48 protein-coding genes and 1 pseudogene (1 of these 49 running past the window's edge) are annotated in these 57,671 nt (G+C 54.8%); 27 read left to right on the plus strand and 22 right to left on the minus strand.

Annotated features, from left to right (window positions below; all coding sequences use genetic code 11):
- Positions 1-22: 22 nt before the first annotated feature.
- Together AAC019_RS05130 and AAC019_RS05135 are read right to left on the minus strand one after the other, a co-directional pair.
- Positions 23-1,771 carry an alpha-amylase family glycosyl hydrolase gene (locus tag AAC019_RS05130; RefSeq protein ID WP_339897514.1) on the minus strand — a complete coding sequence of 583 codons (1,749 nt, stop codon included), beginning with the start codon at positions 1,769-1,771 and terminating at the stop codon, positions 23-25.
- 162 nt (positions 1,772-1,933) lie between these two features.
- Positions 1,934-2,497 (minus strand): annotated as a pseudogene (locus AAC019_RS05135) (gluconokinase, GntK/IdnK-type); the annotation flags it as partial.
- A 181-nt stretch (positions 2,498-2,678) separates the two neighbouring features.
- Between AAC019_RS05135 and AAC019_RS05140 the strand changes: the two are divergent.
- Positions 2,679-3,719 carry a LacI family DNA-binding transcriptional regulator gene (locus AAC019_RS05140; protein ID WP_339897516.1) on the plus strand — a complete coding sequence of 347 codons (1,041 nt, stop codon included), beginning with the start codon at positions 2,679-2,681 and terminating at the stop codon, positions 3,717-3,719.
- A gap of 18 nt (positions 3,720-3,737) precedes the next feature.
- On the opposite strand, the gene AAC019_RS05145 is transcribed toward AAC019_RS05140, so the two are convergent.
- From AAC019_RS05145 to pdsR, 6 genes are all read right to left on the minus strand, one after another.
- Positions 3,738-6,104 (minus strand): NdvB protein, encoded by a 2,367-nt coding sequence (locus tag AAC019_RS05145; protein WP_339897517.1) that lies wholly within the window; start codon positions 6,102-6,104, stop codon positions 3,738-3,740.
- Between the two features lie 72 nt (positions 6,105-6,176).
- Positions 6,177-7,568, minus strand: a complete 1,392-nt coding sequence (locus AAC019_RS05150) for an MFS transporter (protein ID WP_339897518.1) — start codon at positions 7,566-7,568, stop codon at positions 6,177-6,179.
- Positions 7,569-7,817: 249 nt separating this feature from the next.
- Positions 7,818-8,105, minus strand: coding sequence for a DUF413 domain-containing protein (gene maoP, locus AAC019_RS05155; RefSeq protein ID WP_339897520.1), 288 nt, complete (start codon positions 8,103-8,105; stop codon positions 7,818-7,820).
- Positions 8,106-8,338: 233 nt separating this feature from the next.
- On the minus strand, positions 8,339-8,605 hold the full coding sequence (gene rpsT / locus AAC019_RS05160) for a 30S ribosomal protein S20 (protein ID WP_041522812.1): 267 nt from the start codon (positions 8,603-8,605) through the stop codon (positions 8,339-8,341).
- Positions 8,606-8,700: 95 nt separating this feature from the next.
- The gene (locus AAC019_RS05165) at positions 8,701-10,896 is read right to left on the minus strand and encodes an ATP-binding protein (protein ID WP_339897521.1); all 2,196 of its coding nucleotides are present in this window, start codon (positions 10,894-10,896) and stop codon (positions 8,701-8,703) included.
- Positions 10,893-11,588: a proteobacterial dedicated sortase system response regulator gene (gene pdsR, locus AAC019_RS05170; RefSeq protein ID WP_339897522.1), complete on the minus strand. Its 696-nt coding sequence runs from the start codon at positions 11,586-11,588 to the stop codon at positions 10,893-10,895. The genes AAC019_RS05165 and pdsR overlap by 4 nt, the downstream gene beginning before the upstream one ends.
- A gap of 107 nt (positions 11,589-11,695) precedes the next feature.
- Between pdsR and AAC019_RS05175 the strand changes: the two genes are divergently transcribed.
- Entirely contained in the window at positions 11,696-13,450 is a 1,755-nt protein-coding gene (locus tag AAC019_RS05175) for a DUF3592 domain-containing protein (RefSeq protein WP_339897523.1), read from the plus strand.
- The gene (locus AAC019_RS05180; RefSeq protein WP_339897525.1) at positions 13,447-14,880 is read left to right on the plus strand and encodes a C13 family peptidase; all 1,434 of its coding nucleotides are present in this window, start codon (positions 13,447-13,449) and stop codon (positions 14,878-14,880) included. The genes AAC019_RS05175 and AAC019_RS05180 overlap by 4 nt, the downstream gene beginning before the upstream one ends.
- A 721-nt stretch (positions 14,881-15,601) precedes the next feature.
- Here the strand turns inward: AAC019_RS05180 and AAC019_RS05185 are convergent.
- From AAC019_RS05185 to AAC019_RS05230, 10 genes are all read right to left on the minus strand, one after another.
- Positions 15,602-15,988, minus strand: coding sequence for a hypothetical protein (locus tag AAC019_RS05185; protein ID WP_339897526.1), 387 nt, complete (start codon positions 15,986-15,988; stop codon positions 15,602-15,604).
- A 404-nt stretch (positions 15,989-16,392) separates the two neighbouring features.
- Complete coding sequence (locus AAC019_RS05190; RefSeq protein ID WP_339897527.1) at positions 16,393-16,743, minus strand: Na+/H+ antiporter subunit G; 351 nt, start codon at positions 16,741-16,743, stop codon at positions 16,393-16,395.
- A 21-nt stretch (positions 16,744-16,764) separates the two neighbouring features.
- Positions 16,765-17,034 (minus strand): K+/H+ antiporter subunit F, encoded by a 270-nt coding sequence (locus tag AAC019_RS05195; protein ID WP_339897528.1) that lies wholly within the window; start codon positions 17,032-17,034, stop codon positions 16,765-16,767.
- Entirely contained in the window at positions 17,019-17,534 is a 516-nt protein-coding gene (locus tag AAC019_RS05200) for a Na+/H+ antiporter subunit E (RefSeq protein WP_339897530.1), read from the minus strand. The genes AAC019_RS05195 and AAC019_RS05200 overlap by 16 nt, the downstream gene beginning before the upstream one ends.
- Positions 17,527-19,062, minus strand: coding sequence for a monovalent cation/H+ antiporter subunit D (locus AAC019_RS05205; protein WP_339897532.1), 1,536 nt, complete (start codon positions 19,060-19,062; stop codon positions 17,527-17,529). The genes AAC019_RS05200 and AAC019_RS05205 overlap by 8 nt, the downstream gene beginning before the upstream one ends.
- The gene (locus tag AAC019_RS05210) at positions 19,059-19,400 is read right to left on the minus strand and encodes a Na+/H+ antiporter subunit C (RefSeq protein ID WP_339897533.1); all 342 of its coding nucleotides are present in this window, start codon (positions 19,398-19,400) and stop codon (positions 19,059-19,061) included. The genes AAC019_RS05205 and AAC019_RS05210 overlap by 4 nt, the downstream gene beginning before the upstream one ends.
- Entirely contained in the window at positions 19,400-22,237 is a 2,838-nt protein-coding gene (locus tag AAC019_RS05215) for a monovalent cation/H+ antiporter subunit A (protein ID WP_339897534.1), read from the minus strand. Before AAC019_RS05215 ends, AAC019_RS05210 begins: the two co-directional genes overlap by 1 nt.
- Positions 22,238-22,656: 419 nt before the next feature.
- Entirely contained in the window at positions 22,657-23,211 is a 555-nt protein-coding gene (locus tag AAC019_RS05220; protein ID WP_339897535.1) for a DUF3833 domain-containing protein, read from the minus strand.
- 48 nt (positions 23,212-23,259) lie between these two features.
- Positions 23,260-24,279: a phospholipase A gene (locus tag AAC019_RS05225; RefSeq protein ID WP_339897536.1), complete on the minus strand. Its 1,020-nt coding sequence runs from the start codon at positions 24,277-24,279 to the stop codon at positions 23,260-23,262.
- 111 nt (positions 24,280-24,390) lie between these two features.
- On the minus strand, positions 24,391-25,344 hold the full coding sequence (locus tag AAC019_RS05230) for a hypothetical protein (RefSeq protein WP_339897537.1): 954 nt from the start codon (positions 25,342-25,344) through the stop codon (positions 24,391-24,393).
- A gap of 487 nt (positions 25,345-25,831) precedes the next feature.
- On the opposite strand from AAC019_RS05230, the gene AAC019_RS05235 reads away from it, so the two are divergent.
- From AAC019_RS05235 to AAC019_RS05250, 4 genes are all read left to right on the plus strand, one after another.
- On the plus strand, positions 25,832-26,569 hold the full coding sequence (locus AAC019_RS05235) for a biotin/lipoyl-binding protein (RefSeq protein WP_339897538.1): 738 nt from the start codon (positions 25,832-25,834) through the stop codon (positions 26,567-26,569).
- Between the two features lie 15 nt (positions 26,570-26,584).
- On the plus strand, positions 26,585-27,061 hold the full coding sequence (locus tag AAC019_RS05240; protein WP_339897540.1) for a hypothetical protein: 477 nt from the start codon (positions 26,585-26,587) through the stop codon (positions 27,059-27,061).
- The gene (locus tag AAC019_RS05245) at positions 27,061-30,222 is read left to right on the plus strand and encodes an efflux RND transporter permease subunit (protein ID WP_339897541.1); all 3,162 of its coding nucleotides are present in this window, start codon (positions 27,061-27,063) and stop codon (positions 30,220-30,222) included. The genes AAC019_RS05240 and AAC019_RS05245 overlap by 1 nt, the downstream gene beginning before the upstream one ends.
- 65 nt (positions 30,223-30,287) lie before the next feature.
- Positions 30,288-30,842: an NADPH-dependent FMN reductase gene (locus AAC019_RS05250; RefSeq protein ID WP_339897543.1), complete on the plus strand. Its 555-nt coding sequence runs from the start codon at positions 30,288-30,290 to the stop codon at positions 30,840-30,842.
- A 57-nt stretch (positions 30,843-30,899) separates the two neighbouring features.
- On the opposite strand, the gene AAC019_RS05255 is transcribed toward AAC019_RS05250, so the two are convergent.
- Together AAC019_RS05255 and AAC019_RS05260 are read right to left on the minus strand one after the other, a co-directional pair.
- On the minus strand, positions 30,900-31,817 hold the full coding sequence (locus AAC019_RS05255) for a response regulator (RefSeq protein ID WP_339897544.1): 918 nt from the start codon (positions 31,815-31,817) through the stop codon (positions 30,900-30,902).
- Positions 31,804-35,187 (minus strand): ATP-binding protein, encoded by a 3,384-nt coding sequence (locus AAC019_RS05260; protein ID WP_339897546.1) that lies wholly within the window; start codon positions 35,185-35,187, stop codon positions 31,804-31,806. Before AAC019_RS05260 ends, AAC019_RS05255 begins: the two co-directional genes overlap by 14 nt.
- Positions 35,188-35,716: 529 nt before the next feature.
- Here AAC019_RS05260 and urtA point away from each other — a divergent pair.
- The 10 genes from urtA (at position 35,717) to AAC019_RS05310 (ending at position 46,143) form a co-directional block, all read left to right on the plus strand.
- Entirely contained in the window at positions 35,717-36,931 is a 1,215-nt protein-coding gene (gene urtA / locus AAC019_RS05265) for an urea ABC transporter substrate-binding protein (RefSeq protein WP_339897727.1), read from the plus strand.
- Positions 36,932-37,042: 111 nt separating this feature from the next.
- Positions 37,043-37,969 carry an urea ABC transporter permease subunit UrtB gene (urtB, locus tag AAC019_RS05270; RefSeq protein WP_339897547.1) on the plus strand — a complete coding sequence of 309 codons (927 nt, stop codon included), beginning with the start codon at positions 37,043-37,045 and terminating at the stop codon, positions 37,967-37,969.
- A 12-nt stretch (positions 37,970-37,981) separates the two neighbouring features.
- Positions 37,982-39,142 carry an urea ABC transporter permease subunit UrtC gene (gene urtC, locus AAC019_RS05275; RefSeq protein ID WP_339897549.1) on the plus strand — a complete coding sequence of 387 codons (1,161 nt, stop codon included), beginning with the start codon at positions 37,982-37,984 and terminating at the stop codon, positions 39,140-39,142.
- Positions 39,139-39,888: an urea ABC transporter ATP-binding protein UrtD gene (gene urtD, locus AAC019_RS05280; RefSeq protein ID WP_339897551.1), complete on the plus strand. Its 750-nt coding sequence runs from the start codon at positions 39,139-39,141 to the stop codon at positions 39,886-39,888. Before urtC ends, urtD begins: the two co-directional genes overlap by 4 nt.
- 10 nt (positions 39,889-39,898) lie before the next feature.
- Positions 39,899-40,588 (plus strand): urea ABC transporter ATP-binding subunit UrtE, encoded by a 690-nt coding sequence (urtE, locus tag AAC019_RS05285; protein ID WP_339897553.1) that lies wholly within the window; start codon positions 39,899-39,901, stop codon positions 40,586-40,588.
- 64 nt (positions 40,589-40,652) lie between these two features.
- Positions 40,653-41,696, plus strand: coding sequence for an aliphatic amidase (locus AAC019_RS05290; protein ID WP_339897554.1), 1,044 nt, complete (start codon positions 40,653-40,655; stop codon positions 41,694-41,696).
- Between the two features lie 63 nt (positions 41,697-41,759).
- The gene (locus tag AAC019_RS05295; RefSeq protein ID WP_339897555.1) at positions 41,760-42,830 is read left to right on the plus strand and encodes an AAA family ATPase; all 1,071 of its coding nucleotides are present in this window, start codon (positions 41,760-41,762) and stop codon (positions 42,828-42,830) included.
- A 250-nt stretch (positions 42,831-43,080) separates the two neighbouring features.
- Positions 43,081-44,313, plus strand: coding sequence for a formamidase (fmdA, locus tag AAC019_RS05300; RefSeq protein WP_339897556.1), 1,233 nt, complete (start codon positions 43,081-43,083; stop codon positions 44,311-44,313).
- A 3-nt stretch (positions 44,314-44,316) separates the two neighbouring features.
- Positions 44,317-44,685 (plus strand): FmdB family zinc ribbon protein, encoded by a 369-nt coding sequence (locus AAC019_RS05305; RefSeq protein WP_339897557.1) that lies wholly within the window; start codon positions 44,317-44,319, stop codon positions 44,683-44,685.
- 222 nt (positions 44,686-44,907) lie between these two features.
- Entirely contained in the window at positions 44,908-46,143 is a 1,236-nt protein-coding gene (locus AAC019_RS05310) for an MHYT domain-containing protein (RefSeq protein WP_339897558.1), read from the plus strand.
- Positions 46,144-46,198: 55 nt separating this feature from the next.
- Here the strand turns inward: AAC019_RS05310 and AAC019_RS05315 are convergent, their stop codons facing one another.
- Positions 46,199-46,891 (minus strand): amidotransferase, encoded by a 693-nt coding sequence (locus tag AAC019_RS05315; RefSeq protein WP_339897560.1) that lies wholly within the window; start codon positions 46,889-46,891, stop codon positions 46,199-46,201.
- A 170-nt stretch (positions 46,892-47,061) separates the two neighbouring features.
- Here AAC019_RS05315 and rhlB point away from each other — a divergent pair, with 170 nt between their 5' ends.
- From rhlB to AAC019_RS05330, 3 genes are all read left to right on the plus strand, one after another.
- Entirely contained in the window at positions 47,062-48,699 is a 1,638-nt protein-coding gene (gene rhlB / locus AAC019_RS05320) for an ATP-dependent RNA helicase RhlB (RefSeq protein WP_339897562.1), read from the plus strand.
- A 67-nt stretch (positions 48,700-48,766) separates the two neighbouring features.
- Positions 48,767-49,600: a DMT family transporter gene (locus AAC019_RS05325; protein ID WP_339897563.1), complete on the plus strand. Its 834-nt coding sequence runs from the start codon at positions 48,767-48,769 to the stop codon at positions 49,598-49,600.
- A gap of 72 nt (positions 49,601-49,672) precedes the next feature.
- A complete protein-coding gene (locus AAC019_RS05330; RefSeq protein WP_339897564.1) occupies positions 49,673-51,055 on the plus strand; it encodes an MFS transporter in 1,383 nt (460 codons plus the stop codon).
- On the opposite strand, the gene AAC019_RS05335 is transcribed toward AAC019_RS05330, so the two are convergent.
- Complete coding sequence (locus AAC019_RS05335; protein WP_339897565.1) at positions 51,034-51,354, minus strand: MGMT family protein; 321 nt, start codon at positions 51,352-51,354, stop codon at positions 51,034-51,036. The two genes, AAC019_RS05330 and AAC019_RS05335, sit on opposite strands and share 22 nt — an antisense overlap.
- A gap of 84 nt (positions 51,355-51,438) precedes the next feature.
- On the opposite strand from AAC019_RS05335, the gene AAC019_RS05340 reads away from it, so the two are divergent.
- From AAC019_RS05340 to AAC019_RS05370, 7 genes are all read left to right on the plus strand, one after another.
- The gene (locus AAC019_RS05340) at positions 51,439-52,464 is read left to right on the plus strand and encodes a DUF481 domain-containing protein (RefSeq protein WP_339897566.1); all 1,026 of its coding nucleotides are present in this window, start codon (positions 51,439-51,441) and stop codon (positions 52,462-52,464) included.
- 37 nt (positions 52,465-52,501) lie between these two features.
- Complete coding sequence (locus AAC019_RS05345; protein ID WP_339897567.1) at positions 52,502-52,972, plus strand: FxsA family protein; 471 nt, start codon at positions 52,502-52,504, stop codon at positions 52,970-52,972.
- Positions 52,973-53,226: 254 nt separating this feature from the next.
- Positions 53,227-53,517, plus strand: a complete 291-nt coding sequence (locus tag AAC019_RS05350; RefSeq protein ID WP_339897568.1) for a co-chaperone GroES — start codon at positions 53,227-53,229, stop codon at positions 53,515-53,517.
- A 50-nt stretch (positions 53,518-53,567) separates the two neighbouring features.
- Positions 53,568-55,217, plus strand: a complete 1,650-nt coding sequence (groL, locus tag AAC019_RS05355) for a chaperonin GroEL (protein WP_339897569.1) — start codon at positions 53,568-53,570, stop codon at positions 55,215-55,217.
- A gap of 221 nt (positions 55,218-55,438) precedes the next feature.
- Positions 55,439-56,020: a superoxide dismutase [Fe] gene (gene sodB / locus AAC019_RS05360; protein WP_339897570.1), complete on the plus strand. Its 582-nt coding sequence runs from the start codon at positions 55,439-55,441 to the stop codon at positions 56,018-56,020.
- A gap of 208 nt (positions 56,021-56,228) precedes the next feature.
- Positions 56,229-57,020 carry a hypothetical protein gene (locus AAC019_RS05365; RefSeq protein WP_339897571.1) on the plus strand — a complete coding sequence of 264 codons (792 nt, stop codon included), beginning with the start codon at positions 56,229-56,231 and terminating at the stop codon, positions 57,018-57,020.
- 156 nt (positions 57,021-57,176) lie between these two features.
- On the plus strand, positions 57,177-57,671 hold the beginning of the coding sequence (locus AAC019_RS05370) for a fumarate hydratase (protein ID WP_339897573.1). It continues 1,026 nt past the right edge of the window; only the first 495 of its 1,521 coding nucleotides appear in the window; it begins with the start codon at positions 57,177-57,179; the stop codon falls past the right edge of the window.

The raw sequence follows: 57,671 nt of genomic DNA on the forward strand, positions 1-57,671 counted from the left end.
GTCACCCGTCACCCGTCACCCGTCACCCGTCACTATAATTAGTGAGCCACAGCGATTGGTAGGGCGCTAAGGTGACTTTTCCGTATAGATCGGAGATGGGCTGATCGCCAATCAAATCGAACCAGGTCTCGGTGCTGATTAAGTTTAAATCTGACAGGTTTACCTCTTGCGGCTGGTCACTTAGGTTGTAGATACAAAAAATGCTTTGTGTCCGGCGCATGCTCTGACGCCAAAAAGCAAAAATCTCTGGGCGTAAATGCAGCGTAAACTGGGTGGCGTTGGGGTGAAACGCCGGTTGATGTGAGCGCAGCCGGATAAGCCGGCGCAGCTCGTCAAAGACTCGTTGGCCGGGGCCGCCGGGTTCGTTAATACGGGCCTGTAAATCACTCAAGCTCCAGTTGCGGCGGTTGATCGAGCGGTTGTGGCCGGTGGCTTCGAGTTTGTCTTCGTCGTTGGGAGTGGCAAACAGCGTGTGAATATAAAACGCGGGAATCCCTTCGACGGCGAGCATAATACTTTGCGAGCAAATCAGACGTTCCACTTGCCACTTGTCGGTGCCGTTATAGGTGCCTTTAAAGGCGTCAAATAGGGCTATGTTGGCCTCGTAGGGTTTCTCAAAGCCCTCGGCGTCGGTGCGGGTTGATATGCGTCCACCAAACGATTCCAGCGTGCCCAGCATTTGTTTTAGTTCGTCGTCGTTTAGCAACCCCTCGGCGGGGCGCAAGCCAATACCGTCGTGGCTGGCGGTAAAGTTTAAATAAGTACAGCCCACCGGTGAGGGCGGCATGCTCATCATCCAGCTTTTTAAGTAGGTGCAATCGCCGGCGAGCAGCGCGTGAATAACCAGTGGCGGCAAACTAAAGTTATAAATAATATGCGCTTCGTTGCTGTTGCCAAAGTAAGTTAGGTTCTCGCGGTTAGGGACATTGGTTTCGCTAATGAGCAGCGCGTGGGCGTTTTTGTACTCGGTGAGCAGACGCACCAGCTTTACCACATCGTGGGTTTGCGGCAGGTGAATACAGTTGGTGCCCAGCTCCTTCCATAAAAACGCGACGGCATCCAGGCGAATCCACTGTGCGCCTTCGTCTAAATAGCGGCCGATGATGCGCACATACTCCAGCAGGACTTGCTCGTTGCGAAAGTCCACATCCACCTGGTCGTGGCTGAACGTACACCATACGTGTTTGATGCCCTCGGCGGTTTCGGTTTTGCGCAGCAACGGGCTGGTGCGCGGGCGCACTACGTTGCTTAAGTCGTAGTTGGGGTCGGCTTCAACAAAGTAACCCCGGCCCGGGTCTTTGCCGTACTGATAGTTGCGAAACCACAAGCTTTGACTGGAAACGTGATTAATGACCAGATCGGCCATTAGCTTAAAATCGTGTGACAGGGCGTTGATATCATCCCAGTCGCCCAACTCCGGGTCTACTTGGGTGTAGTCGATAACGGCAAAGCCATCGTCCGACGAGTGCGGGAAAAACGGTAAGACATGCACAGCACTAAACACATTTTGGAGCTTATCGTGCAAAAAGTTTTGCAGGGTATCGAGCGGTTTATGGCCGGCCTCGCGCACCGAGTTGCCGTAGGTAATCAGCAGGCTGTCTTTTTCTGACCAGAGCCGCTCGGGTGCGACAACGTCTTTATTTTGCCGGGGTCCAATGGCGTCGAGGCAGGCCTGGGTTAATGCCTGTGGGTCGCTGTTGGGGTAAAGAGTTTCGAGTAGCGAGTGAATTTTACAGTGCAGTTCATCGAGCGAGAGAAAGTCGGTTGTCATTGCTGCGGACCTTTTGCAGTACCGTGAATACGGGGCCTTAGACGCTTATTCTGGCAGGTCTTGTCGGCGTTAGCCGGTTGCTATCAGCCCCTTGTGATAATAGGTGCTGGCGCGCCTGTTTGCTACGCAAAAATAAGTGTGTGCCTGAGCAATGTAACGCAATTAATATGCCGGATTAGCGGCCAGTGAGTGGTAAGGCATGCGCAGCGCATTGTCGATGTGTGCAATACAGGTGGCGATAACCGTGTCTAATACCGGCTCTATGGATATCTCAATCACGTCGGGCTCGCCCAGCGGCGATTGCAGGCTGGCTAGCTGGCTGTCGAGCAGGCTGGTAGGCATAAAGTGGTCTTGCCTAAGGTTCATGCGTGCGGCAATGGTGTTTTTATCGCCGGCAAGAAAAACAAACAAACGGCGAAAGGGCAGTTGGCGCAACTGTTGGCGGTGATCCTGGCGCAGGCCCGAAAACGCTAAGGTGCAACTGGTGCCGTTGGCGGCACATTGGCTTAGGTATGCACTAATATTGCGCACCCAGGGGGCGCGTAATGCATCAGTGAGGGGCGTGCCTTGTGCCATAAGGGCTTTGGCTTCGTCACTGTGAAAGTCGTCGGCATCGAGATAGCGGTAACCGTAATGCTGCGCCAGAGCTTCGGCGACACTGGATTTGCCGGTGCCGGATACACCCATAACAATGAGTAAAACGGGTTGCTCCGCGCTTGGCATGGTGTTTCTCTCTTTATCCTGGTTATCTGGCCGCCTGCATCACGACTAAGTCGGTAGTTCATAACGGTCGTGCGCGCCGGGTTAAATACCCGGCGCAGGGTCGTAGGCTTATGATAGCGCAAACATTCGCCCTTGTGCTACCATGCTCGCTTTGAGCAAAAGTAAATTTTATTAGGGATTTGTTATGGCTGGGCGCACTCGTAACACTAAGTCAAAACGGGCGACGTTGGCCGATGTGGCAAAACTGTCTGGCGTTAGTGCCATTACGGTTTCGCGGGTGCTTAACCATCCCGATAAAGTCTCCGAAGAGCTATGTCACCGGGTGCGCGAGGCGATTGACACGCTCGGCTATATCCCCAACCAGTCGGCCAGCTCGCTGGCCTCGGCCCGCTCGCAGGTTATTGGGGTTGCTATCCCGTCGCTGTCAAACATTGTGTTTAACGATGTATTGCGCGGGATTTACGATGTGGCCGGTGCCAGCGGTTATAAAGTGCTGATGGTCGACACCCATTACTCTCCCATCGAAGAAGAAAACATGATTCGCACGCTGCTCAGTCAGTCACCCGAGGCGATGATCGTTACCGGTGGCGATCAAACCCGTGCCTGTCAGCGGATGCTTAGTTCGGCCGCGATTCCGGTGGTGCAGATGATGGAGATACTCGAGCAGCCGCTGGATATGAACATTGGTTTTTCGCACTTTCAGGCTGGGCTCGAGGTGGGTAATAAACTCAAGGAGTGCGGCTACCAGCGCATTGGGTTTATCGGCGCACGTATGGATACCCGAGTGCAGCAGCGTATGGCGGGTTTTAAAGAGGCGCTGCAAGAGCGCGATTTGTATGACTCCGAGCTGTTTACCACCACGCCGTCGCCATCGTCGATTGCCCTTGGCGGAGAGTTGCTGCGCGGTTTGCTCAGTACCTCCGGGGGCAAGATCGATGCGGTGTTTTGCTGTAACGATGACCTGGCGCTGGGGGCTTTGTTTGAATGCCAGCGAATGAATTTAAATGTACCTAAAGATATCGCCCTGTGCGGCTTTAACGACTTTGAAACGTCGGCGTTTGTAAACCCTTCGCTGTCCAGTGTGCACGTACCGCGCTATGAGATGGGTGTGCAGGCGGCGCAAATGATTTTAAATGTGCTCAAGGGCGCGCCCAATAACCCGGTACAGGTCGATATCGGCTTTGAGTTACGTATGCGTCAATCGACCCGTATGTCGAGTTTGTAGCACTCCTCTGGCATTACCTTATTGCGGCTGACCCGGGCCGATACTTACCTCGAGCTGATAGTGCTGGCCGGCCACTAAGCCCGTTATTGTCGAGCCGTTCTGGCGAACCCCATCAAGTAAAATAACGGTGCCGTTATGGGCTGTTGTGCGACGGTAGCTAACCGTTAAAGTGGCGCCGCGAAACTCGCGGGTCACGTGCGCCACCGGCCAATCGGCGGGCAACTGAGGGGCTACGGTCAAACCGTTTTTATCGCCTTTTAAGCCAAATAAACCTTCCAGCAGCGAACGATACACCCAGCTAACAGTACCGGTATTAAACAGCTGGCTGGAGCGCCCGGCGGTGCGTGGAAACTGATGGTAAGCGCCGCGATAGTAATTGGGGATATAAATAGGCATTTGGCCGCGCTGTTGTAGATCGTTTACATCGGGCCCCGGAATCATTTGCCGCAACAGTTTATACGCGCGATCCGTGTCGCCGATGGTGTACAGACTGTAGATATAAAAAATAGCCGCGTGGTTGTACACCGAGCCATTCTCGGCCGAGCCCGGGTGCTTTTGTGTCACCCGGCCCACATCTTCGCGCATGGCGGTAAAAGCGGGGGCGAGCATGGTAACGCCGTAAGGGGTTTCTAATTGCTCCTCGACGGCTTTAATCATTTTTGCGCGCTGATCTGCCGAGCAGGTGCCCGCCAATATGGCCCAGCTTTGTGGGTTGAGGAATATACGGCCCTCAGTATCTTTGCTAATGCCGAAGACTATATCGTCATCGGTAATGCCGCGACCGTACCAGTCACCATCCCACAAATGTGTGTTGACCGATGTGTTAATCTCATCGGCGCCGGCGCGAAAATCCTGCGGTGTGTCAATCGCATTTTGCTCGCAGATATCGGCCCAAAGGTTAAGGGCGTAGGCGGTGGCGACACTTAACCAGCCGGATACGCCTTTGCCCTTGTAGCCCACCATGTTCATGGGGTCGCACCAGTCGCCCTGAGCGATATAGGACAGACCGCGTTCGTCGCGCGAGCTTAGCAGCCAGCTCATGGCGCCGCTGATGCGCTCGGCTACGGTCAGGGTTTTGCCGTCTGAACCGACCACAGTTTCGTTTAGCAGATCAAAGTCACCGGTCTCATCTAAGTAGGCTTTTAAGCACACTGGCAGCCAGACACAGTGATCGGTGTGAGGCACTTGGTTGATGTATTTTAATTCGGCGTCTTCGTGCAACAGAATGCCGTCGGGCATGGCGCCCGAGCTTTCCTGTTGGCTCAGAGAATGTAAAAACGCGTGCCGGGCAATCTCGGGCTTGATGTAAGTCATGCCCATATTGTCTTGCAGGTAGTTGCGGGTTTGCGGGTCGGTGGTTAAGCGGTTAACGTCGCCGTGGTAATACACCTGTCGCGCCAGCCAATGGTTGACGAAATTATTCAGCCCGTGGTCGGGGGTGTCGATCTGCAGTACCCCCGCACCTTCATCGATGTAATTGTCGTAGTCCTCGCGCGCCTGATCAAAGCCCGCTTCGCTGAGGTACTGGTCGCGTATTTGTTTAATCTCGGCCTCGTCTTTGGCGGGGCCAAATGCAAAGCGGTAGCTTTGGCTTTGGCCGGATGCCAGGGCGATGCGATACTGCAGCGCCGCCAAAGGGGGCTCGTAGCGCGAGTCGTCGCAGGGCAATAAATCTTGTTGCAAGGCGTCGGGGTTGTGCAACCCGCCTTCGCCCTCAAAGGCTTCGCGCTGAACTTGCCAAGCGTCGGGTTTGCGCTCGGCCAGCAAATAGGTTTTGTCTTTAAAGTGTTGGTTTTTAAAGTAGTCCGGGTATTTTTGATAGGGGGTAACGCAGCTGGCGACTACCGCTTGCAGCTCGGGGTTGTACTCGGCGCTCTGGTTCATCCAGCTCATATAGCCCGGGGTAAAATAGGGGTAGAGGCTAATGTTACGCGCTTGTTCGCTGAGGTTTTTAACCGAAACGTCCCATAGTTCCACCACATCGTCTACCGGCAGCGCGAGGCGCAGATTAATTTCCACATTACCGCATTTAACCGTCCAGCGGATATCGCTTTTGCCGGGCGAAAAACAAAACTCGCTGTCGCGGTTGCGCACGGGCTCATAAGGGGCAGAGAAAATCTCGCCCGTGTCTTCGTCTTTTATATAAAAAAAGCGGCCCGGGTGGTGCGCGTAGTAAGGTTGCTCGGGCTGCATAAACGTCTTAGCCTCCAGATTGGGGGCGTAGGCGTATTTGGCAGGCTCGGGTTGCATAAACTGCGCGATGGCGTAACCGCGGCAGTTCATTTGGATCATCATTTTTTTATTCCACAAAAAACCGGCCGCACGAGGCATAAGGGTGGGGCTTTGCAGATGGTAGTGCTGGCCATTGGGGGCGGCAAAAAGCATGGCGGTTCCTCTGAGAATACTAAATAAAAAAGGGTGCCCTAGGGCACCCAAAGCACAACCCTCACGCCACTATTAGGGAGTGGCGGGGGTCTTGCGGTCAGCTAAGTCTTGCTGAATTTGCGCCATGGTGGCTTCATCCAGCGAGTAAAAACTTACAACGCCGGCGGCAATTAAAGCGACTGCGCCGGGCACAATGGTGAGCAGGACAACAATGCCCATTTGCGACGCATCATTTTGCGCCTGATTGGCGACATAACCGAGTGCGCCCAATGTCCAGCCGATAACGGCCGAGGCGATGGCGCCGCCCAATTTTTGCGAGAAGGTGGCCGCGGCAAATGTCATGGCGGTGGCGCGCCGGCCGGTTTTCCACTCGGTGTAATCGGCGGTATCGGCGTACATCGAAAAAGCCAGTGGCGACTTGGGGCCCAGGGCAAAACAGATGATGGTGTTGACCGCGAACATCAGCCAGATCATATCTTTGGGGATAAAAAAGAACAGAATAGACAGAATACCGACGATGCTCATCAGCAGTACCATTAATTGTTTTTTGCCCAGGTACATGGTCATCAGCGGCGTGCAGGCTGCGCCTATGGCCAGTGCAGCCGACTGTAAGCCTAAGTAGGGGCCAATTAACTCCGGACGCTCGACAAAGTACGTAAAGTAATATGCACCCGTGGCACCGCGTAAATAAATAGTGATCATAATAATCAGCGCCAGGCTAAACAAAATCAGCCAGGGCTTGTTATCAATCAGATCTTTAATGTCGCTGGTAAAGTGCGTTTGTTGGCCCTCGGGCGGGGTAATTCGCTCGCGGGTGGTGGCAAACACTACAACAAACAATACGGCGGCAACCACACCATAAAGGCCCATGGTTAACTGCCAGCCGAGCGCTTCGTTATCGCCGCCTAGCCATTTCACCATGTCGGGTGTCAACCAATTAACGATCATGGTGCCGACAAAGGCGCCGATAAAACGAAAGCTGATGAGGGTGGTGCGCTGCTGTGAATCGCCGGTCATAACGCCGGACAGTGCCGAGTAGGGAATGCTTAAAATGGTGTAGCACAGCATCATCAGCGTGTAAGTGGCGTAGGCCCAGATAAGTTTGCCGCCCTCGCTGATGTCCGGGATGGTGAAGGTCAAGATGGCAGCGCCGGCCATGGGTATGGCACCAAACAGCAGGTAGGGGCGAAACTTGCCCCAGCGCGAGCGGGTGCGGTCGGCGATGGCGGCCATCGCCGGGTCGGTAAAAGCGTCCACGATGCGGGTCAGCAGCATCATAGTGCCCACCGCCGCGGCCGAGATGCCAAACACGTCGGTGTAAAAAATCATCAGGTACGATGACCAGGTGGCCCAGAAAAAATTGAACCCCAGGTCACCGGCGCCAAAGCCGGCTTTCTCCCAAAAGCTGAGTTTGGCGGTGGACTGTTTGGCGTTAGGTGTTTGCTCGGTGGCGGTAATGCTCACAAGTGGCCTCGGTTTTTATTGTATGGTAGCGCTATCATATTGCCCTTTAGTAAAAAAATCTACCGTTGTGAGCGCAAAGAATCGTTAGTCGGGGGGTGGGTAGCGCGATCATGCACTCGCTTAGGGGAGGCAAGCTAGAGGCCTGGCGCCACAGCTTAAGTGCCTTAAAATTAGTCCGTGAAGGCAACGGCGCCGCAGCCGCCGCGAAGCGGCTGGGCGGGCGTATCAGTTGGTGGCCACTAGCCGCGATTAAGCGCTGCGCTTGAGGCGGCGCTTGGGCTTTTGTTCGGCTAATAGCGCCTCGTACTTGAGCCAGGCTTGCTCTACCGGGTTGGTGGGCGCGCTTTTTTGCGTAATGATCCGCACAGTGCGCATATCGTCCAATGTGGGGTTGAGTACTTCGTCGTTAAGCAGCGCGGTAATCAGCGAGCCGTGCTTTTTAAGCAGGCGGGTCTGAGCGCTGGTGAGTGCCTCTGGTTGCTTCAGGCTGCGGTGACCCTGAAACGGTTGCTTAAGGTAGTGCTCTCTCGGCAGCATGGCGATTAGTCCCTCTGTTGGTTGCCTGCCCAGAGTTATACGTCAGCTTTTTGAAGTTTATGTTGCAGTGCGGTGACGGTTTTGCGAAATAGCTGGAGGGAGAGCGTTTACGGAGGATGGGAGATTGAAAAGAGGAGCTGCGCCTTACGTTCTGCGTTTCGCTTGTTCCGTTTCCGGTACTTCCAGGCATAAAAAAACCGGCCGCAGCCGGTTTTTTACAAGCGATGAGCCTATTAGGCGGCCAAGGCTTTGATTTTGCTGTTCAGGCGGCTCTTGTGACGAGCGGCTTTATTCTTGTGAATAATGCCCTTATCAGCAATGCGATCAAGAACTGGCACAGCAGCGGCGAAGGCTGCTTTTGCTTGTTCTGCGTCACCTGCTTCGATGGCTGCGTCTACTTTCTTCAAGTAGGTACGCGCCATGGAGCGCAGGCTGGCGTTGTGCTTGCGAGCTTTTTCGTTCTGGCGTGCACGTTTTTTGGCTTGAGGTGAATTTGCCACCGTGTTGCTCCTATTAATTACTGTGTAACTGAAAATACTACGAATCTGAAAGACGCGGCATTTTACCTATTTTAAACGGCATGTCAATAGCTTAATTAGCCCAGTGTCTCTGGGCGCTTGGCCGACATTCCCGGGTTGTTGGCGGGAAGCTCGACCATAAAGCAGACGCCATTGGCGGTATTGTGCGCCCGCGCCCGGCCTTGATGGGCCCGGGCAATCAGCTCGACGATATAGAGCCCCAACCCCAGATGCACCCGGCTGTGGTGCGCGCTGTTGCCGCTGCCGCTGCGCAACGAGGTGAGGGAGTTAAACAGCCGCCCCTCCAGCTCGGCAGGCAACCCGGGCCCCTGATTGCGCACACTGAGGCGATAGCTTAGGCCCAGCTCGTCATCCTGACACAGTTGCAGCTGTAATTCGATGGCGGTGTCTGGCGGACCAAAATCGGTGGCATTGTCCACCAGTTTGTCCAGCAATTGCACCAGTAGCTCGGGGGCTACGACGCTCTGGTAGGCGCCGGCTGCGGCGGGGGCGACTGTTACGTTAAAACGATGGCCGGTGTAGGCGCTGCGATAGGCGGCGGCCATGTCGTTAAGCAGCTCGGCCAAGTCGATGGCCTCGGGCTCGCTGGCTTTAATACTCGCCTCGACCCGGTCGGCCTCACTCATGGCGGTAATAATCGCGCTCAGGCGCTCGCTGCCGAGGCGGGCCCGCTCAAGGTATACCGTTAGCGGCTCATCGGAGGCCCGCGGCGTGTCGATATTAGCGGCCATGTTATCAAGTGAGGAGCGCACAATGGCCAGTGGGGTGCGCAGCTCGTGAGAGAGCTTTCCGGTTAAGCTTTTTAAGTAGTCGGTATGACCGTGCACCTGAGTGAGCAGGTCGCGGTACTGGCGCGCAAGGTCGGCCAGCTCGTCGTTGAGGCGGTAGCGGGGCCAGTGTGTAAGCGCTTGAGTGAGTGGCAGCGATTGAGCCTCGTTGGCGGCGCGCGACAACCGCCGAATTCGCGCCGAGAGCCAGCTGGCGTAACCCACCAATACCAATATCAGCAGCGCGCCACTGATGGCACTGACCCAGGCCAGACGCTCCAGTGCCGTAACGCCCAGGCCTTGCCAGGGTTGCAGGCGCTGCTCGATGACCACCGCGCCTGCCAACTGTGACTCCACCGCGCCCGCGCTGGGCCAATCCAGATACAGGGGCGCCGCGACACTGGCGATATCGTCAGAGCCGTTGCGGTACCAGCGGTTAGCGGCCGTGCCGTTAAGCGCTGCCGTCGCCGGGCCTTGCTGTAAGCGCCCGCTGTGGCTTGGCTGCCAGGGGGGCAGGGTGTCGCGTTGGCCGGCAAAGTCTAATAGCCACTGCAGCAGCGGGTGGCGCTTGGGGCTGACGGAGGTAAGTTGGCCGGCTTGCGCTACTTGCCACCCCTGCCGGTCGGTGACCCACAAGCGCATGCCGGGGCGGGCAAATACCGTAAGGGCATCGCCAAGCGGGGGTTGTTGCTGAATTAAGCGGCCCTCGGTGCCGGGTAATACCCCGGCATCCGGGCCGCCCGCCACCTCGGCCCAGGGGCTGGCGGTGCCGGCGGCACGCAGCTTGGCGCCTGACTGCTGCGATATAGCGGATATGGCAAAGCCCTCGCTCGCCATGGCGAGCGGCATGCGTAGCTCTACCCGGTAACCCTCGGCGGTTTCGCGCCAAAAGCCGCGAATGCGGTAATCCGGGCGGCGCTGCCCCACAGAGTCGCGGTACACCGCCTCAATGCGTCCGGGAGCCTGTGCCCGAATGGCGTAGTAACGACTCCCCAGCGGGTGTTGTTGGTTGGCGATAATCAGGTGGTCGCCGCTGGCCAGGTGAGTGCTGCCACTGTGGTGAAAACGGCGCTCGGGGTCGGTGACCTCGGCTAATATAAATAAGCTGTCACCGTAAACACCCGTGGATAGCTGAAATTTAAGGCTATCGTCGGTTGTGGTATTTGCTTCATTGGTAAACAGCCGGGGTGTTAGCGCGAACATCTGCCAGTCTTGCGCGTAGCCATCCAACATGGGCGGTGATGCCAGCGTGTGGGCGTAGATTTCCAGGTCGGCATCGAGGCTGGCGCGGTTGCTTAGGTGGGCGTTATCCAGCAGGGCCGTGTCGGCCCCCAGGCGGGCGGCGACGGCCTCGGCGGTGGCGCTAAGGGCGCGAATTTGTCCCTCGCGCAGCAAGCGGTCAAACACTTGCAGGTACTGCCCCAGTGCCCACGGCAACACCAGGGCAATTAGGCTGATCAGGGCTAGTTGGCGACGTAGCTTCACGGCGCCTCGCGCCAGCGGTAGCCCATGCCGTAGGCCGTTTGTATCCGGTCAAACGTGTCGTCGAGCTGGTTAAACTTGCGCCGGATGCGCTTAATGTGCGAGGTGATGGTGTTGTCGTCCAGCACCACGTTGGCGGCATCCATCAGTTGTTGGCGATTTTTAACGTGCCCCGGATGCAGCGCCAGCGAGTGTAAAATCCAAAACTCGGTGACGGTTAAGTCGATAGCTTGCTCGCGCCAGTGCACACTCATGCGCGAGGTGTTAATGCGCAGCTCACCGCGGGTTAGGGTGTCGTCGGCGCGGGCGGGTTGGCGCAGAGCATCGATACGCCGAAACAGTGCACTGATGCGCGCCAGCATATGAGCCTGGCCGATGTCTTTGGTGAGGTAGTCATCGGCGCCCAGACGCAGCCCCGAGATCACATCAAACTCATCGCTGCGGGCGGTTAAAAATACAATCGGCAGCTCGGGCGCGCGGCTGCGCAGCTCGCGGCACAACTCAAAGCCACCCTCTACATCGTCACCCAGCCCAACATCAATGATGGCTAAATCCGGTAGTGACTGGCTAAAGGCTGCCATAGCACTGGGGCGATCTAAGTAGTGGTTAACGCGATAGCCAAGTCGCGTTAAGGCATCGCGATAGTTATCGGCGATGGCCTGTTCGTCTTCTACAATGGCAATGGTGCGGGCCATAGGTGTCTCGCAGTGTTGAGGCCCGCCGGTGCGGCAGGCTGCGGATAAACTATCGTGGCGAAAGATGGTATCTTAAAAGCCTAAGATAATACAAAAAGGGATAGGCTATGACTCAGGGGGGAACCTACTTGCACGCAAATACTCAGGCTTCTGGCAGTCTTTGGAAGCGTATAAAAAAACGTTGGGTGGGGTTGCTGTTTGGTTTGCCGTTTGCCGCCGTAGGTGTTTGTATGGCACTTTTTGGGGTGTGGCCTCAGTTTAGCGATTGGCAACAAATGAAGCAGTGGCAAGCGGTGCCGGCGCAATTGAGCCGGGCAGAATTAAAAGTCAGCCATGGCGACCACTCGACCACTTATAAGGCGACCGCGAGTTACCGCTACGAGTATCAGGGGCTAAGCTACAGTGGCCAGCGAGTATCTATTGATGATTCATTCGATAATATAGGCGACTTTAATTACAGCCTTGGCCGCAGGTTGGAGCGCGCCGCCGCCAGTAACAGCCCGGTAACGGCTTATGTGAATCCTGCCGAGCCTTCCAGCGCTGTGTTAAACCGCGACCTACGGCCGGAGATGATCGGTTTTGAAATGATCTTTGTGGTGCTGTTTGGCGGGGTGGGTATTGGCATCATTGCCTATTTATTGCTGGCGCCATTAGAGGAGCTGGCAAGTACATCGGCTCACAACAAACCCTGGCTGACTCGCCGGAGCTGGGCCAGCGCCACCATCAAAAGCAGCGGCAAAACCATCATGATTTTTGCCTGGTGTTTTGCCGTTTTTTGGAACTTGATTGCCATCCCCACCGGTATTAATTGCATCGCCGAGTTTTTAGACGGTAACACTGTGGCGTTGGTCGGTTTGCTGTTTCCGCTGGTGGGGGCGGGCCTGGTGTTTTGGGCGGTAACAGAGACGGCCAAGTGGCGCCGCTTTGGGCCGGCGCCGTTGCAGCTCGACCCTTACCCCGGCGCTATTGGCGGGCAGTTTGGCGGCACTATTGATGTAAAACTACCCTACGATCGGGCTCATGCTTTTAAAGTAACCCTGCAGTGCCTGGAGAGTTACTACACCGGCAGCGGCAAAGATCGCAAGCGCCGCGAAAACTGCGTTTGGCAGCGCGAGGGGTATGCCCATACCCAGCGCAGTAGCCACGGAACACTGTTAGAGCTTTTGTTTGATGTGGATGCCGGGCTGCCCGAGTCGGAGCCGGAGGCTAACCGCTATCACCTGTGGCGCTTACACGTTGTGGCCGAGCTAACCGGGGCCGACTTTGATCGCAGTTACGAGGTGCCGGTATTTGCTACCGGTGCAAGCGCGGTGCAAGTACGCAGCTCTAGTGAAAACCACGAGCAAGCTTTGCAAGAGCGCGAGCAATTGCTAAACAGCGCGCTGGATATTCAACAAATACCCGGCGGTATTGCGATGCATTACCCGGCGTTTAAAAGCGCTGGTGCTAAATTGGTGGGTATCATATTTGGCGCGGTTGCCTTTTTCGCCGGTTACTTTATCGATGCGGATTTTATGGGGCCGCTGTTTATGGGTATCGGCGCGGTGGTGGTACTGCCTTGTTTGTACTTTTTGCTAACCAGCCTTGATGTAACTTTTGGTCGCCAGCAATTGATTGCGCAGCGCAAACTATTGGGTATAAATTTGTCCAGTACGCGCGTGCCTCGCTCAGAGCTGACGCATTTAGACATTGCCGAGAGCTACTCCAGCCAGAGCGGTAACAGCCACGCCACTTTCTACAAAGTTCAAGCTCACCGGCGCAATGGCAGGCCCATCACTATAGGTTATAGTTTTAAAGGCGAGGCGGTAGCCAAACAGGCGCTGGAATCCATCAGTTTATTAACCGGAGTGCCCGAAGCATGAACCCAGGCGTTAGCTGGCCGTTATGGTTACTGTGTATTTTGCTCAATGCCGGCTGCGTGTCAGCCGACACCGCGGGGCAACCGCTAACGTTGCCCGACGGCTCGCGCTACAGCGGCGAATTACGCGATGGTTTGCTCAGCGGTGAAGGGCGGCTTGAGTGGCCTAACGGCGAAGTTTATGAGGGCGAGTTTGCTGAGGGGATGATGGATGGCGAGGGCACCCTGAGTATGGCGACGGGTGATACTTATCAGGGCGACTTTATCGCGGGGCGCTTTACCGGCGAGGGCATTTATACCGGTAGTGATGGGACGGAATATCAAGGTGAGTTTGTCGACTATGATTTTACCGGTGAGGGGCAGCTAACCACCGCCGATGGTGATATTTATATCGGTGATTTTACCGCGGGGGTAATTGACGGGCAGGGGACTTTTACCGGCGCCGATGGCAGTTACTACGCTGGTGAATTCGTCGACGGTGCCTACGAGGGCTACGGTATCTGGCACAACGATAAATGGCGCTACACCGGCGAATTTGCCATGGGCTACTTCGATGGTTTTGGCGAGCGGGTTGATGTGGCCAGCGGCGAGGTGATGGAAGCCGGCGAATGGGCCTACGGTCGCTTTCGTGGCGAGTCCCAATCAGAACAACAGCGTTGGGCGCGCAAGCAGCGGGTCGAGCAAGCTCTGTTTGATCAGCCGGCGGTATTACAAAAAGCACTGGATGCTGTGGCGGCGCACAACCCGCAGGCGATTGATCTGTACCCTGTAATTGTCGCCGGCGATGGCACGCAAGATGTGTTTACCCTTGAGGCAAAAACCGTTCAGACGTTGCTGGATACAGACTTTTCCAGCGCCGGCCGCTCACTGCTGTTGGGCAACCATCCAGATACCCTGGGCGAGGCGCCCTTGGCGAGCAACATATCCCTGCCTATAGCGTTGCAGTCGGTCAGCCAAAAGATGGACCCCGAGCAGGATATTTTATTGTTGTATCTGACGAGCCACGGCTCGAGCGATCATGAATTTTATCTGGCTACGCCGGGGCACGAGTTTTTGGGTTTGGCCGCCGGGGATTTGGCCCAAACCGTTAATAATTTAAACGTAAAGTGGAAGGTGATTATTATCTCGGCGTGTTATTCCGGCGGCTTTATAGAGTCGCTTAAAGCGCCGGAGCATTTAGTGATTACCGCCGCACGGGATGATCGCACCAGCTTTGGCTGCGGCGATGAAGACACCATGACCTATTTTGGCCGGGCCTACTTTGAACACGCACTGCCCACGGCCGATAGTTTTGAGTCCGCTTACACCCGTGCGCGCGAGTTAATTACCGAGTGGGAGAGCGAGGAGGATTTTACCCATTCCGAGCCGCAAATATACGCCGGCGACGCCATTGTCGAGTACTTGCCGCAGTGGTGGAGCGCCCAAAAGCGGTAGGTCTTTTGGGAGACAAAGTCGCCAAGTGTTTACCACCGAACCGATAAAACCAAAACCATTGGCGAGACGGGCGAATAGAAAGGGTGTTTTTTCCACATATCAAGGACACCCACAAACTTGACACGGGTTTTCTCCGTCATACCGGCCTTGAGCCGGTATCCAGTGGTTTTGTTGACTACGTAGTGCTTTGGATGCCATACGACTACATTGGTTGGTTACTGCTTTGTTTGCCCTCAGTCGCCGGGCGGGCGAATTACTTCTTGTTGTGCGACAAGAAGTAATCAATGCTGCTCCTGCGCGTCCATGCGCTCGCTGCATTAGTGCATCCATGCACGTCAAACGCACCCCGGCACCTCAGCCCTTCGGGTCCCCTCGCGTCCTGCCGGCAAGCTGAGCTTGCCGTCGTTCGGCTACGCGCAAAGCAGCGCTTTGCAATCGCTAGGCCTCATCCGGCCATTTTAGCGGGCCGCATCGACACGCCGCGGCCCAGGACGGCCTCTCTGCCTCCGGCATTCACCTTCTCCATGGCGTGGCGATGCTTGCGCAAATGCAGCCCAGGCTGCCCTCTCTGTCGCTTCGCGCCATTCACCTTGTCACTATTTGCTTACCCACTAAAATAGACCTCCGCTCGGCTGGCTGCAGGGGATTTAAAAGCGGTGCTTCGTAGTTGCTTATAAATCGAATTCACGATTCAAGACTTGATTTTTACCACAGTCGCTTGTTATGGCAGCTTCCCATAGGATGTGTCCAGAACGATGTTATAAATGCGATTGTTACGTTCAAAAATGACGGTTCTGGATTCGCCAGCTTTTATCGAGACTGGAACAGCGCCGACGTAGTATGGGTTTCCAGAAGACGTATCTTTGAGGGTAAACACTAGGTCAAACGTGTCATTTTTAGGAGGATCGATCTGAAACTTAACTTCATATTGATCAGGGAACTTAGAGGTGGATGTTCCAGGATAACTTAGTAGAACTGCATTTATGTATCTACTTTTCTCTGATCCGTCTGATGTTTCTTCGTTGATAGTGAGCTGAATCACCAGTCCGTCTTCTGCCGCTATTGTAGTACTCAGCAAAAGTAAAATCGTCGATATTATTATCTTCAATTTCTGACTCCCGTTTGGCCATGACACGCTTAAGCAGCACAAGCTTGACAGTGCCACATCCCTGAACCAAAGTAAATTTAAGGATTTCACAGCACCGGCGTTCAAGGAGGAGCCATGACTCAGCCACGCAAGCGCTTGATTTCTCTCGATGACACACCTTTTTACCACTGCGTCGCCCGCTGTGTCCGGCGGGAATTTTTGTGTGGTTCGGGAGAGGGGTACGATTTTGAGCATCGGCGGGGCTGGATTGTTCGTAGACTCAAACAACTGTAGTGGTCAACTAATTCCGGACAGTTTTTTTAGGTTCTCTTTGCTCTGCTGGTGGTGATAATCCATCATTGGCAATGTGAAACGGCATAGGCTGCAGTCATTTCGTTCCCCTTGAGCCGTTCCCCGTTCCTCAACTAATCCGAATTCTTCTTTCCATCCCGCCAACTCACATTCCGCGTGCGCTCTTCGCAGGCAAGCTGCATATGCAGCGCGGCTTTGCCCACAATGTGGGCGCTTACCGGGGCGGTAATAAACAAGAATAGGGCAATTAACAGCTCGTGCAAGCTAAGACCCTGGCCTTGATTTGAGAAAAAGATAATCGAGCCGACAATGACGCCGCCAACCCCCAAAGTGGTGGCTTTGGTGGGGCCGTGTAGACGCATAAAAAAATCTTGTAACCGCGCCAGGCCAATGGAGCCCACTAAGGCAAAGCAGGCGCCGGCAAACAGTAATACACTGATTAACACTTCTAAGGCAAAACTCATAACCGATCCTTACTCTGCTTTTTATTCAATGATGTCGCCGCGCAGTAAATACTTTGACAGCGCCACTGTGCCGACAAAACCCATTACCGCTACCAGTAATGCGGCCTCAAAATACAGGCTGTTGCGCTCGTGCATGCCAAACAGCACCAGCACCGCGATAGAGTTAATGTACATAGTGTCTAGCGCTAAAATGCGGTCGGGTAGTGAGGGGCCGATACACAGCCGCCAGAGGTTAAGCGCCAGCGCCAGCGCCACCATAAATAACGTGATTTGGATTACCGAGTCGAGCATTCGAATATCTCCTTTAGAGGCGCTTCATAGCGGCGTTTGATTGCGGCGATAGCCGCCTCTATATCGGTGACGTGCAGGCCGTGAACCAACAAATACCCCTCGTCCATTTGCAGGTCGACGGTGACGGTACCGGGTGTTAACGAAATGGTGTTGGCCAGCAAGGTAATGGTGAAGTCTTGTTTTAGTTCCAAAGGCACCTTCATAAAGGCCGGCTGCAGTTTTTGCCGCGAGCCTAAAATCAGTAACGCCACCTGCATGTTGGCAATAATAATGTCCCACAGCACCAGCCCCACAAACCGCGTTGCCAGCATGGGCGAGGAGAGCACCATCGATTGCGGCCAAAACGATTGCGTTAAGTAGGGAATCCCCCAGGCCAGTATGCCGCCCAGAATCCACTGCCCCGGACTAATGCTGTTGGCCATTAGTAACCACAGCAGCAGCATAAACAGGCTGAGCAGCTTGTGCGGGAACAACGTTTTTTTGTTTGCCACCTCAGTCATGGGCACCTCCGGCGTGAGCACCGCTTAGGGTTTCGTGGCTAAGCACCGCATCGATATACAGTGACGGGGTTAGGGTTTGTTGTGCCAGCGCCTGGGTAAAACGCACTACCGGGTCACCGGCCACGCTTAACACCAACGTTAAACTCAGCATACAAATTACCGCCAGTAGGGCGCCGCGATCGGCTTTGTCGGCTTTGGCGACGCGGTTTTCGGTGCGCCAAAATAAGGTGCTACCACTGCGGCTAAGGGCGGTGATCATGACAAAGCTTGCCAGCAGCAGTATCGCCCACAACCAAAAGGTTTGTTGGTCGGTTTGCGCGGCGCTTAAAATCATCAGCTTACCCACAAAACCCGACAGCGGCGGCATGCCGATAATGGCGGCGGCAGCGATAAAAAACAGCCCACCGAGTTTAACCGCCTGACGCACCGCCGGCCCGGTAATAATCCGATCGGCGGTGGCGCCGCGCTGGCGTACGATCACGTCGGCGAGTAAAAATAACGCGCCGCAAATCCAGGTGGAGTGCACCAAATAGTACAGGGTGGCGCTTAGGGCCTGAACATTGTTGAGGGCGATGCCCGCCAGTAAGGTGCCCACCGATACCACCACCAGATAGGCAATTTGCAGGCGCAGCTCGCGCGCCGCCAGTGCTCCGGTAGCGCCCAGCGCTAGTGTTACCAGCGCCAGTGGCCAGAGAAACGGCTGCGCGATATTGGCAAGCTCACCGGCCTCGCTGCCAAACACCAGCGAGTAGACACGGATGATGGCGTACAGGCCGATTTTGGTCATGATACAAAACATCGCCGCGACCGGTGCCGAGGCCGAGGCATAGGCTCGTGGCAGCCAAAAGTACAGAGGTACCATGGCCGCCTTTAGGCCAAACACCACCAGTAACAATAGCGCCCCGGCGGTAAGCAGTGGCGTTTGCTCAGGCGTGGCGTTAGCAACCTTCACGGCCATGTCGGCCATGTTTAGGGTGCCGGTCACACCGTACAAAATGGCCGCGGCTAACAAAAACAGGCTGGAGCCCGCCAAATTTAGCAGCACATAGTGCAGGCCCGATTTGATTCGGGCCGCGCCACCACCGTGCAGCAACAGCGTGTAAGAGGCGATCAGCAGCACTTCAAAAAACACAAACAGGTTAAACAAATCGCCGGTTAAAAACGCGCCGTTTACGCCCATTAACAAAAAGTGCACCACACTGTGCAGGCTGTCGGCGGGTTTATCGTTACCGCGCACGGCATACCACAAACTAAAAAAAGCCAGCACCACGGCGGTAAAGACCATCAGCGCGCTGAGCCGGTCGACCACCAGCACAATGCCAAAAGGCGGCGCCCAGTTGCCCAAAGCGTACACGGTTATCTCGCCACCGGCGGTGCCAATAACCAGAGCGGTAGCCACGGCTACCTGAGCGACGATACTTAAAAAACTGATGCTGCGCTGAATGGTCAGCGGCCGGCCGGTGCCGAGTAGCAATAAAATCCCGGTTAGCAGTGGGATTAAAACAGGAGCGATAGCCAAATGACTCACGATTTAACATCCTCCACGCTGATGCGACCGTCCACGTGATCGTTGCCGAGCTCGGCCCGGGCGCGCAGTGCCAGCACCAGCACAAAGGCGGTCATGGCAAAACTGATAACGATAGCCGTTAGTACCAGCGCTTGGGGGAGTGGGTCGGCGTATTGCTCGCCCACACCGATAATCGTGCTGCTGCCGGGGTTGAGCCGGCCGGAGATAAAAATAAACAGGTTCACGCCGTAGGTGAGCAGAGTTAATCCGAGAATAATCGGAAAAGTACGCCCGCGCAGCAGCAGGTAAACACCGCAGCTGGTGAGTACAGCAATGACAGTTGCCATTAAAATTTCCACTAGTCCTCTCCTTTGGTTAATTCTTGGCTGCTATAGGGCTTGCTGGTAGCCGGGCGAGGGGAGTGGCTGGTTTGCGCCAACTTACCCAGATGGGCAAGAATCAGCATGGTTGCACCGACCACTGTTGTGTATACGCCAATATCAAAGGCCATGGCCGAGGCGATTTCGATCTCGCCGATCAGCGGAATGGTAAAGTGGCCAAAGGTTGAGGTTAAAAACGGGTAGCCTAAAAACCAGCTGCCGATACCCGTGAGCGCGGCGATTAACACGCCGGATACTGCGACCCGGCGATAGCGCCAACGCAAACGCTCCTGCATCCAGGCGGTGCCCGAGGCAACGTACTGCAAAATCAGCGCGACGCTGGTGACCAGGCCGGCGATAAAGCCGCCCCCCGGCGCATTGTGGCCGCGCAAAAAGATAAACACCGAGACCAGCAGCGCCAGTGGCAACAGAATACGCGCCATAACCGCCAGAATAGGTGGGTGGGGCTCTTTGTCCCAGCGGCGGCCTTCGCCATCGGCCTGGGGCAGTGGCAGGTGCAGGCCGTTGAGCATGGCGTAAATGCCCACCGCGGCAATGGCCAGTACGGTAATCTCGCCCAGGGTGTCAAAACCCCGGAAGTCCACCAGAATCACGTTCACCACGTTGGCGCCGCCGCCACCGCTGACGCTGTTGGCGAGGTAGTAATCGGCAATCGAATCGAACGGTTGGGTAAGTAGCGCCAGCGTAATCAGGCCCATGCCAATACCGGCGGCACCGGCCAGCACGATATCGCGCGCGACGCGTTTATTGCCCGACTCGTTGGGGGTTAGCTGCGGCATAAAGTACAGCGCCAGCATCAGCAAAACGATGGTGACCACCTCGACCGACAGTTGCGTTAGCGCTAAATCCGGCGCCGAGTAACGGACAAAAATCAGCGAGACAATCAGCCCTACAACGCTCAGTAATAACAGCGCCGCCAAGCGGTTGTGGTGCAGCAACACCGTACCAAAGGCACCGATAATAAGAATAACGGCCCCCAGTAAGCTCACCGGCTCGATATCGCTTACCGCAATGGGGCCGAGCAATTGCGGCATATTCCACAGCGCGTAACCAATGGCGGCCACGGCGCTGGCAATTAATAGCGCCATGTAGCGTTGCAGCGAATTGTTTTGAATAAAGTCAGTAAAGCGCTGGGCGACCCGCACTGAAAACTGCACCCGGGACTCGAACACAATTTTTTCATCGTGGCGGAATTTGCGCTCGTAAAAAGCAAACAGGCCGGTGCGCTGGCTGTACATAATCAGCCCGCCGGCCATCGCCACCAGGCTCATAATCAGCGGCAGGTTAATACCGTGCCAGATGGCAATGTGGTACTCGGGCATTTGCTCGCCCAGTACCGCCAAACTGGCGGCCTCTAAAAATGGCGCTATCGTCAGGTTGGGCACAATACCCACCAAAAGGCACAAGCCCACCAATATCTCCACCGGCACGATCATGTAGCGCGGCGGCTCGTGGGGCGGAAACTTGGGCAAGTCGATCGGCTCACCGTTAAAAAATACATCGTGAATAAAGCGCACCGAGTAAGCCACCGAGAATACCCCGGCGAGGGTAGCCAGCAGCGGGAAGAGCCAGCTGAACATGCCCATAGACTCCAGGTGAAGCGCCTCTGAGAAGAACATCTCTTTACTTAAGAAGCCGTTAAGCAGCGGCACCCCGGCCATCGCCAGCGCCGCTACCATGGCCAGCAGCGCGGTGTGCGGCATGTACTTCCACATGCCGTTAATTTTGCGCATATCCCGGGTGCCGGTTTCGTGGTCGATAATACCGGCGGCCATAAACAGTGAGGCCTTAAAAGTGGCGTGGTTGATGATATGGAAAATACCGGCCACCACGGCCAGCTGGGTGCCAAAGCCAAACAGCATGGTAATCAGCCCCAGGTGGCTGATGGTGGAGTAGGCCAACAGGCCTTTTAGATCGTGTTTAAACAGCGCGTTGTAAGCGCCAAACAGCATGGTGGTCATGCCGGTAAAGGTGACGATATAAAACCACCAATCGGTGCCCGCCAGGGCCGGATACATCCGCGCCAGTAAAAACACCCCGGCTTTTACCATGGTGGCCGAGTGTAAATAAGCCGAGACCGGCGTGGGCGCACTCATGGCGTGGGGCAACCAAAACTGGAAGGGGAACTGCGCCGATTTTGTAAAGGCGCCCAGCAGTACCAGAATCAGAATAACCGGATAACTTGCGTGGGCGCGGATCTCATCGCCGGCGGCAAAAATGGCCCCCAGCTCAAAGCTGCCGACAATGCGCTCGATCAGCAGTGCGCCGGCAATTAGACATAGGCCGCCGGCACCGGTGACGGCCAGCGCCATGCGTGCGCCCTTGCGCGCGTCCGATTGATTAGACCAATAGCCAATCAGCAAAAAGGAGACGAGGCTGGTGATCTCCCAGAACACAATCAGCAACATTAAGTTATCTGACATAACGATGCCCAGCATCGCCATCATAAACAGTTGCAGCAGGGCGTAGAGTTTTGCCAGAGAGTCGCGTTGGGCCAGATAGTAACGGGCGTACAAAATAACCAGCAGGCCGATGCCGACAATCAAAAAGCCAAACATCAGGCCCAAACCATCGAGGCGCAAATTAAGGTTTAGCCCCAGTGAGGGCAGCCAGCTGGTTTGGCTGTAGAGCACTTCACCGCTAAACACGGTGGGCGCGCTACTGATTAACAGCCCCAGCGCAATTAAAGGGCCGATGGCGGCCGAGTAAGCGCACAGTGTGCGCCCCATGCGCTCGGTCATAAAGGGCACGGCGGCGCCAATCATGGGCAGCAGGATAATAGCTAATAACATCATGGTGTGAGAACACCCCAGTTGCTCGGCGCGGTGATTGACAGCGCCGGTATTAAATAATAATTAGATGACAATACTGGGTGAGCAGACCGGGGGATCGAGATAGTAAGGTTGGTAGCGTCTGCCCTGACGGCGGTGCGCATGCACGTGGGCCCCCGCCACAGCGAAGTGCCACAGATTAGCGCCTGTTTGTCGATTATCCTGATGTACTGCCATAAGCTCGCACGGATTATGTATGACTCAAATCGGCCTTAGTGTGCATGGAGAATCGACCGTGGTTTTACCTGCATGTTGGCATAACCAATCGCTCGATCTACGACAACTTTATACACAAAGTCGACTCTAAGTGCCAGCCCCGGAGCGCGTAAGCCACTGTTTCATTTACAGAGTTTTGCGTGCGGTGGATGCAAAAAGCGATAGCTTTAGGGTTCTTTACGGATCACCAGCTGAATGCTGCCCACCGCAAACCCCCATTTGCTTAGGCTGGAGTGGTTTATCACGGTCTGCTCGTCGACCCGCCACATCCAGTCATCGACCTTTAATTGCAGCTTGCGATCGTTGTAATCGACCTCCAGCACATAGTTAAGGTTAAGCGCGTTGCCGGCAGTTGTGCCGGTGCCCGTGCCGATAACGTCGCCGGCGGTGGCGTTAAAGGTGGTCTCTGAGGTGGGCGTCAGGGTCCAGGTGCGAAACTGGATTTCGCCGTCGTCAAACTCAAACCGCTCTTTTAAGGTGCCAATGCCGTTATCCCAGCTGGCATCGATGGTGGCATTAAAGTAGCGGGTGACCTCACCGCCACGATTTTTTAAGACGCCGTGAGCGCTTAGCTCCCCCTGAAAAAATTCCCGGGGCGCAAACGCGGGTTGATTGTTGAGGTACTGATCGATGTTGGGGCCGGCACAGCCGCTTAACGCGGCAATGCAGCCAAACAATAATGTGCTGGTAACTAATAGTCTTACGTGGCGGTATCGGCGCATGGGGTGTCTCCTGCGGTTGGTTTTACTGCAACAGGTACGCACCAAGCGCTAGAACAGATCGGTAAAAACCACCCCAAGGCCTAACGATTCGGTTTTGACGTTGTAGTCGATCAAGCTCGCGCCGTAGCCGTTAAAGTACTTTACATAACCCCGCACGGTGGGCCGCAGCGGAAAGCTCCAGCCAAGTTCCAGCGAGCCCTTGTCACTAAAGGGGCGGCGGGTCATCACATCAAAAATATGGTTGTTGTAACTGTAGGCGCCGCCGAGCTCATAGTGGCCGAGGTAGTCTTCAATATCCGGGTTGTCGTCATCCTCAAGGTCTTCGGGGATGCGATACCAGGGCGAGAAAGCCAGGGCCAGATTGCCGCGTTCAAAAATCGTCCGTGCCCGAATGCGGTTCCAGCTGCGCGACAGGCTGCCCGCCTGGCCGTTGGACTGGTGCACCAGACCCACTTGGTTAACAACATTCTGAAAGCCAAAAATCTCCCAGTCGCTGGTGGCGGAAAACAGCAGCTCGGGCTCGTGGTTGGTCTCGCGAAACGGGCGCGAGATATCGCCGTTGTAGGCCTGCCAAAACGAGTGGTTGGTGTAAGCGAGGTAGAGGTTGCCGTTGTCGTGCAGCAAATCTTGCGCAATCAATACCTTTAAGCTGATTTGAAAGTCAATTTCGGTATTTTGCAGATCCACCGGATCGCCCACCGCCTCAGTGAAGGGGGCGTCATTAGGGTGGTGAGTAAAGCTGGCCGGCAAAATATAGTTGCGGTTATGGGGCGTAAGGATAAAGCGATTGACGCTGGCGATGGACTCGACTTTCATTCGTGTGTCCAGCACCCCGATGTCCTGCTGCTGCAGTGTATTTGCCTGAGCTGGCTCCAGCAGAGGCTCACACGACTCCCGCAGCTGGGCAATGGTCATGTCGGGGGCGGCGTGTAAAACACGCTCGGTCAGGCACTGCTCCATGGACGGGTAGTGGGGTAACCCGGGGTTATCGCGCGTGCTTTGGGCGCAGGCGCTAGCGCCAAAAACAAAAGCGCAACTCGCGGCCCACAGGCGTTGCTGTTTTTTCATGCTGACTCATCCACTGACGCAAACCATAGGTGTTTATTGTGCCCGAGCCGGGCAAGCGGTGCTACCTATGGGCGCGCAGGCTGGGTCAGGGGCCGGCGCAGTCTTGCGCTGTTAGCGCTCTGGGGGCTGGCCGACTAGCCACTGATCCATATCCGCGTCGTGCCACTGGCTAATAAGGTCGACACCGTTGTCGACGATGGACAGGTAAACGTCGATGATATCGGTGGCCAGGTTATAAATACGGTTGCTGTCGGCGTTTTGTGCGCCTTCATGCAGGATGTCTGTCTCTACCATGTTGAGTAAAAACATCAGTTTTAGCTCATAGCTTTTAAGCTGACTTAAAAGGCCGATGTCTTGCTCTAAGATGCCCTCCAGGCGCTTGATCTGGTGGCGCAGCTTCTCGTTGTTAACCCGGGTGCACTGAATAACGTAGCGTAGCTTGCTGTCGTGATGGGCATCGACGAAGCCCGCCGCTGCCGAGTAAGTACCCAGTGCGCGGATACGGCCAATTTGTTCAACCACCGCCGGTAGCAGGCGGGTTGTAAAGTGCAGTACCTCCAGGTGCTTAAAGCGGCTTGGGTAACTGGCGGACTCGTTGTTGCTTTGTGGCTCGCCCAAAGCCTCGGCGCAGGGCTGCTCCATTTGCCGTGATAACCCGGCCAGCATGGCCAAAGATTGCTCAATTAAATGGCAGTGCAGCTCATAGTTATCAATAACGCTGTCTTCTTGCCAGTCGCGGCTGATGGTTACCCAGGCGCTGTTTAGGTTTTGCTGGTCGCGCTCGGTGAGCAACCCTTCGCTGGCCTGTGCCAGCGCCAGCAGCGCCAGAATACGGCGCTCCAGCTGGTGCTCCAGCTGGTAAAACTCTTCCTGAAACAGCTCATTGCCACCGAGCATACCCATGCTCATACCGCGATGGCGCTGGGCGGCTTTGATGGTGCGGTTGAGCTGCCTGATCAGGTTTAAGGCGTCTTGCCGGCGCCGGTAAAAATCATAAAATGCCGCGAAAGCGGCCGGCTCAGTGCTGGTTTGTGGTGCGGTGTGTGCGCTGGTTTGCCCGTTCATAGTGCTAGCCTGTCATCCTGTTGCGTGACCCCGAACAACAATTGCTCGCAGATCGCAAAAACATGGGTGTAAATGGTGCATAAATCGGCTCACAGACGAATATTGGAATTGTTAATGGCATTTATGCTTAGAGCACAGCAACAGCTATGCCAACTAGCTGGCTTATGGCGGCTTTCGATTTTATGGGCGTATTTGTCGGAGCGCGGTGAATAAAAGTGAAAAAAATGCGATATGGCGCAACTTTTTAATCGGTTATTGCGTCTATTGCGGCGCAATCATTCGATGCCCTCCGCTTTGCCCTGAACAAATTAGGGGCAGCCGTGTTGCCACGCGCCTGTTATTGGGTCATATGGCAAGGGGGAGGGCCTAGTGCTGTTGGACGAGCAACGTTGTATGATAGCGCAAACTTTTACGGGTGCCCCCCTGATGAGCCCCGCCGAGCATCTGATAAAAAACACAAAGATCGTGATTAAGGAGCAGGTCGTACATGTCTAACCCCGGGTTTTACGCGAGAAATAAACGCTGGATTTTACCGCTGGCCATACTACTGGCCGCCATTGTGATTGCCGTTGGCCTGGGCATGTTGCGTACCCCGCCACCGCAAAAAGAGGTGGGTAAAAGCGTGGCCTTGGTGGATGTGGCGCCTATTGATATGCAGCCTATTCAGTTGCAGGTGCTGTCCCGGGGCCTGGTGCAGCCTAAGTACACCACAGAGTTAGTGGCGCAGGTTAGTGGCGAGATAGTCGCGCTCGATGAGGCTTTTGTGCGCGGCGGCATCGTTAAAAAAGGCGAGGTGTTGGCACAAATTGACCCGACTAACTATGAGGTTCGCCTGGAAGAAGCCCGCGCGGGGCTGGCCAGTGCCACCGCCGCGTTAGAGCTAGAGCAAGCCCAGGGCGAAGTCGCGCGGGTTGAGTGGGAGGGGGTCAGCGAGCACCCCGCACCGGCACTGGGGCTGCGCAAACCGCAGTTAAAACAGGCACAGGCGCAAGTCGCCGCCTCGGAGGCCACCCTAAAACAGGCGCAAAAAGACCTTGAGCGTACCAAGATTGTCGCCCCTTACGATGCCCTGGTGGCCGAGCGCGCCATTAGCCTGGGCACCTTTGTCAATGTCGGCACCATGATGGGTAAAGTGATGGATGTGAGCAGTGCCGAGATCCGTTTGCCGGTTGCCAACAGTGAGTTGCAGTACTTAGTGGCCAATGGCGTTAACACATCGGTGTAGCTAAGCGGTGACTCTTTGGGTGGACGCTATAACTGGCAGGCATCCATTGTGCGCAATGAGGGGGTAATCGACGACGATACCCGCATGAGCTATTTGGTGGCGCGTGTGAATGACCCCTATAACCTGTCGGGTACGCAAACCGGGCAGCGACCGGATTTGGCCTTTGGCAGTTTTGTGGTGGCCCGTATTGAGGGGCGTAAGCTCGATGCGGCCGCACGTATCCCCCGCAGTTTAGTTAAAAACAATGAAGTGCCCGTTTACCACGACGGCAAGTTACAACTTAAGCCGGTCACGGTGCTGCGCCATATCGATGGCGAGAGCGTGGTGACCGAGGGTGTCGCCAGTGGTGATTTACTGGTGACTACCTCGCTCGAGTATCCGGTGGCCGGTATGGCGTTAGAGCGTTTTGATCAGCGCGTAGCTGATAAACCTGCGACAGACCCGGCGGTAGCACCCGCCGCCGTGGATGCGCCGCAGCAAGGAGAGCGGTAATGGAGCGCCCCGATGACACCCGCACAGGCCTGATTGCCTGGTTTACCCGCAATACGGTCGCGGCCAACTTGCTGATGATTTTTATTTTGCTGTTGGGCGTGGCCACCGCCATGACCATTCGCAAACAAATGTTTCCTCAGGTTGAGATCAATTGGCTCAATATTGATATTGCCTACCCGGGCGCTGCGCCGCAGGACGTCGAAGAGGCGATCACCGTTAAGCTGGAGGAATCGCTCGCCAGTATTCAGGGGTTAAAACGCGTTATCACCCGCTCGAATCGCGGCAGCGCCTCGGCCAATATCGAGGTGATGGAAGAGTACGATGCTCAGGAGGTGTTAGACGAAGTTAAGACGGCCGTCGACTCTATTTCGAGCTTTCCCGATGGCATGGAGCGACCGCGCATCAGCCGCGCCAAATATCGCCAGGAGGTCATGTACGTCAGTTTGTATGGCGATTTAAATAATTACGATTTAAAGCGCCTGGGCGAGCGTATTCACGACGAGCTGCGCGCGCTGGATGACGTGAGCATTGTCGATTACTACAGTGGCGCCAACTACGAAATTGCCATTGAAGTAAGCCGCGACAAACTCTACGAATACGGGTTTTCGTTTGAAGAGATTGCCGCCGCCGTGCGCAACTGGTCGACGAACCGCTCCGCCGGTCAGATACGGGCCAAAGAAGGCTTTATCTCGGTGCGGGTGGAAGATCAGGCCTACATCGGTGAAGAGTTTGAGCGCTTGCCGCTGCGCACCCGTGCCGACGGCACCAAAATTTTACTGGGCGATGTGGCTAAGGTTAGTGATGGCTTTGAAGAGGGCATCAACTACACCAAAATGAATGGCCACAATACCGTGACCTTTTTTGTCGGGGCTACCCGCGATCAAAGCATTGGCGATGTCGCCAGTATTGTCGATGAGTATATCGCCGAGCGCGCCCCCAGTTTGCCCAAAGGCGTCACCCTGGAGCCCTGGGTTGATTTAACCTACTACCTTGACGGCCGCCTGAACATGATGCTGAGCAATATGTTTTGGGGCGGCTTGCTGGTGTTTATTATTTTGGCGCTGTTTTTACGCCTTAAAGTCGCCGCCTGGGTGATGGTGGGCCTGCCGGTTAGCTTTTTGGGCGCCCTTATGTTGCTGCCCATGAGTTGGGTGGACGTGACTATTAATATCGGCAGTTTGTTCGCCTTTATTATGGTGCTGGGGGTGGTGGTAGACGATGCCATTGTGATCGGTGAAAGCGTCCACACCGAGGTCGAAGAAAAAGGCCGCGGGGTCGACAACGTGATTCGCGGGGCGCAAAAGGTGGCGATGCCCGCAACCTTTGGGGTGTTAACCACCTGTGCGGCGTTTTTCCCGATGTTACTCGAGACCGGGCCGCAGTCGGCGTTTCCGCGTTCGATTGGTTTTGTGGTGGTGTTTTGCCTGCTGTTCTCACTGGTGGAATCTAAATTAATTTTGCCGGCACATTTGGCCCATATGAAGCCGCTCGATCCCAACTCGCGCAACCCGATTACCCGGCTGCAAAATTTTATCGATCGGCACTTGCAGCACTTTATTAGCAACTACTATAAGCCGATGTTGCAGTGGTGCCTGGAGTGTCGCTATGCGGTTATGGCTATTTTTACCGGGGTGGTTTTTATTACCGCAGCGCTGTTTATCGGTGGCCAGGTAAGGTTTGTCAATCAACCGAAAATCCCCAACGATTTTATTCGCCTTAATCTGGAGATGAACGCCAGCGTTGCCGAGCAGGACACCATGGCGGCGATGCTTGATATCGAGACAATGGTGAAACGCATTGAGGCCGAAACCATCGATGAATTTAATCAACCGATGATCGACAATCTGTTTGTCTCCATGGAGGGACGCACGGAGGCGCGTATTGAGGTTAAGTTGGTTGATCCGGAAGACCGACCCATCGGTACCTTTGCGTTATCGGCCAAATGGCGTGAGCAAATGCCGGATATCACCGGCCTTAAGAGCCTTGAAATCGCCGATACCGTCATGGGCGGCGGCACCAACGATGGCGATGTGAGCTTTCGTATTATCGGCAACGATATTACGGCAATGCGCCAAGTGGCCAGCGAAGTGCGTGAGGCGATGGGCAGTATTGATGGCGTGTATGAAATTAATGACTCCGAGCAGGTGGGCGCGCAAGAGGCGCGGTTTAAGCTAAAGCCGCTGGCCGCGAGCATGGGCTTAACCACCGCCGAGGTGGCGGCACAGGCAAGCTACAGTTTGTACGGCATTGAGGCGCAGCGCATAGTGCGCAACAGCGAAGAAATAAGAGTCATGGTGCGCTACCCCGAGTCCGAGCGCAATGTGCTGGGCGCGGTTAACGATTTGCTGATCACCACGCCCGATGGCAGTAAAGTGCCGCTGATGGAGGTGGCCGACATTGAGCTGGTCGAAGGGGTGAATCAGGTTTATCGCGAAGATGGCCGGCGCACGATTACGATGTGGGCCTCGTTGGATTTTGCCAAAGTACAACCGCTGCAAGTGGCCAATGAATTGCGCGATGGTATTTTTGCCGATATCGCCGAGCGCTACCCCAACATTGAAATCGAAGAGGCGGGCAACCTAAAAGAAGAGCGCAGCAGCGTGGTGGACTTCTTTATTAACTTTGGCAAGATTTTATTACCCATTTATATCCTGTTGGCGTTGCCGCTGCGCTCTTACACTCAGCCTTTAATGATTATGTCGGTCATTCCTTTTGGCGTGATCGGCGCCATTTGGGGCCACGTGATTATGGGCTACGACATGAGCGGTTTATCGCTGTTTGGCATCTTCGCGGCAGTGGGTGTGGTGGTAAACGATTCGCTGGTAATGGTGGATTACGTCAATAAAGCGCGTGAGCGTGGCGAGACGTTATTTGATGCGGTGATGAACGGTGGGCAGCGCCGCTTTAGGGCGATTATTTTAACCTCGCTGACCACCTTTATCGGTTTGCTACCCATTATGTTTGAGAGTTCGCTGCAGGCGAAATTTGTGATCCCGATGGCGATCTCGTTGGGTTACGGTGTTTTGTGTGCGACGTTTGTGACGCTGGTATTGGTGCCGTGCCTGTATATGGTGATGGACGATGTGGGCCACTTCTTTTTACCCTATCGTCGCAAACACTCCGCGCCGGCTAAATTGTCACCCGGTCACAGTGAAAACTAAGTGACGCCGGCGCCGCTGTTGAGGTAGGGTAGAGAGGTTTTTAACCCACAACTCAGGAGCGTGTTATGAAGGTTGTAGCAATTAGTGGCAGCTTGCGCCAGGCGTCTTTTAACTCGGCATTGCTGGCGGCTGCACGGCCGTATTTTGCGGCTGAGGTAGAGTGGATCGAGGCCGATATCGCCTCGATCCCGCTGTACAATCAGGACATCGACGGCGATACCAAACCCGCACCGGTGGCGCTATTAATGGATCAAATAGCCGGCGCCGATGCGCTGGTGATTGCCACGCCGGAATACAACTATGGTATTCCCGGGCCGCTAAAAAACGCCATTGACTGGGCATCGCGCCCCGCCTACCGCTCGGTGCTCGCCCATATCCCCACCTTATTGATGAGCGCCTCCATGAGCCCGATGGGCGGCGTGCGCGCTCAGGGCCAGTTAAAACAAGTACTCGGTGGTACCTTAACACCGGTGTTTCCGTGCCCGGAGTTTGCGGTGGGCAGCGCCCAGGAGGTTTTTGAGGACGGCAAACTCACAGATGAGGCAACGGCGCAAAAACTGGAGCGCTTGGTGAAAGATTTTACCGCCTGGGTTGCCGCCGAAGTCGACTTTGAAGACTAGCGACATGCCCTAACCAAAACGGCTAGGGCACGGTTTAGAATCACGCAATACTTAAATTTAGGCCAGCTCGGCCAGTGCCCTGATTGCCAGTGCGGCGGCCGAGGTGCGGTTTTCGACACTAAGCTTTTTAAATACCTGCTCTAAGTGTTTGTTGACGGTGCGTGGGCTCATGTCCAGTATCTGGCCAATCTCGCGATTGGTTTTGCCATTGGCGATCCACAGTAGGACATCGGCCTCACGTTGCGTGACGGTAAATTTACGTCGCAGTACATCGGTGTTGGTTTCGTTGCTCGGGGTGTCAATTAGCCTTAGCAAATATTCGTGCTGATCCACCAAAGCCAAAAACTCCACGGTGAGCGGAGAGTCCAGGAAGTCTAGGTTGATCTTATGGCCAGGCTCCGGGTTGTGGTTAAACCAGCGAGTCAGGGCCTCGGTGAATTGTGCTTGACGAGCGCTCTGATTGCCTAAGGCGCTTGCCAGCTGCGGGTGCACGGCGGGTGTTGCCCATAGTGATTGACCCCGGGCATCGGTGGCAAATAAGTTTTGTCCCGCTAAATCGAGCGCGGCGCGGGCGCTGCGTGTCATGCGGGCGTTGGCTAAATGCACCTGCATGCGGGCCACCAATTCAGCGGCGTTAATGGGTTTGGTAATGTAATCGACCCCGCCCGATTTTAACCCCATGACGACGTGCTCGGTATCGCTTAACCCCGTCATAAAAATAATCGGTACATCCATTAATCGGGGGTTTTCTTTTAACGCCCGGCAGGTTTCAAAGCCGTCCATGTTGGGCATGATGGCATCCAGCAAAATAATATCCGGGGTGATGTTGCGGGTGATGGTAATTGCCTGCGCCCCCTCCAGCGCCACCAGCACGGTCATGTCGGCGTCCTCTAACACGTCGTTTAGCATACGGATACTGTCGATGGCATCATCGACCACAAGGGCGACGGTTTTACCGCTGTTAGCCGTGTTCATTGGGGGTTCCTTCTAAAAGCACAATAAGTTGATCAAATTGAAAGTGATTGGCCAGCTCGTTGGCCGCCGTAAAAAACGGGCGCTCGCACTGACCGGTACCCATCAGGTTATTTAAATACTGCGCAATGCCGGTTTTATGACCGATAAGGCTAAGCTCTTGCAGGTGTTGGCAGTGATTCTCGGCCGGCAGCGTGATCCCCTCAGCATGGGTTTGAGGACTATTGGGTGACGGTGTCTGAATAAGTGGGGTGCTGTCATGCAGCCACTGCACGTTGAGCAGGGCACCAATTTTATCCAGTAGCGCGCGAACGTTAATGGGTTTAACCAGATAAGCGTTGTGCGGTGCGGCGCCGGTGTTGATTGGTCGGTTCTCGCGGGCATCGGCCGATACCATAATGATGGGTGCACTCTGCCGCGCGTTGCGCAGTTGGTGTGCCAGCTCCCAGCCCGATAGCCCCGGCATGTTGACATCCAGCATGATGAGATCGGGGGATTGCTGCCCGGCGATTTGTTGTGCGCTTAACGCATTGTCGACAAATACTAAGTCAAAGTCGAGCGGCGTTAAAATAGCGTTTACCAGCTCACGGTGGCTGGCCTCGTCGTCCACCACCAGCAATTTTTTGCGGGGGCCGGCATAGCCGGTAATCTCTTGTGCGCTGTCGTCATGGGGCTCGGCTTCAGAGGGGTGAATACTCGACAGCATCAAAATAACCTTAAATTCGCTGCCAATACCCACGGTGCTGGTAAGGCTGATATCGCCGCCCATTATGTCGGTTAATAACCGGGTGATGGTTAGGCCAAGGCCGGTGCCGGCAATGGTGCTGCCGGGGCGTTTAACCCGCTCAAAGGGCCGGAAAATACGCTCGACGTTTTTCTCGGCAATGCCCTCGCCGGTATCGCTGATAATAAATTCCGCCACCTGACTGCGATAGCGTACCCGGAAGGTGATTTTACCTCGCTCGGTGTACTTAATGGCATTGGATAATAAATTAATCAGTATCTGGCGCAGGCGCTTTTCATCGGTTTTTACAAATTCGGGCAAGTGGCTGGCGCACACATACTCAAACGCTAGGCCCTTGGCTTCGGCCTCGGGGCGAAACATGTACACCAACTGCTCTAGCAGTTGCGGCAGGCGCACTTGCTCGGTGTGCAAATCCAGCTTGCCGGCCTCTATTTTTGATATATCCAGCAGCCCCTCAATAAGATCGCCCAGGTGTTCGCCGCTGCGCCGAATCACAGAGATAGCGTCGCGCTTGGGGGCGGCGATCTCGTGGTCTTTTTCCAGCAGCTGCGCGTAACCCAAAATCGCGTTTAGGGGCGATCTGAGTTCGTGACTAATGCCGGTGAGGTAACGGCTTTTGGCCTGGTTAGCGGCCTCAGCGGTTTCTTTGGCGCGCTGCAACTCCAGGTCGGTTTGTTCGTGCGCGACGATTTCTTCGGTTAGTAATCGGGTTTGACGCTGGGTTTCTTCTTGCGCAACGACGCGGCTCTCGTGCGCCAGGACAAACAACCAACTTACGATACCGGTGATAATCACCAGCAGAAAAAACACCTTCCATAACGTGGTGGCGGTGTTGGGCGTCGGGCTTTGAAAATAGATAAGCGACAGCAACAGCGCCGAAAACCCATTGATAATAAACAGCAAACCTAAAAAGTGACCAATGCGGGAGTTTAGGTTGGGAATAAAGCGCGCCGGTAAGAAGCGTGTAAACAGCGAACGTATCTGATCGCTGTAGCCCGCCCCTGGCTTACAGTAATCACCGCAGCGTGCATCAAGCGAGCAGCACAGCGAGCAAATATTACCGGCGTAGGCGGGGCAGTGACTAATGTCCTCGCGCTCAAAGCGGTGCTCACAGATACAGCAAATCGCGGTGCTTTGGTCGGGCCGGTCGAACTCGATATCGCTGGCAATCAGCTCCCGGGCAATGTAATAACGGCCACGGGTGAGCCAGGCAATAAAGGGCACACACACTAAAGCACAGCCAAGGGTGATGAAGTGAGACAGGGCCCGACAGGTGTCGCCAAACAAGCCGCTGTAGCTGAGCATACCGATTAAGGTTGCCAAAATCATCGAGCCGCAGCCAACGGGGTTAATGTCGTAGAGGTGGGCGCGCTTAAACTCAATGTGTTTGGGCGACAACCCCAATGGTTTGTTGATGGTTAAATCGGCCACCAGACAACCCACCCAGGCAACCGCGACAATGGCGTAAAAGCCCAGGGTTTGCTCCAGTGCCTGGTAAACCCCAAGCTCCATTAACAGCAGGGCGATGGCGACATTAAAAATAAGCCAGACCACCCGCCCTGGGTGCGAGTGGGTTAAACGCGAGAAAAAATTTGACCAGGCAATGGAGCCGGCGTAGGCGTTGGTGACGTTAATTTTTAATTGGCACAGCACGACAAAGATACCCGCTACCGCTAAGGCCACCTCAGGCGTGTCGGTAATATAGCCAAAGGCAATCATGTACATGCGGGTGGGGTCGGCGGCCTCGCTGGCGCTTACGCCATAGCTTAGAGCTAATACCGCGAGAAACGAGCCGGCCAGCATTTTAATAACGCCGATAACAATCCAACCCGGCCCCGCGGCCATGACGCACAGCCACCAGCGCTTGCCGGTGGCGGGGGTTGGCTCGGGCATAAAGCGCAGAAAGTCTACTTGCTCACCAATTTGTGCAATCAGCGCAAACATAACGGCACAGGCGGCGCCAAACAGAAGTAAATCAAACTGGCCGCTGGGGGCGGCGCTGGTGGTGTATTGCGTCCAGTCACTCACGGCGCTGGCGTCGGCGTAAATAATAAAGGCAAAGGGTAGCAGCTGTAAGGTTAGCCAAATGGGTTGGCTCCATACCTGAAACCGGCTGATAAAGGTAATACCGTAAACCACCAAGGGGATCACCAACAGCGCACTGACCAGATAGCCAATGGCAAGCGGTAGGCCAAACAGCAGTTTTAAGGCCATCGCCATAATAGCGGCCTCGAGAGCAAAAAATATAAAGGTAAACGAGGCGTAAATAAGCGAGGTAATGGTCGAGCCAATATAGCCAAAGCCCGCGCCGCGGGTTAAGAGATCAATATCCAGGCCGTACTTGGCTGCGTAGTAGCTGATGGGCGTGCCGGTAAGCAAGATAATCAAACCGACCGCAAAAATAGCCGCGATGGCGTTGGTAAAGCCGTAGTGCAGCGTGACAGTGCCGCCGATCGCTTCAAGGGCCAAAAAGGAAATAGCGCCAAGCGCGGTAATGGCTACCCGGCTGGTGCTCCAGCGACGGGCGCTCTTGGCGGTAAAACGCAGGGCGTAGTCTTCCAGTGTCTGGTTGGCAACCCACTGGTTGTAGTTGCGCCGCACCCGAAAAATGTGTTGCTTGGCCGTCATAAGCAGGAAGCCTCTAGCGCGACAATATTTTTTAATGGCAGCGGCTGCCGGCGCATGCTCGATGAGTTAGCGTTATTGTGCAGCGTGACGGCAATGTGGAACGGGTGTGTGTGATGTTGGTACAAAGTGCTGCCTCTATTGGGTGCACTTCGCTGTGCGGATATTCCTTTGTGGTGCATTCTCGGGGTTGGCCCGGGATTTGTCATCGCCTTTACGTGGGCTAACGGCCTGTTATTACCAGCCTTATTAATACAGTCAAAAGCCATACCAGTTGCACACGCTGCTGTGCATTTATTGTGTGCGCATGACCTTACGCCTGACGATCAACAAACCCTATGCGTCAAATGACGTAGCCCCATGGTGTGTTTGGCGAATAGTACCCGGAGGCGACTTTCCTGAGAATAAACATCGTAGGCACAGCGTGTCTGTTGCTGGGCTAACCCACTTCTGGGATAACCAATGAGGAAAGAACATGGGAACTTTAGATAACGCACAGTCAGCCGGCCTTGGGGGTCGACTGCCAAGCTTAATGAAAGGTATCGCCTCGGCCGTCGCCGGGGCGACGATGGTTTTGTCGGCGGTCGTTAATGCGGCGCCCGCGACCTCTGAGGTCAACACCACAGACCTGGCCGTGACTGATGATACGGTTACCGTCGGTATCCTGCATTCGGTAACGGGCACGATGGCGATCAGTGAGACTGGTTCAGTGCAGGCCGAGAAGTTGGCTATTGAACAAATCAACGCCATGGGCGGTGTGTTGGGTCGTAAAATTGAATATGTTCAAGAAGACGGTGCCAGCGACTGGCCAACCTTTGCTGAAAAATCCCGCAAACTGTTGCTGCAAGATAAAGTGGCCACCGTGTTTGGCTGCTGGACCTCGGCCTCGCGCAAAGCGGTACTGCCAGTATTTGAACAGTATAACGGCATGTTGTATTACCCCACCTTTTATGAAGGCTTAGAGCAATCGCCTAACGTTATTTACACCGGCCAGGAAGCGACACAGCAAATTCTTGCGGGTATTGACTGGGTAACCAAAGAGAAAGGCGCTAAAACCTTCTACTTGCTTGGCTCAGATTATATCTGGCCGCGTACCTCTAACAAGATTGCGCGTAAGCACATTGAAAAGCTAGGCTTAAAAGTGGTGGGTGAGGATTACTACCCGCTGGGTCACACTCAGTTCAACTCGATCATCAACAAGTTCAAACTGAAAAAGCCTGACGTGATTTTTGCCTCTGTGGTGGGTGGCTCTAACGTTGCCTTTTACAAGCAGCTTAAGGCCGCCGGGATCGACATGACCAAAGAGAAGCCTCTGGTGCTGACCATCTCGGTAACTGAAGATGAGATTCTGGGCATTGGCGGTGAGAATATTGAAGGTGCTTACGCCTCAATGAAGTACTTCCAAAGCTTGACCAACGACAACAACCAAGCGTTTGTTAAAGCCTTTAAAGAGCGTTGGGGCGACGACATTGTTATCGGTGACGTAACGCAAGCGGCCTATCTTGGCCCCTGGTTGTGGAAGGCCGCGGTTGAAAAAGCCGGTTCGTTCGATGTGGATAAAATCCGCGAAGCGTCCCCCGGTATTGAGCTAACCACGGCGCCAGAAGGTTATGTGAAGGTTCACCCAAATCACCACTTGTGGTCTAAAACCCGCATCGGTAACGCTAAAACCGATGGCCAGTATGAAATCGTGTACGAAACTGATGAGCTGATCGAGCCAGATCCGTTCCCAGAAGGTTACCAGTAAACCGCACTACCGGCCGCGCAAGCGGCCACCAGAACCCACTGCCTCAGGCGGTGGGTTCGTCCCTTTCGCAAGATGAAGTTTCTTTTGAGTTTTCTGCACGAGGATTGAGCGATGTTCGCCGATTACACGACCTCTGAGTTAATGTCGATATTTGCCATGCAGGGCTTTGCAGGATTAATTTTATTTTCTGTTTTTGTCCTTATGGCGTTGGGGCTGGCTATTATTTTTGGCCAGATGGGCGTTATCAATATGGCGCATGGCGAGTTTATGATCCTCGGTGCGTACATTACCTATTTAACCTCTAATGTGTTTGCCGACTATATACCCGACTTATTCGGGGCCTACTTTTTTGTCGCCATGATACTGGCGTTTATCGCCGCGGGCGCGTTGGGGATGCTAGTGGAGTGGGCGATGATTCGTCATTTGTACCACCGGCCACTGGATACCCTGTTGGCGACCTGGGGCTTGAGTCTAATTTTGCAGCAGTGCTACCGCACCATCTTTGGCGCTCGTGAAGTGGGCGTAACCTTACCCGATTGGCTGATGGGTTCCATTCAGTTAACGGACATTATTGAAGTGCCGATCAACGGTATTTTTGTAATGACGCTGGCGGTGGGTATCTCGGTAGCGATTGCGGCGCTTATGTATAAATCACGCTGGGGCATTCAGGTGCGCTCGGTGGTGCAAAATCGTCCTATGGCGGGCGCGGTGGGTATTAATACCGCACGCGTAGACCGCCTTACCTTTGGCTTAGGCTGTGGTATTGCCGGTGTTGCCGGTAGCGCATTCACCATGATTGGCTCAACCGGGCCGACCTCTGGCCAGTTGTATATCGTTGATACCTTCTTGGTTGTGGTGTTTGGTGGCGCGGCAAGTTTGCTGGGTACCATCGCTTCGGCTTTTACTATTTCGCAGGCGCAATCCACTATGGAGTTCTTCCTGAGCGGGTCAATGGCCAAAGTACTGACGCTGTTGTTTGTTGTCTTCATTCTGATGTTAAGACCACAAGGTCTTTTCTCACTGAAAGTGCGTCGCTAGGAGGGTTAGCGTATGTCTTATGCAGGTTTACGATCTCTGTTGCCCAAGAACGATCTCATCAATTTTGCGGTACTCGCGTTAATTTTGGTGGTGGTCTTACCCTTAAGCCTTGATATTTTTCGGCTGAATCTGGTGGGTAAATATCTTACTTACGCGTTTGTCGCGCTTGGTTTGGTCTTGTGTTGGGGCTATGGCGGCATTCTAAGTTTAGGTCAGGGGGTGTTTTTTGGTTTGGGCGGTTACGCCATGGCGATGTTTTTAAAGCTTGAGGCATCGTCGCCGGAAAACACCGCGATTCAGTCGACACCGGGTATTCCTGACTTTATGGACTGGAATCAGATAACCGAGCTGCCTTGGTTTTGGCAGCCGTTCCATAGTCTGACCTTTACCGTAATCGCCATTATTGTTATCCCGTCGATTTTTGCTTACATCATTGGTGTTGCCATGTTTAAGCGCCGGGTAGGTGGGGTGTACTTTGCCATTATTACCCAAGCCGTAGCCGCTATCTTGACGATTCTAATCATCGGCCAGCAGGGTTATACCGGTGGCGTTAACGGCATTACCGATTTACGCACGCTGTTTGGCTGGGATATTCGCACCAACGAGGCCAAATACGTCTTTTACTTTTTGTGTGTGTTTATGCTGTTTTTATGCCTTGGCGTTGCGCAGTTTGTACGCAAAAGTAAGTTGGGCCGTTTGCTGGTCGCCATGCGCGAGATGGAAGATCGGGTGCGCTTTTCCGGCTACGACGTGGCCAACTTTAAGATCTTTGTGTTTTGTTTGGGCTCGGCCTTTGCCGCTATCGGTGGCGCCATGTTTACCCTGCAGGTGGGCTTTATGTCACCGACCTTTGTGGGCATTGTGCCTTCGATTGAAATGGTGATCTTTTGTGCTGTGGGTGGCCGCCTGTCGATATTTGGCGCGGTATACGGGGCCCTGGTGGTGAACTGGGCCAAAACAACCTTCTCTGAGAGCTTCCCGGAGCTGTGGTTGTTTGCCATGGGCGCTTTGTTTATCGGGGTGGTTATGGCCTTCCCTAATGGTTTGGCTGGGCTCTACACCAAATACTGCGAGCCTAAAGTTAATCAGTTAATGGCGCGCTTTAGCCGTAAATCAGACGATACCTCAGCCGAGCTGACATCACAGATGAAAACCGAAGGGGGTAACCCATGAGTTCCAGTAACACAGATTTTGTGCTTGCGGTTGAAGGCTTAACGGTTTCATTTGATGGCTTTAAGGCGGTTAACGACCTGAGCTTTTACGTCGACAAAAATGAAATTCGCGTGATTGTCGGCCCCAATGGGGCGGGTAAAACTACTGTGCTGGATTTGGTGTGCGGGCGTACCAAGGCCACCGAAGGATCGATTAAGTTTCGCAATAAAGAACTTACCAAAATGAAGGAGCATCAGATTGTGCGTGCAGGGGTGGGGCGTAAGTTTCAGACCCCGTCGATTTACGGCGATTTAACCGTTTTTGAGAACCTGGAGATATCATTCCCCCGTGGTCGATCAGTGTTCGGTGCGCTGGCGTTTAAACGCGATGCCGAAGTCATTCAGCGAGTTAACGAGATCGCCGGAATGATCTTTTTGGATGACCTGTTGCACACCCGTGGCGATTTGCTTAGTCACGGGCAAAAGCAGTGGTTAGAGATTGGCATGTTGCTGATTCAAGACCCGGAGCTACTCATGTTGGATGAGCCGGTGGCCGGCATGTCGGTTTCCGAGCGACAAAAAACGGCCGAGCTGCTGCGCACCATCACCAAAGATCGCTCGGTGATTGTTATTGAGCACGATATGCAGTTTGTCGCCGAGATTGCCGACAAAGTGACCGTGTTGCATCAGGGCAAGATCTTAGCCGAGGGTTCGGCTGAGCATGTAAAACAAGATCCTAAAGTCATCGAAGTGTATTTGGGTCATTGAGGAGACAACCATGCTGAATGTATCTGATTATCGAGTCAGTTATGGCCAGAGCAATATTATTAGTGGGATGAACTTCTCGGTAGCGCCTAACGAAATTGTGGCCGTTATGGGGCGCAACGGGATGGGTAAAACCACCCTGATGAAATCTTTGATGGGGGTTATTCCGTCCGAGAGCGGTAGCGTGACACTGGAGGGCGCGGAAGTGTCCAAAATGAAAAGCTATCAGCGCGTTGAGGCTGGTTTTGGCTTTGTCCCTCAGGGGAGGATGATATTTTCCAGTATGACCGTTAAAGAAAATATCGAGACGGGCTTGACCACGACTAAATCGCGCAGCGTGCCGCGCGACCTTTACGATATGTTTCCGGTGTTGCTGGAAATGCGCAATCGTCGCGGCGGCAATTTGTCGGGCGGTCAGCAACAGCAGTTGGCCATTGCCCGCGCCCTTGCCAGTAACCCTAAGATGCTGCTCTTGGATGAGCCCACCGAAGGTATCCAGCCGTCCATTATCCGCGACATGGCCCGTACTCTTAAAGAAATTCGCGACCAGCGTGGCTTGTCGATTGTAGTGTCAGAGCAGGTGTTGAGTTTCGCCCTGGATATTGCCGATCGTATTTTGGTGATTGAAAAAGGTGAGATTGTCCACGAAGAGCTGAGATCCAGCGTGGATGAAGCGAAGGTCGCTTCATACCTGTCGGTGTAACTTTTAAGGTTCGTTTTGGTGTAACAGCTTTTGGGTTGTTACACCCGTTTTATAGGAGTCAACCATGCGTCACGGTGATATTTCCAGCAGTCCCGATACAGTCGGTGTTGCGGTGGTAAATTACAAAATGCCTCGGTTACATACCAAGGCTGAGGTGTTAGACAATGCCCGCAACATTGCCGATATGATTATCGGTATGAAAAAAGGTTTGCCGGGTATGGATTTGGTGGTATTCCCCGAATACAGCACCATGGGCATTATGTACGACAACGACGAGATGATGGCCACCGCAGCCACCATTCCCGGCGATGAGACCGCTATCTTCTCTGAGGCCTGCCGTCAGGCCGATACCTGGGGAGTGTTTTCACTCACCGGTGAACAGCACGAGGAGCATCCGAATAAGGCCCCTTACAACACCTTAGTGTTGATTAATAATCAGGGCGAGATTGTTCAAAAGTACCGTAAGTGCATCCCCTGGTGCCCCATTGAGGGTTGGTACCCCGGTGACAAAACCTATGTCACTGAGGGCCCTAAGGGCATGAAAATCAGTTTGATTATTTGTGACGATGGCAATTATCCAGAGATCTGGCGCGATTGTGCCATGAAAGGGGCCGAGTTGATTGTTCGCTGTCAGGGCTATATGTACCCCGCTAAAGAGCAGCAAGTGATGATGGCAAAATCGATGGCCTGGGCCAATAACTGCTATGTGGCGGTGGCCAACGCCTCGGGCTTTGATGGTGTGTATTCCTACTTTGGTCACTCGGCCCTTATCGGTTTTGATGGCCGCACGTTAGGCGAGTGCGGCGAAGAAGATATGGGCGTGCAGTACGCGCAATTATCGGTATCGCAAATCCGCGACGCGCGTAAAAACGATCAGTCGCAAAATCACTTGTTTAAATTACTGCATCGTGGTTATAGCGGTGTTTATAACTCGGGTGATGGCGATAAAGGTATCGCCGAGTGTCCGTTTGATTTTTACCGCAGTTGGGTTTTAGACGCTGAAAAAACCCAAGCCGATGTCGAGGCGCTGACACGCTCGACGATTGGTGTGGCCGATTGCCCCGTGGGTGATTTGCCGGTAGATGGAAAAGAGAAGTCGGCGGATTAACCGTTTAGCTTGCCGCAACTGGCCCTGGCTGTTGCGGTGTATTTTTAGAGTGTTGAGGTGGCCGTGCCTTTTATCAATGACATGCTGGCCGATCAAGAGCAATGCGCGCCTAAGCCGCCCGCGGAAGCCCGGCCCGCCGCTACCCGGTTAGGACAAACCCGGTTTCGATTTGACTTGCCTCAGGCCAAAAAACTCTTGCGTGAGCGCATTGTGGGTCAGCCCGAGGCGATGGCGGCGTTCGATAACGCGTTAGATGTTATCAAAGCCGATATTGCCGACCCCGATCGGCCGCTGTGGTCCGCGCTGTTGGCGGGCCCTACCGGCGTGGGTAAAACGGCTACGGTAAAAGCGCTGGCCGAGGCGCTAACGGGCAGGGCCGATAACTTTTGCCGTATCGATATGAATACCTTATCTCAGGCGCACTACAGTGCGGCTTTATCCGGTGCGCCGCCTGGGTATGTGGGCAGTAAAGAAGGGCACACATTATTTGATGCAGCGTTGGTGGCCGGTGATTACTCGACTCCCGGCATTGTGTTGTTTGATGAGATTGAGAAGGCCAGCCCAGAAGTGTTGCGCGCTTTATTAAACGTACTGGAAGACGGCCACCTGCGCTTAAGCGCAGGTGAAAAGACCATCGATTTTCGCAATACGCTATTGCTGATGACGAGCAATCTGGGCGGACGTCAGTTGAGCGCCTGGCTTAAGCGCTCGCGCTGGCGCCCCGGCGGTGGTGGCGCCGATTTACCTCCCAGAGTTCGTCGCAAAGTACACGAACACATTGAGGCGTTTTTTGACCCAGAGTTTATTAACCGGTTGGATCGGGTGCTTATTTACCGCCCTCTGGGGGACACTCATGCCCACAGTCTTTTAGAGCTAGAGCTCGCCCGTTTAAACCGCCGGCTTAATAAGAAAGGCTGGCGCCTTACGCTGACGGCGGAGGCCTATGAGAGGCTCGGTAAAAACGCCCTGGACAATCGCTACGGCGCACGCTCTGTCAGGCGGTTGGTGCGCGATGCTGTGGAGGCGCCCCTGGCGAGCTTTTTATTGCAGGCTAACACCGAGCCTTCTTCCTCTGAGTTGTCTTTGGCCGAGGGTCATTGGCAATCGGGCCGGCTTATTTTTCTCGCACGTTAAGGGTATTTTTAAAACCACGGCGCTGACCCCCGGCCAGCGCCGTGGTTATGCTGTCCACCGCCCACCGCCCACCGCCCACCGCCCACCGTCCACCGTCACCCCATATAAGCAATGCGTCAAATGACGTAGCTCACGGGCTATTTGTCGTATTGTCGATTGTGTCAGTGAACTCGATACTGAGGCCACATTCGCAGTCAGTCGCCATCGCGCCTTTGCTGCATTATTGCTGAGCTATTCAGGAGCCTAAGTCATGACAGAAACGATCGTCAAAATCGATTTATCCAAGTCGGCCTACGAGAACGACATGATTCACAACCGCTGGCATCCGGACATTCCGATGGTAGCTACGGTTAAGCCCGGCGACGATTTTATTATGGAGTGCTACGACTGGACCGGTGGCCAGATCGAAAACAACGACAATGCGGACGATGTGCGCGATGTTGATTTAACACAGGTTCACTTTTTGTCCGGCCCGGTAGGGGTTGAGGGCGCCGAGCCCGGCGATTTGCTGGTGGTAGATATTCTCGATATTGGCGCCTTTAAAGAAAGCCAGTGGGGATTTAACGGGTTTTTCTCTAAGCAAAATGGTGGCGGCTTTTTAACCGAGCACTTCCCTGAGGCGCAAAAATCTATCTGGGACTTTAACGGCATGTTTACCAAGTCGCGCCATATTCCCGGCGTCGAGTTTGCGGGTTTGATTCACCCGGGCTTAATTGGTTGTTTGCCATCAAAAGATTTGTTGGATACCTGGAACGAGCGCGAGCAGGGCCTGTATGACACCGAGCCCGAGCGTGTGCCGGCGCTGGCTACCTTGCCTTATGCAGATACCGCGCACATGGGCCGTATGCACGGTGACGAGGCCAAAGCGGCCGCGGCCGAAGGTGCCCGCACCGTGCCGCCGCGCGAGCACGGTGGTAACTGCGATATTAAAGATTTGTCGCGCGGCTCTAAAATTTACTTTCCCGTATACGTTAAAGGCGGTGGCCTGAGTGTGGGCGATTTGCACTTTAGTCAGGGTGACGGTGAAATTACTTTCTGCGGCGCTATCGAAATGGCCGGCTGGATTCATCTGCGGGTTAATCTGGTAAAGAACGGCATGGAGATGTACGGCGTTAAGAACCCGATCTTTAAGCCGAGCCCGATTACGCCGAAATACGATGACTACATTATCTTTGAAGGCATCTCGGTCGATGAGTACGGCGGTCAGCACTATCTGGATGTGCATGTGGCCTATCGCCAAGCGTGCCTTAACGCGATCGAGTTTTTAACCAAGTTTGGCTACAGCAAAGCCCAGAGTTATGCCATTTTGGGTTGTGCGCCAGTGCAGGGACACATCAGCGGGGTCGTGGATATCCCTAATGCCTGTGCCACCTTGTGGTTGCCCAACGATATTTTTGAGTTTGATATCAACCCCACCGCCGAGGGGCCGAAGAAAATGGTCGACGGTTCTGTCGATATTCCGCTGTCCAAAGATAAGGAGTAAGCCATGCCCGTTTACGACTATCGCTGCAGCGAGCACGGTGTGTTTAACGAGCTTGCCACTATGGACAAAAGCTCTGAGCCCGCCGCTTGCCCGCAGTGCGGCACCCTGTCAGGTCGCGTCATTATGATGTCGCCTAAGATTATGGATATGGCGCCGGGCAATCGCGAGGCTCATACCCGCAACGAGAAATCGCGGGACACGCCGGCTTTCTCTACCCCCGAATCGCGCGCCGAAGACAGAGCCCGCCGCGAGCATAAACACGGCAAAGGGTGCGGCTGCGGCGACAGTCCGATTCGTAAGTCGAAAGTGTTTTACACCCCCGATGGCAGCAAGATCTTTCCATCGGCCCGGCCCTGGATGATCAGCCATTAGCCGGGAGTAATGAGAGTGCTTGTTTGAGTACATGGAGTTTGAGGTTTGGGGAGCTTAGCTCCCCCTTTTTTTGCCTATAAAAAGCACTTAAGCGTTGAGCGGTTTGCCTGAGTTGCGCCGGAGTGTCTTTACATAAGCTTACATTGGCGGGTGATCTTTAATTCACTTTGGCGCGTAAAATCGCCGACCCTCCACTTCTGAACAGCTTATCGGTAGCTCAATATGACAGGTAGTTACAATTTAACGCTGGTATTTGCTTCATACTGCGTGGCGGTTATTGCCGCCTACACCGCGATTTACTTTGGTACCCGAATTTTTACTATGCACGATGGTGCCGGCCGCAAATTTTGGTTGGGCATGGGGGCTGTTTGTCTTGGCTCGGGCATTTGGTCGATGCACTTTGTGGGCATGAGTGCTTACACGATGCCCGCGGGTATGACCATGAGCTTTAGTGCGCCGCTGACGATTTTGTCCTGGATTCCCGCGGTACTGGCCTCGGCTTTGGCGCTGTATGTGATTACCCGGCCGACAGTCAGTGCCCTAAGTATTGTCGCCAGCGCGGTAATTATGGGCGCCGGTATTTGTGCCATGCACTACGGCGGAATGTACGCCATGCGTATGGACCCGCAAATTCAATACGATTCGCTAATTGTGGCTATCTCGGCTTTGATCGCGGTGGTGGCCTCGGGCGCGGCGTTGGTAATCTGTCGCCAAGTACGGGTAGTACCCGCTAAATATGCGATGGCGGTGAAGGTGGTTGCCGCGCTGGTAATGGGGGCGGCCATTTGCGGTATGCACTACACCGGGATGGCCGCTGCCAGTTACCCGATGCACGCCATGGCGGCTCACGACAATACGTTGCAGGGGCAGTGGATGGGTATACCCACCGCGATCGTCGCGAGCCTTGTGTTGCTATTGGCCCTGGTGGTTGCCTACCGCGATTTCAGGCAGGCCGAGCTAGAGCGCCGCAGCGCCGCTCAGGCGCACCATAAAGTCATGGAGAATGCGTTTGTGGATCAGGCCACCGGCCTTTCTAATCGCACACGCTTTGAGCAACAGCTGATGCAAAAGATAGCGGTAAGCGGTAACCGCTTTAGTGTGGTTTACATCGATATGAACGGCTATCGTGAGCTGAGTAATACTCTGGGAGAATCGGCGGCGCAAGAGATGGCGCAGGGATTTGCGACGGCGATAAGCGACGTACTTGGCCGTGGCTCGCAAGTGGCACGCTACAGCAGTGCAGGCTTTATTGCCATCGTCCCGCCACTTAATCAGAACGAGCTGGCGACGACTTTTACCCAACTTAAACGCGCACTGGCCGAGGTGCGTCACGCCGAGACTTATGGGCAGTGGTTACTGGGCTTTAGTCAGTACCCGGATTCGGCCAGCAATAGCCGCTTGCTGGTGCGCGAGGCACAAAAAACACGCTACAGCTCCGACCTTAACGCCGCCGCTTAATGGCGTGCGGTATTTGTCGTCTTAGCGGTTGCCGCTGGCGCCCTTAGGGCAATACTCAGGGTTTGTCGTCGGCCATAATCTCGATCATCTGGCCCATCAGCCTATGGATCGCGGCAAACTGTTCGGGGGTGCCGGCAATTGTCTCCGGAGGCTGCACAAAACGGCTGCCATCCAGCTCGGCACTGCAGTTGGCCAAAATCGCCCGGGCGGAGTCGGGGTTTGTTTCGACGTGAAACTGTAGCGCTAGCACCCGTTGGCCAATGGCAAACGCCTGTTGCTCGCACGCTTCGCTGCGGGCTAACTGAACCGCGCCCTGAGGCAGGGTAAAGGTGTCGCCGTGCCAGTGAAAAACGGTGGGGTTGTCGCTAAACAGTGAAGCATACATCGAGTGGCTGCTAATGCCCTGCAGCGGATGCCAGCCAATTTCACGGTGTTGCCCGGGTACCACGCGGGCCCCCAAAGCGCTGGCAATCAGCTGCGCGCCCAGGCAAATTCCCAGCACCCGTTTGTTGCCTGCGATAGCGTCGGCAATCAGCTGTTGCTCGGGGCCGAGCCAGGGGTGCTCGCGGGTGTCGCCAACACTCATGGGGCCGTCCATCACTACCAGCCAATCAAAATCGTCTGTTGCCGGTAGCGGGTCGCCGCGATAAAGGTGATGAGTGGTCACCTGAAAGCGGCGCGCGTTAAACTCATCGGCCATGCTGGCGATGTCTTCAAAGGGGACGTGCTGTAGAACACTGATACGCATAACAAGCTCCTTACCGCGAGAGGACGATCATAGTCGCCCGGGCGCGAGATTAACAAGCGTAGGCGCTGATTTTGCAGCCTCAGCCCTGCGCGCGTGGGCGGCACGAAAAGGGTTAATAGCCGCATAATCGTGTATACTCCGCCCACATTTTAATCAATAGGTGTTTTATTTTGATCGCAAAGCTGTTTAAGAAAATAGTCGGTGGCAGCAGCACACCGAAACAGGCCGATAACACCCGCCAAACGGCTGACTCATCCAGGCAGGCCGGTAGTCAAGCGCGCAAGTCGAGCAGCCGTGGCGACGCCCCCAAGGGCGCCGATAGCCGCGCCAAGCGCAGCACCAAGCCCGCCAACAAAAGCGCCGATAAATCACCCCAAGCGGCCAAAAGCTCCGCGCCCTCCAGGGGCAACGACACACCTAAAAGCACCTCAAGCTCTGGCGCGCCACGCAGCAAATCACGACGCCCGCCAAAGCAGCCGTGGGATATCTCGCAGTTTGCGGTGCCCGAGGTAGAAGGCAAGGTTCGCTTTCACGACTTTAATCTCGACAACGATTTGATGCACGCGATTGCCGATTTGGGATTTGAGTACTGCTCGCCGATTCAGGGGCAATCGCTACCGTTTGCCCTCAAAGGTCGCGATGTGGTGGGTAAAGCCCAGACGGGCACCGGTAAGACCGCGGCCTTTTTAACCGCCATTATTGAAGATCTGATTAAACACCCGCTCGAAGAGCAGCGCTACGCCGGTGAGGCGCGGGCGCTGGTGATTGCACCGACCCGCGAGCTGGTGATGCAGATTGCGGAAGACGCCGAGTTGCTGTGCAAGTACACCGATTTGCAAGTGCACACGCTGGTGGGCGGTATGGATTACGGCAAACAACAGCGCCGCTTAAACGATAGTTTGGTGGATATTTTGGTGGCCACGCCGGGGCGCTTGCTGGATTTTTGTCGCAACAAAGATGTGCATTTAGATCAGCTGGAAATCATGGTCATTGATGAAGCCGACCGTATGCTCGATATGGGATTTATCCCGCAAGTTCGGCAAATTGTGCGGCAGACACCGCGTCGCGAAGAGCGTCAGACGCTGTTCTTTTCGGCCACTTTTACCGATGAGGTGCACCGCTTGGTCGAGCAGTGGACCAACAACCCGGAGACGGTGGTGATTGAGCCCAAAAGTGTCGCCACGGATACCGTCACGCAGCATGTGTACCTGGCCAGCACCGATGAAAAATACACATTGCTTTACAACCTGATTCAGGATGACTCGGTAGAGAGCTTGATCGTGTTTGCCAATCGCCGGGACGAATGCCGCCGGCTGGAGGAGAAGCTCAAGCGCCACGGTATTAAGGTTGGATTATTGTCCGGCGAGATCGCGCAAAACAAACGTGTCTCCACCTTAAATGCCTTTAAAGACGGCACCATTAAAGTGTTGGTGGCAACGGATGTCGCCGGGCGGGGTATCCACATCGACGGTATCAGTCATGTGGTTAACTTTACTCTGCCTGAAGAGCCGGAAGACTATGTGCACCGAATTGGCCGCACAGGCCGTGCCGGCAACAGCGGCACCTCGATCAGCTTTGCCTGTGAAGACGATGCCTTTTTGCTGGAGCCCATCCAGACATTATTGGGGCGCGACTTGCGCTGCGAGCAGCCCCCCGAAGCGTTGCTGGCCGAAACCCCGCCCATGGCACCCGCGCCACGTCGCGCCCCCGGTGATCGCTCGTCGCGCGACGGTGGCCGAGGCAATAATCGTGGATCTGGCCGAGGCAATAATCGCGGCCCCCGAGGCGGTCAACGCTCGTCGCGCTGATCCTGTAACCCCTTTATGACGGCGAGCCGTGCTCGCCCCCAACCTTATGCATAGCGCTCGCTCGGCAATGTTGGTGTTACATTTGACGGTTGTGCTAATGGGCGCAACCGGCATTTTTGCGCGCGTGATTGATTTGCCCGCGTGGGAGATTACCGGTTACCGCACCGCCATTGCCGCGGCCGTGTTGTTTGCCTGGGTGCAGTGGCGCGAGGGCGCCGTGGGGCTCGATAGCGCCAGAGACTACGCCCGAATGCTGCTATTAGGGGTGCTGTTGGGGCTGCACTGGGTGACTTATTTTCACGCAATGCAGCTCTCCAGTGTGGCCATTGGTATGATTGCGCTGTTTGCCTACCCCGTTATGACGGTTTTTCTCGAACCTTTTTTTACCCGTATCCGGCTCAACTGGCGCGACCTGATAAGTGGTGTGTTAGTGCTGCTGGGTGTTTACCTGTTGGTGCCAGAGTTTGACCTGGCCAACAACACGACCCAGGGGGTGCTGTGGGGGCTGTTCTCGGCGCTGCTGTTTGCTCTGCGTAATATTTTACTGGGGCATTGGTTTAGCGAGGTGAGTGCGGCCCGCTCGCTGGCTTATCAAACGGCGGTTACTGCTCTGATGATCGCCCCGGCCCTGCTGTGGGTGGGCGAGCTGCCCCAGGTGGGGGACGTGGGGCTGGTACTGTTGTTGGGGGTACTGTTTACCGCTGTGGCGCACGCACTATTGGGTTATTCGCTGCGTTTTTTACGACCCAAGACGGTGGGCTTGGTCTCGTGCATGCAGCCGGTTTACGGTGTGTTATATGCGCTGCTGTTGCTTGGCAGTGTGCCGACTTTGGCAACCATTGTGGGCGGCTTGTTGGTGTCACTGGCGGCCTTTTACGAAACTTTGCAGGTGCGTCGATAGTTCCGTGTGAGCGGTGCTGCGCTGGCGTCTAATTTCTGTTAACGTTGCGCATTTGAGCAACCGGCCCGGGCTATGCAAAAGACAGGTACCGCTGCAGCCCATCCGTGGCTCGCGGCACTGCAACAATATCGCGACATCCGCCTGCTGTACGTCTTTTTACTGGGCTGCTCGTCTGGCTTTCCCTTCGTTTTAATTGGCTCTAACTTAACTGGCTGGCTGACCGATGCTGGCATCTCGCGTGCCGAGGTGGGGCTGGTTGGTGCGGTCTTTGTCGTGTACGCCATTAATTTTTTGTGGGCGCCGCTGCTCGACCGGGTAAAGCTGCCGTTTTTAACCCGCCGTCTGGGCTTGCGTCGCAGCTGGATCATCACCCTGCAAGGGCTCATGTTGCTGCTTATTTTAGGCGTCGTGGGAACCCAGCCCGAGGTCAGCCTGCTGTGGACTGGGGTATTGGCCTTGGGCATCGCTGTGTGCTCGTCGACCCACGATATCGCTATCGACGCCTACCGAATTGAGATTATCGGTGATGATGCTCCGCGTGTGCCCGCGGCCTCAGCCGTTAGTATCATCGGCTGGTGGACGGGCTATTCACTGCCGGGGTATCTGGCGTTTGCCAATGCCGATGCGATGGGGTGGTCCGGCGTTTACCTGTGGATGGCTTTGGTTATGGCGCTGCTGATGGGGTTTACTTTGCTGGTGCGCGAGCCCGTGACCGAGCGCGAGCAGCTACAAGCCGCCGCGCAATTGCGCTATGCCGGAGCGCTGCGTGCGGGCAGCAGCCAGCTCGAGCGCTTGCTGGTGTGGTTGAGCGTGACGGTAGTAGAGCCCTTTGCCGATTTCTTTCGTCGCAACGGTTGGCGTTTGGCGTTGTCGATACTGCTGTTTGTGTTTTTATTTAAAATTGGTGAGGCTTTTTTAGGGCGCATGTCCATCGTGTTTTATCGCGAGATTGGTTTCTCCAACGAGGATATTGCCCATTACTCTAAGCTGATCGGCTGGGGGCTTACGGTGGCCTTTACCCTGCTTGGCAGTACCATCAATATTCGCTACGGCATTGTGCGCGGCTTGTTTATTGGGGGTGTGGCGATGGCTGCCAGCAACTTAATGTTTGCCTGGATTGCCGTAACCGGCCCCAATGAAACCCTGTTTATGGCGGCCATCGTCGTCGATAACTTTTGCGCCGCCTTCTCGACCGTGGCGTTTGTGTCTTTGCTAACCTGGCTTACGGGGCGTGCGTTCTCGGGCGCGCAATACGCGCTGTTGGCTTCACTGGGCAACTTGGGGCGCACGACTCTGGCCTCGGGTAGCGGTGCGTTCGTCGATTGGTTGGGTGGTAACTGGGCGCTGTTTTTTGTATTAACAGCCCTGATGGTTATACCCGGTCTTGTTTTACTGTTAGTGATAGGACGGCAATTACAGCCGGGGGGAGAGACTCACTCGGCCAGCCAGCGGTAGTGGGCGAGGCGAATACGCTCTTGCTGGAAAACGACACCTTCGGTTTCCAGGCGGGCGCGTTGCTGTTTGGCGCCGTCGCCGCGCAATGACAATTTGCCAGTGGCGGCGACCACGCGATGCCAGGGTAGCTGAGTATCCTCCGGGAGGGCGCGCAGCCGGTTGCCAACCCAGCGTGCGGCACCGGGCCGTCCGGCCAGCGTGGCGAGTTGCCCGTAGGTGACAACCCGCCCGGCCGGAATGCGCGCCAGTACCGTGTACAGCGGCTCGGGTGGCGGATTGTGGGGTGGAGGCGTTTGCACGGATCGCATATAAATCCTTAAACGAAAGCAATTAGCCGATACACCGGCGTGTCTGTTTAGTGTAATGCGAGAGTGGTTACGAATGTGAAAAAACTGGGACTCATTGTACTTTTATTGCTTAAAGTCAGCGTGGCTCAGGCGGGTTTTGTCGAGTTGTTTAATGGCGACCGCCTTGAGGGGGACTTTGTTAAGCTCGACGGCGAGTCGTTGGTGTGGGCCAGCAGTAATTTTGGCGAGGTGAAAATCGCCCGCTCCAAGATCAAAAATATTAGTACCACAATGCCCATGAAGCTAAGCGGCAGTGCCACGCCCTGCCTGATTGACGGCATGAAACAGGAGTATTTATTTTACTCCTGTGGGGGCGACCCGGATCAGCGCAGTGTGCCCTTGGCCTCGCTCGATATCATGCTGCCGTTTGAGAGTCACATTGAGGGTGAATATACCTACCGGGGCAAATTTGGTTTGTCGGGCTTTTTTGCCGAGGGTAACGATGTTCGCAGCGATATAAAAATGAAAACTCAAATTGAATATCGCCGCAGTGAATTTCGTCATCATGGCAATTTTGAATACGCCAGCTATTCATCCGATAGAGAGGCGCCCGATGAGCTCTGGTTGGGGCGCTATACGCTGGATTGGTTTTTTCGGGAGCGTTGGTTCTGGACCAACGATGTATCGGTCGGGGCCGATGAGTCTCGCGGCGTTGAGCAGTACTACACTTTTGGTAGCGGTACCGGTTATCAGTTTTGGGAAAACTCCGATACCGCTTTATCCTTGACGGCCGGGTTGACGTATCTGAATGAGCAGTACGAGATACCCGAAGAGCCAGAGCCGGATTTTAGCGAGGTAAACGAACGATTCGCCCTGCGATTGGGAACTAACTTCCGCTATCTGTTGCCTTTTGGGGTATCGTTCTTTCATGAAAATGAAATTACCCGCTCATTGGAAGACAGCAGTGATTGGCGCCTGACCAGCGGCACCGGCTTTAGCACTTTGCTGGCCGGCGACTTGTACTCGGAGGTCAAGGTCGATTACAACGTGGATAACGAGCCCCAGCAGGACAAGCAGCGCGAGGATACCCGCTTAATGCTTGGGGTAAGTTATGATTGGTAGTCTATACCCTCACGCCGAGGCGTAAACTGGAGTTTTAATGCCGATATTCTTTCTTCTATTTATTGTTGTGCCATTACTGGAAATCGCCCTGTTTATTCAGGTGGGGGATCTTATTGGCGTTATGCCCACCGTGGCGCTGGTGGTGCTCACCGCCGTGTTCGGCGTATTGCTGTTGCGCTGGCAGGGGCTCGCTACCCTGATGCGTGCCCGCAACCGCATGCAGCAAGGGCAAGTGCCAGCGCAGGAGATGGTCGAGGGCATTATGCTCGCCTTTGCCGGCGCTATGCTGCTTACCCCTGGCTTTTTTACCGACACGGTGGGCTTTTTACTGTTGCTTCCGCCCTGCCGCAAGGCCTTGTTTGGCGCACTGGGGCGGCGCATTGTGGTGCAGGGTGGCCACATGGGGTCGCAGCAGGAGCCGCGCTCGTCGGGCCCGGGCGATGTCTACGACGGTGAGTTTCAGCGTACCGACGACGCCAAAAATGATCCGTCCCTGCCTAAAAAGTAATCAGTTTGGTGGGGTTTGGGTCGAATTCGCTTAAAACTTCCGCTTTTTTTGATTTTTTTCCCGCCCCGGCTATTGAAAACCCTAGCGGCCATCCCCACCTTTTGAGCAAGTTCGCAAGCGTATGGCCAATGCCCTGCGCAACAACCGAATTTTTGCCGGGTTCGGCAAGAGTCCGGGGTAACCCGGGTTAGACATTGTCGTTTTGACCTTTTTGTTACTACGCATTTAAACCTGCTAGTTGGAGATAGAAGTCCATGAATATTCGTCCGTTACACGATCGCGTTGTGGTTCGCCGCAAGGAAGAAGAGCAAACGACCGCTGGTGGTATTGTTTTGCCAGGCTCCGCCAAAGAAAAGCCCAATCAGGGTGAAGTAGTGGCGGTAGGTAATGGCCGCGTACTGGATAACGGTGACGTTCGTCCGGTTGACGTGAAAGTAGGTGACACTGTTGTGTTCGGCAAATACGCCGGCAGCGACACCATCGAGGTTGAAGGTGAAGAGTTGGTGATTTTGAGCGAAGGCGATATCAAAGCCGTTCTCGCTTAATCCCCGCCCCTTTTAGTGTTGTTGAACGATTTATTGCAAGGAATTGAATTATGTCTGCTAAAGAAGTGAAGTTTGGTGATAACGCCCGTCAGCGTATGGCAAAAGGCGTTAACATTTTGGCCGATGCCGTTAAAGCGACCTTGGGGCCCAAGGGCCGCAACGTTGTGCTGGAAAAATCTTTTGGCGCGCCGACCGTGACCAAAGATGGTGTTTCTGTGGCCAAAGAAATTAGCCTGGAAGACAAGTTTGAAAACATGGGCGCGCAGATGGTGAAAGAGGTTGCCTCTAAAGCCTCTGACGACGCCGGTGACGGCACCACTACCGCGACGGTATTAGCGCAATCGATTGTTAACGAAGGCCTTAAGTCAGTAGCGGCCGGCATGAACCCAATGGATCTGAAGCGCGGCATCGACAAAGCGGTAATCGCAGCGGTTGCTCACATTCAGTCTATTGCTCAGCCCTGTGATACCCCCAAAGCGATTGCTCAGGTGGGCACGATCTCGGCCAACAGTGACTCGCACATCGGTGACATTATCGCCGAAGCGATGGCTAAAGTCGGTAAAGAAGGTGTTATTACCGTTGAAGAGGGCACCAGCCTTGAGAACGAGCTGGACGTGGTTGAAGGTATGCAGTTTGACCGCGGTTATCTGTCGCCTTACTTCATTACCAACCAAGACAACATGATGGTTGAGCAGGACGCCCCTTACGTTCTGTTGGTTGACAAAAAAATCTCTAACATCCGCGAGTTGCTGCCAACTCTGGAAGCAGTAGCCAAATCGGGCAAGCCGTTAGTCATTGTGGCCGAAGACGTTGAAGGCGAAGCGCTGGCCACCTTGGTGGTAAACAACATGCGCGGCATTGTTAAAGTGTCTGCGTGTAAGGCGCCTGGTTTTGGTGATCGTCGCAAGGCTATGCTGCAAGATATCGCGGTACTGACTGGTGGCACCGTGATCAGCGAAGAAGTAGGCCTGGATCTGGAAAACGTTACTCTGGAGCACCTGGGTACCGCCAAGCGCGTCACCATGAGCAAAGAGAACACCACCATCGTTGACGGTGCCGGTGACGCTAAAGAGATTGAGTCTCGCGTTGCGCAAATCCGCACTCAGATCGAAGAAACCAGCTCCGATTACGATCGCGAAAAGCTGCAAGAGCGTGTTGCTAAGCTGGCGGGCGGTGTTGCCGTTATTAAAGTTGGCGCCGCTACCGAAATGGAAATGAAAGAGAAGAAAGCCCGTGTAGAAGATGCGTTGCACGCAACCCGCGCAGCGGTAGAAGAGGGCGTTGTACCCGGCGGTGGTACTGCCTTGTTGCGCGCCGTGGCTGCCATCATGGATCTGAAGGGTGACAACGAAGAGCAAGACGCGGGTATCGCTATTGCCCGTCGCGCCATGGAAGCGCCGCTGCGTCAGATCGTGACCAACGCCGGTGAAGAGGCCTCGGTTGTGGCCGATGTGGTTCGCAAAGGTGAAGGTAACTTCGGCTTTAATGCTGCCACCGGTGTGTACGGCGATATGCTGGAGATGGGTATTCTGGATCCGGCTAAAGTAACCCGTACCGCGTTGCAAGCGGCGGGCTCGGTTGCTGGCCTGATGATTACCACCGAAGCCATGGTAGCTGATAAGCCTGACGAAGGCGGTTCAGCTGGTGCCCCGGATATGGGTGGCATGGGCGGTATGGGTGGTATGGGTGGCATGATGTAAGCCCAACCCCAATAAAAGGCACCTACCTTGTAGGTGCCTTTGTTTTATGGGGCTATACTTTGGCCTCACAATTGCTTCATTACAACCAGCATCGGCATTAAGACCCGTCGATGACCAATCTTACAAATACCGGCTTGAACCGGTGTAGTATTTTCACTGGGTAACTTATTACCGAGTGGCTTTTTACCGTGTAACTTTTACCGTGTACCAAGGAGAACGTTATGGCTTTTGAATTACCGGAACTGCCCTACGCAAAAGATGCTCTGGCTCCTCATATCTCAGAGGAAACCTTAGATTTTCACTATGGTAAGCACCACAAAACCTACGTCGATAAGCTCAACGCTGCGGTACCTGGTACCGAGTTTGAAGGCAAGAGCCTGGAAGAAGTGGTTAAGACCTCCTCCGGTGGTGTGTTTAACAACGCCGCTCAAATTTGGAACCACACCTTTTACTGGCACTGCCTGAGCCCCAACGGTGGCGGTGCCGCTACCGGTGATGTGGCCAGCGCGATCGATGCCGCCTTCGGCTCGTTCGACAAATTTAAAGAAGAGTTTACCGCGCAAGCGGTGGGTAACTTCGGCTCTGGCTGGACTTGGTTGGTGAAAAAGGCCGACGGTTCTGTTGCCATTGTTAACACCTCTAATGCCGAAACCCCGTTGACCGACGACTCAGTGACTCCGCTGCTGACCGTTGATGTATGGGAGCACGCTTACTACATCGATTATCGCAACGCACGTCCTAAGTATATGGATGCGTTCTGGGCACTGGTTAACTGGGAATTTGTTAACGCCAACTTTGCCTAAGCTGTTGTAATATAGCGATATGGAGGCGGGTAGGGTTGGCGTTAGCTGATCCTTCCGTACCGCAAAAAAACGTCGGCAATGCCGGCGTTTTTTGTGCGCCGCCGGTTACTTCTTTTTTCGGGTCATAACTGTTATAACCGTTACCCAGTAACCGGTATGATCGCTTTAAGCGCTGCCACGACCCATTGAATTGCCGTATAGGACTATTATGGAACGCAAAGAGCCCACACTGGGGGGCGTTGTCCCCGACCGTGACGAACAGTTGCCCGATGACCAGCCAGCGCCGCGAACCTCTGCCAGCCGTGCCGGCAGCGGCGCTAAGCCAACTCCGCCACCCGCGCCAGAGTCGGGCAGTGGCCCGGGAAAGGTAGCCGTATTGGCATTGATTGTCGCTATCGCGGGTGTGGGTGGCAGTGGCTACTTGATGTGGCAATTAACCGAGTCGCAAAAGTCCCTGGCCGATGCCGAGCACCGCATCGCCGGGCTTGAAACTCGCCTTAATTTAAACTCCGATCAGTCCAGCCAAACGGTTGACGAAATTCAGGACAAGCTGGAGTGGGCTGATTCAGAGATTCGCAAATTGTGGGGTGTTTCGCAGGATACCAACCGCAAAAAAATCACCGCCAACGAAGATGCTTTAGCCGCCTTGAAAAAGCAGGTGAGCAGCGCCGAAAAAAGCGCAACGAACGCCAGTGCCAGCGCAGCCAGCGTGAAGAAAGAGCTGCAAGCGCAGCTCGATAAGTTAACCGCGCAGCTGACCCAGGCCAATAAGACAATGGCCAGGCTTGAATCGGCGCCTGACCGAATTGAAAGCCTCAGCCTTGATGTGCAGCGTGTCTCGCAGCAGCTGCCAGGTATGCGCGATTTGGCCGGCCGGGTTAAAACCAACGAAGAGGCCATTGCCGCCATCGATGCCTACCGCCGCAATATTAATAACGATATTCTGCAGCTTAAGCGGCAAATCAGTAACGCCAGTACCGGGGCCGTAACGGCGCCTTAGCTATTCGGGTTTTATCGCGCTGGCCACGCTCTGTGCACACAACGCGAGGCCAGCGCCCGCTACCTTAGTGAAAGTTTGGCCGTGTGGATCGGTTTAGTTTTAGCGCGGGGATTGGTGTAAAATTACGGGCAAAGATCAAACCCCAGAGATTTTGCTATGACTACCGTGATTAAAGAAGCCGATTTTATCGAGAGCGTCGCCGACGCTCTGCAGTTTATCTCTTACTACCATCCCGTCGATTTTATTCAGGCCGTGCATCAGGCTTACGAGCGCGAGGCAAACCCCGCTGCGAAAGACGCCATGGCGCAAATCTTAATCAACTCGCGCATGTGTGCCATGGGGCACCGTCCCATCTGCCAGGACACAGGTATTGTGACTGTGTTTGTGGAAGTGGGTATGGATGTGCAGTGGGAGGCCAGCCAGGGCTTGACCGATATGGTTAACGAAGGTGTGCGCCGCGCATACAACAACCCTGATAATGTATTGCGCGCCTCGATTCTTGAGGACCCTGATGGTGCGCGTAAAAACACCGGCGACAATACCCCTGCGGTGATTCACTACAACATTGTGCCGGGTAACACAGTCGACGTGCATGTGGCGGCAAAAGGCGGCGGCAGTGAGGCGAAAACTAAGTTTGCCATGCTTAATCCC

Source organism: uncultured Gilvimarinus sp., from assembly GCF_963975215.1.
In the GTDB taxonomy this organism is placed as follows: Bacteria; Pseudomonadota; Gammaproteobacteria; order Pseudomonadales; family Cellvibrionaceae; genus Gilvimarinus.

What these genes read in the sequence shown, in the direction of transcription:
- AAC019_RS05220 (WP_339897535.1), bottom strand. Translation starts at nt 23,211, where the DNA reads ATGCGCCGATACCGCCACGTAAGACTATTAGTTACCAGCACATTATTG.
- groL (WP_339897569.1), top strand. Translation starts at nt 53,568, where the DNA reads ATGTCTGCTAAAGAAGTGAAGTTTGGTGATAACGCCCGTCAGCGTATG.
- AAC019_RS05365 (WP_339897571.1), top strand. Translation starts at nt 56,229, where the DNA reads ATGGAACGCAAAGAGCCCACACTGGGGGGCGTTGTCCCCGACCGTGAC.
- AAC019_RS05325 (WP_339897563.1), top strand. Translation starts at nt 48,767, where the DNA reads ATGTTGGTGTTACATTTGACGGTTGTGCTAATGGGCGCAACCGGCATT.
- urtC (WP_339897549.1), top strand. Translation starts at nt 37,982, where the DNA reads ATGTCTTATGCAGGTTTACGATCTCTGTTGCCCAAGAACGATCTCATC.
- AAC019_RS05215 (WP_339897534.1), bottom strand. Translation starts at nt 22,237, where the DNA reads ATGATGTTATTAGCTATTATCCTGCTGCCCATGATTGGCGCCGCCGTG.
- AAC019_RS05235 (WP_339897538.1), top strand. Translation starts at nt 25,832, where the DNA reads ATGTCTAACCCCGGGTTTTACGCGAGAAATAAACGCTGGATTTTACCG.
- AAC019_RS05330 (WP_339897564.1), top strand. Translation starts at nt 49,673, where the DNA reads ATGCAAAAGACAGGTACCGCTGCAGCCCATCCGTGGCTCGCGGCACTG.
- AAC019_RS05290 (WP_339897554.1), top strand. Translation starts at nt 40,653, where the DNA reads ATGCGTCACGGTGATATTTCCAGCAGTCCCGATACAGTCGGTGTTGCG.
- AAC019_RS05140 (WP_339897516.1), top strand. Translation starts at nt 2,679, where the DNA reads ATGGCTGGGCGCACTCGTAACACTAAGTCAAAACGGGCGACGTTGGCC.
- AAC019_RS05130 (WP_339897514.1), bottom strand. Translation starts at nt 1,771, where the DNA reads ATGACAACCGACTTTCTCTCGCTCGATGAACTGCACTGTAAAATTCAC.
- AAC019_RS05350 (WP_339897568.1), top strand. Translation starts at nt 53,227, where the DNA reads ATGAATATTCGTCCGTTACACGATCGCGTTGTGGTTCGCCGCAAGGAA.
- urtB (WP_339897547.1), top strand. Translation starts at nt 37,043, where the DNA reads ATGTTCGCCGATTACACGACCTCTGAGTTAATGTCGATATTTGCCATG.
- urtD (WP_339897551.1), top strand. Translation starts at nt 39,139, where the DNA reads ATGAGTTCCAGTAACACAGATTTTGTGCTTGCGGTTGAAGGCTTAACG.
- AAC019_RS05145 (WP_339897517.1), bottom strand. Translation starts at nt 6,104, where the DNA reads ATGCTTTTTGCCGCCCCCAATGGCCAGCACTACCATCTGCAAAGCCCC.
- AAC019_RS05255 (WP_339897544.1), bottom strand. Translation starts at nt 31,817, where the DNA reads ATGAACACGGCTAACAGCGGTAAAACCGTCGCCCTTGTGGTCGATGAT.
- AAC019_RS05190 (WP_339897527.1), bottom strand. Translation starts at nt 16,743, where the DNA reads ATGAGTTTTGCCTTAGAAGTGTTAATCAGTGTATTACTGTTTGCCGGC.
- AAC019_RS05195 (WP_339897528.1), bottom strand. Translation starts at nt 17,034, where the DNA reads ATGCTCGACTCGGTAATCCAAATCACGTTATTTATGGTGGCGCTGGCG.
- AAC019_RS05180 (WP_339897525.1), top strand. Translation starts at nt 13,447, where the DNA reads ATGAACCCAGGCGTTAGCTGGCCGTTATGGTTACTGTGTATTTTGCTC.
- urtE (WP_339897553.1), top strand. Translation starts at nt 39,899, where the DNA reads ATGCTGAATGTATCTGATTATCGAGTCAGTTATGGCCAGAGCAATATT.
- AAC019_RS05245 (WP_339897541.1), top strand. Translation starts at nt 27,061, where the DNA reads ATGGAGCGCCCCGATGACACCCGCACAGGCCTGATTGCCTGGTTTACC.
- AAC019_RS05310 (WP_339897558.1), top strand. Translation starts at nt 44,908, where the DNA reads ATGACAGGTAGTTACAATTTAACGCTGGTATTTGCTTCATACTGCGTG.
- fmdA (WP_339897556.1), top strand. Translation starts at nt 43,081, where the DNA reads ATGACAGAAACGATCGTCAAAATCGATTTATCCAAGTCGGCCTACGAG.
- pdsR (WP_339897522.1), bottom strand. Translation starts at nt 11,588, where the DNA reads ATGGCCCGCACCATTGCCATTGTAGAAGACGAACAGGCCATCGCCGAT.
- AAC019_RS05315 (WP_339897560.1), bottom strand. Translation starts at nt 46,891, where the DNA reads ATGCGTATCAGTGTTCTACAGCACGTCCCCTTTGAAGACATCGCCAGC.
- AAC019_RS05230 (WP_339897537.1), bottom strand. Translation starts at nt 25,344, where the DNA reads ATGAACGGGCAAACCAGCGCACACACCGCACCACAAACCAGCACTGAG.
- AAC019_RS05175 (WP_339897523.1), top strand. Translation starts at nt 11,696, where the DNA reads ATGACTCAGGGGGGAACCTACTTGCACGCAAATACTCAGGCTTCTGGC.
- maoP (WP_339897520.1), bottom strand. Translation starts at nt 8,105, where the DNA reads ATGCTGCCGAGAGAGCACTACCTTAAGCAACCGTTTCAGGGTCACCGC.
- AAC019_RS05250 (WP_339897543.1), top strand. Translation starts at nt 30,288, where the DNA reads ATGAAGGTTGTAGCAATTAGTGGCAGCTTGCGCCAGGCGTCTTTTAAC.
- sodB (WP_339897570.1), top strand. Translation starts at nt 55,439, where the DNA reads ATGGCTTTTGAATTACCGGAACTGCCCTACGCAAAAGATGCTCTGGCT.
- AAC019_RS05200 (WP_339897530.1), bottom strand. Translation starts at nt 17,534, where the DNA reads ATGACTGAGGTGGCAAACAAAAAAACGTTGTTCCCGCACAAGCTGCTC.
- AAC019_RS05305 (WP_339897557.1), top strand. Translation starts at nt 44,317, where the DNA reads ATGCCCGTTTACGACTATCGCTGCAGCGAGCACGGTGTGTTTAACGAG.
- AAC019_RS05260 (WP_339897546.1), bottom strand. Translation starts at nt 35,187, where the DNA reads ATGACGGCCAAGCAACACATTTTTCGGGTGCGGCGCAACTACAACCAG.
- AAC019_RS05225 (WP_339897536.1), bottom strand. Translation starts at nt 24,279, where the DNA reads ATGAAAAAACAGCAACGCCTGTGGGCCGCGAGTTGCGCTTTTGTTTTT.
- urtA (WP_339897727.1), top strand. Translation starts at nt 35,717, where the DNA reads ATGAAAGGTATCGCCTCGGCCGTCGCCGGGGCGACGATGGTTTTGTCG.
- AAC019_RS05345 (WP_339897567.1), top strand. Translation starts at nt 52,502, where the DNA reads ATGCCGATATTCTTTCTTCTATTTATTGTTGTGCCATTACTGGAAATC.